Annotated in this window: 42 protein-coding genes; 28 read left to right on the top strand and 14 right to left on the bottom strand. The window is 66.5% G+C overall.

Translation table 11 applies throughout. From position 1 onward, the window contains the following. Window positions 1-137: 137 nt before the first annotated feature. A complete protein-coding gene (locus tag ABQY64_RS03455) occupies window positions 138-1049 on the top strand; it encodes a CorA family divalent cation transporter (protein ID WP_349779696.1) in 912 nt (303 codons plus the stop codon). A 550-nt stretch (window positions 1050-1599) separates the two neighbouring features. Here the strand turns inward: ABQY64_RS03455 and ABQY64_RS03460 are convergent. Further along, entirely contained in the window at window positions 1600-2295 is a 696-nt protein-coding gene (locus tag ABQY64_RS03460) for an AIM24 family protein (RefSeq protein ID WP_024937806.1), read from the bottom strand. A 173-nt stretch (window positions 2296-2468) separates the two neighbouring features. On the opposite strand from ABQY64_RS03460, the gene ABQY64_RS03465 reads away from it, so the two are divergent. Continuing rightward, window positions 2469-2711: a hypothetical protein gene (locus tag ABQY64_RS03465; protein ID WP_349779695.1), complete on the top strand. Its 243-nt coding sequence runs from the start codon at window positions 2469-2471 to the stop codon at window positions 2709-2711. A gap of 91 nt (window positions 2712-2802) precedes the next feature. Further along, entirely contained in the window at window positions 2803-3762 is a 960-nt protein-coding gene (locus ABQY64_RS03470; RefSeq protein ID WP_024937804.1) for an arabinan endo-1,5-alpha-L-arabinosidase, read from the top strand. Between the two features lie 147 nt (window positions 3763-3909). On the opposite strand, the gene treA is transcribed toward ABQY64_RS03470, so the two are convergent. Together treA and ABQY64_RS03480 are read right to left on the bottom strand one after the other, a co-directional pair. Further along, complete coding sequence (gene treA, locus ABQY64_RS03475) at window positions 3910-5583, bottom strand: alpha,alpha-trehalase TreA (protein WP_349779694.1); 1674 nt, start codon at window positions 5581-5583, stop codon at window positions 3910-3912. A 406-nt stretch (window positions 5584-5989) separates the two neighbouring features. Next, window positions 5990-6760: a DUF72 domain-containing protein gene (locus ABQY64_RS03480; RefSeq protein ID WP_349779693.1), complete on the bottom strand. Its 771-nt coding sequence runs from the start codon at window positions 6758-6760 to the stop codon at window positions 5990-5992. Between the two features lie 107 nt (window positions 6761-6867). Between ABQY64_RS03480 and ABQY64_RS03485 the strand changes: the two genes are divergently transcribed. Both ABQY64_RS03485 and ABQY64_RS03490 read left to right on the top strand, forming a co-directional pair. Continuing rightward, window positions 6868-7620, top strand: coding sequence for a DNA-formamidopyrimidine glycosylase family protein (locus ABQY64_RS03485; RefSeq protein WP_102252437.1), 753 nt, complete (start codon window positions 6868-6870; stop codon window positions 7618-7620). 280 nt (window positions 7621-7900) lie between these two features. After that, entirely contained in the window at window positions 7901-8914 is a 1014-nt protein-coding gene (locus ABQY64_RS03490) for a hypothetical protein (RefSeq protein ID WP_349779692.1), read from the top strand. A gap of 822 nt (window positions 8915-9736) precedes the next feature. Here ABQY64_RS03490 and ABQY64_RS03495 read toward each other — a convergent pair. Both ABQY64_RS03495 and ABQY64_RS03500 read right to left on the bottom strand, forming a co-directional pair. Next, window positions 9737-10684 carry a GAF domain-containing protein gene (locus ABQY64_RS03495; protein ID WP_024937799.1) on the bottom strand — a complete coding sequence of 316 codons (948 nt, stop codon included), beginning with the start codon at window positions 10682-10684 and terminating at the stop codon, window positions 9737-9739. Between the two features lie 312 nt (window positions 10685-10996). Continuing rightward, entirely contained in the window at window positions 10997-13876 is a 2880-nt protein-coding gene (locus ABQY64_RS03500; RefSeq protein ID WP_349779691.1) for a pitrilysin family protein, read from the bottom strand. A 349-nt stretch (window positions 13877-14225) separates the two neighbouring features. Between ABQY64_RS03500 and ABQY64_RS03505 the strand changes: the two genes are divergently transcribed. Beyond that, entirely contained in the window at window positions 14226-16922 is a 2697-nt protein-coding gene (locus ABQY64_RS03505; RefSeq protein ID WP_374151356.1) for a PAS domain S-box protein, read from the top strand. A 1131-nt stretch (window positions 16923-18053) separates the two neighbouring features. On the opposite strand, the gene ABQY64_RS03510 is transcribed toward ABQY64_RS03505, so the two are convergent. Together ABQY64_RS03510 and ABQY64_RS03515 are read right to left on the bottom strand one after the other, a co-directional pair. Further along, entirely contained in the window at window positions 18054-20186 is a 2133-nt protein-coding gene (locus ABQY64_RS03510) for a methyl-accepting chemotaxis protein (protein ID WP_349779809.1), read from the bottom strand. Between the two features lie 307 nt (window positions 20187-20493). Beyond that, window positions 20494-21948 (bottom strand): cellulase family glycosylhydrolase, encoded by a 1455-nt coding sequence (locus tag ABQY64_RS03515; protein ID WP_349779690.1) that lies wholly within the window; start codon window positions 21946-21948, stop codon window positions 20494-20496. Between the two features lie 211 nt (window positions 21949-22159). Here ABQY64_RS03515 and ABQY64_RS03520 point away from each other — a divergent pair, with 211 nt between their 5' ends. From ABQY64_RS03520 to hemC, 8 genes are all read left to right on the top strand, one after another. Continuing rightward, a complete protein-coding gene (locus ABQY64_RS03520) occupies window positions 22160-23647 on the top strand; it encodes a SulP family inorganic anion transporter (protein WP_349779689.1) in 1488 nt (495 codons plus the stop codon). A gap of 228 nt (window positions 23648-23875) precedes the next feature. After that, on the top strand, window positions 23876-24856 hold the full coding sequence (locus ABQY64_RS03525) for a diguanylate cyclase (protein ID WP_039530996.1): 981 nt from the start codon (window positions 23876-23878) through the stop codon (window positions 24854-24856). Between the two features lie 320 nt (window positions 24857-25176). After that, window positions 25177-26805 (top strand): M28 family metallopeptidase, encoded by a 1629-nt coding sequence (locus tag ABQY64_RS03530; RefSeq protein ID WP_349779808.1) that lies wholly within the window; start codon window positions 25177-25179, stop codon window positions 26803-26805. A 923-nt stretch (window positions 26806-27728) separates the two neighbouring features. Beyond that, a complete protein-coding gene (gene mdoH / locus ABQY64_RS03535; RefSeq protein ID WP_349779688.1) occupies window positions 27729-29666 on the top strand; it encodes a glucans biosynthesis glucosyltransferase MdoH in 1938 nt (645 codons plus the stop codon). A gap of 173 nt (window positions 29667-29839) precedes the next feature. After that, window positions 29840-30508, top strand: a complete 669-nt coding sequence (locus ABQY64_RS03540) for an alpha/beta hydrolase (protein ID WP_349779687.1) — start codon at window positions 29840-29842, stop codon at window positions 30506-30508. Between the two features lie 4 nt (window positions 30509-30512). Then, a complete protein-coding gene (locus ABQY64_RS03545) occupies window positions 30513-31565 on the top strand; it encodes a sensor histidine kinase (protein ID WP_349779686.1) in 1053 nt (350 codons plus the stop codon). A 32-nt stretch (window positions 31566-31597) separates the two neighbouring features. Further along, window positions 31598-32329, top strand: a complete 732-nt coding sequence (locus ABQY64_RS03550) for a LytTR family DNA-binding domain-containing protein (protein WP_016903806.1) — start codon at window positions 31598-31600, stop codon at window positions 32327-32329. Window positions 32330-32441: 112 nt separating this feature from the next. After that, window positions 32442-33356 carry a hydroxymethylbilane synthase gene (gene hemC, locus ABQY64_RS03555; RefSeq protein ID WP_039514150.1) on the top strand — a complete coding sequence of 305 codons (915 nt, stop codon included), beginning with the start codon at window positions 32442-32444 and terminating at the stop codon, window positions 33354-33356. 631 nt (window positions 33357-33987) lie between these two features. On the opposite strand, the gene ABQY64_RS03560 is transcribed toward hemC, so the two are convergent. Beyond that, a complete protein-coding gene (locus ABQY64_RS03560; protein WP_016903804.1) occupies window positions 33988-34788 on the bottom strand; it encodes a YdiY family protein in 801 nt (266 codons plus the stop codon). 284 nt (window positions 34789-35072) lie between these two features. On the opposite strand from ABQY64_RS03560, the gene ABQY64_RS03565 reads away from it, so the two are divergent. After that, complete coding sequence (locus ABQY64_RS03565; protein WP_102252855.1) at window positions 35073-36038, top strand: YafY family protein; 966 nt, start codon at window positions 35073-35075, stop codon at window positions 36036-36038. A 284-nt stretch (window positions 36039-36322) separates the two neighbouring features. Here ABQY64_RS03565 and ABQY64_RS03570 read toward each other — a convergent pair whose 3' ends face one another. Then, window positions 36323-36892, bottom strand: a complete 570-nt coding sequence (locus tag ABQY64_RS03570) for a lipocalin family protein (protein WP_104596512.1) — start codon at window positions 36890-36892, stop codon at window positions 36323-36325. 288 nt (window positions 36893-37180) lie between these two features. Here ABQY64_RS03570 and ABQY64_RS03575 point away from each other — a divergent pair, with 288 nt between their 5' ends. Both ABQY64_RS03575 and ABQY64_RS03580 read left to right on the top strand, forming a co-directional pair. After that, complete coding sequence (locus ABQY64_RS03575; protein WP_349779685.1) at window positions 37181-37492, top strand: hypothetical protein; 312 nt, start codon at window positions 37181-37183, stop codon at window positions 37490-37492. Between the two features lie 67 nt (window positions 37493-37559). After that, window positions 37560-39653, top strand: coding sequence for a prolyl oligopeptidase family protein (locus tag ABQY64_RS03580; protein WP_104623429.1), 2094 nt, complete (start codon window positions 37560-37562; stop codon window positions 39651-39653). Window positions 39654-40008: 355 nt separating this feature from the next. Here the strand turns inward: ABQY64_RS03580 and ABQY64_RS03585 are convergent, their stop codons facing one another. Continuing rightward, window positions 40009-41193, bottom strand: a complete 1185-nt coding sequence (locus ABQY64_RS03585; protein WP_349779684.1) for a pyridoxal phosphate-dependent aminotransferase — start codon at window positions 41191-41193, stop codon at window positions 40009-40011. 109 nt (window positions 41194-41302) lie between these two features. Between ABQY64_RS03585 and ABQY64_RS03590 the strand changes: the two genes are divergently transcribed. From ABQY64_RS03590 to hslU, 8 genes are all read left to right on the top strand, one after another. Continuing rightward, a complete protein-coding gene (locus ABQY64_RS03590) occupies window positions 41303-43417 on the top strand; it encodes a S9 family peptidase (protein ID WP_349779683.1) in 2115 nt (704 codons plus the stop codon). 161 nt (window positions 43418-43578) lie between these two features. Then, window positions 43579-43977 (top strand): YbaN family protein, encoded by a 399-nt coding sequence (locus tag ABQY64_RS03595; protein ID WP_104623427.1) that lies wholly within the window; start codon window positions 43579-43581, stop codon window positions 43975-43977. Between the two features lie 38 nt (window positions 43978-44015). After that, complete coding sequence (locus tag ABQY64_RS03600) at window positions 44016-44270, top strand: lipoprotein (RefSeq protein WP_016903632.1); 255 nt, start codon at window positions 44016-44018, stop codon at window positions 44268-44270. Further along, complete coding sequence (dapF, locus tag ABQY64_RS03605; protein WP_349779682.1) at window positions 44260-45111, top strand: diaminopimelate epimerase; 852 nt, start codon at window positions 44260-44262, stop codon at window positions 45109-45111. Before ABQY64_RS03600 ends, dapF begins: the two co-directional genes overlap by 11 nt. Beyond that, window positions 45111-45782, top strand: a complete 672-nt coding sequence (locus ABQY64_RS03610) for a DUF484 family protein (RefSeq protein ID WP_167708387.1) — start codon at window positions 45111-45113, stop codon at window positions 45780-45782. The genes dapF and ABQY64_RS03610 overlap by 1 nt, the downstream gene beginning before the upstream one ends. Before the next feature lie 78 nt (window positions 45783-45860). After that, window positions 45861-46748: a tyrosine recombinase XerC gene (gene xerC, locus ABQY64_RS03615; RefSeq protein ID WP_181098454.1), complete on the top strand. Its 888-nt coding sequence runs from the start codon at window positions 45861-45863 to the stop codon at window positions 46746-46748. A gap of 444 nt (window positions 46749-47192) precedes the next feature. Beyond that, complete coding sequence (gene hslV / locus ABQY64_RS03620; protein ID WP_005997221.1) at window positions 47193-47744, top strand: ATP-dependent protease subunit HslV; 552 nt, start codon at window positions 47193-47195, stop codon at window positions 47742-47744. A gap of 109 nt (window positions 47745-47853) precedes the next feature. Next, window positions 47854-49221 (top strand): ATP-dependent protease ATPase subunit HslU, encoded by a 1368-nt coding sequence (gene hslU / locus ABQY64_RS03625; protein ID WP_104561868.1) that lies wholly within the window; start codon window positions 47854-47856, stop codon window positions 49219-49221. 593 nt (window positions 49222-49814) lie between these two features. Here hslU and ABQY64_RS03630 read toward each other — a convergent pair. The 4 genes from ABQY64_RS03630 to ABQY64_RS03645 are packed head-to-tail and all read right to left on the bottom strand — an operon-like array spanning window position 49815 to window position 53528. Beyond that, a complete protein-coding gene (locus ABQY64_RS03630) occupies window positions 49815-50270 on the bottom strand; it encodes a nucleoside deaminase (RefSeq protein ID WP_016903626.1) in 456 nt (151 codons plus the stop codon). Further along, window positions 50267-50767, bottom strand: a complete 501-nt coding sequence (locus ABQY64_RS03635) for a GNAT family N-acetyltransferase (protein WP_126965497.1) — start codon at window positions 50765-50767, stop codon at window positions 50267-50269. Before ABQY64_RS03635 ends, ABQY64_RS03630 begins: the two co-directional genes overlap by 4 nt. A gap of 26 nt (window positions 50768-50793) precedes the next feature. After that, a complete protein-coding gene (locus tag ABQY64_RS03640; RefSeq protein WP_349779681.1) occupies window positions 50794-51882 on the bottom strand; it encodes an HlyD family secretion protein in 1089 nt (362 codons plus the stop codon). Next, a complete protein-coding gene (locus ABQY64_RS03645; RefSeq protein ID WP_104575254.1) occupies window positions 51879-53528 on the bottom strand; it encodes an MFS transporter in 1650 nt (549 codons plus the stop codon). Before ABQY64_RS03645 ends, ABQY64_RS03640 begins: the two co-directional genes overlap by 4 nt. 87 nt (window positions 53529-53615) lie before the next feature. Here ABQY64_RS03645 and ubiE point away from each other — a divergent pair, with 87 nt between their 5' ends. From ubiE to ABQY64_RS03660, 3 genes are all read left to right on the top strand, one after another. Then, the gene (ubiE, locus tag ABQY64_RS03650; RefSeq protein WP_349779680.1) at window positions 53616-54377 is read left to right on the top strand and encodes a bifunctional demethylmenaquinone methyltransferase/2-methoxy-6-polyprenyl-1,4-benzoquinol methylase UbiE; all 762 of its coding nucleotides are present in this window, start codon (window positions 53616-53618) and stop codon (window positions 54375-54377) included. Window positions 54378-54593: 216 nt separating this feature from the next. Next, window positions 54594-55484, top strand: a complete 891-nt coding sequence (locus ABQY64_RS03655; RefSeq protein WP_024940237.1) for a GGDEF domain-containing protein — start codon at window positions 54594-54596, stop codon at window positions 55482-55484. A 234-nt stretch (window positions 55485-55718) separates the two neighbouring features. After that, window positions 55719-57668 carry a M1 family metallopeptidase gene (locus tag ABQY64_RS03660; protein WP_349779807.1) on the top strand — a complete coding sequence of 650 codons (1950 nt, stop codon included), beginning with the start codon at window positions 55719-55721 and terminating at the stop codon, window positions 57666-57668. Window positions 57669-57671 lie beyond the last annotated feature (3 nt).

Consider the following 57671-nt stretch of genomic DNA (forward strand, 5'->3'; position numbering starts at 1 on the left):
ACCGCGGGGCCTTGGCGTTTGTGGCTGCACGGCGCTGCGATAAAGGCCACTGGCAGCTAAGCGCGTTTTGCGCGCGACGTTGACGCGGATCGGACGGAACGGGATGCTCGCCGCCATCCATCGCCACGGCCCATCGCATGATCACGACGCACCCGATTGCCGGAACGCAGCACACGCAAGGTTGCTGGATCGACCTGTGCCAGGCCAGCGCGCAGGAACTGGCGCAGGCCGCAGACAAGGTGGGCTTTGCGCTGCCGGATCGCGCGGCCATCGGCGAGATCGAATTCTCCAGCCGGGTGCGGCGCCAGGGCGAGGTGCTGTTTCTCAACGTGCCGCGCTTTCAGGACGACGATGGCCCGACTGCGCCGCTGGGCTTTGCGTTGTCGCCGACCATGCTGGTGACCCTGCGCGAGCAGCACATGGGCTCGCTGGATGCGGTGGCCGCGCGTCTTGCGCATGAGCCCTGCCATAGCGCCGACGATCTGCTGCTGCGCATCTTCGACCAGTTGGTGGGGCGCCTGGCAGACCGGCTGGAATCGCTGGAAGCCGAGGTCACCGACACCACCCGGCAGGTGTTCGACAACCCGCACAAAACCAAGGGCCTGGAGCGCATGCTGCATCAGGTCGGGGGCATGGGCCGGCGTCTGGGTGGGCTGCACAATGCCGGGCAAGGCCTGCTGCGCCTGGTCACCTATCTGGATGGCGCCGCGCCGGACTGGTTTGGTGCCGATGCGGCCAAACGCATCGGCTTGCTGCACAAGGACCTGACCACCTTGAGCGAGTTCCAGCAGCACATGGACGACCGCATCGAGTTCCTGCTCGACAGCGTGCTGGGCATGATCAACATGGACCAGAACAACGTGATGAAGGTGATGGCGGTGGCCTCGGTGGTCGGCATTCCGCCCACCGTGCTGGTCGGCATCTGGGGCATGAACTTCGCCTACATGCCCGAGCTCAAGTGGCACGACGCGTATTACTGGGCGCTGGGCGTGATCGTGCTGAGCATGCTGGTGCCGCTGGCCTGGTTCCGTAAGCGCGGATGGGTGTGATGCATCAGAGCCAGAAACCCGTAGGAGCGCCCCTGGGCGCGATATGGCCTTATCGGGAAGGCCCTCGCGCCCAGGGGCGCTCCTACGAGGTGCCGTCAACGCAATCATCTGTTGCCTACGGTGGCATGACTACGCAATGCCAGGCTAGGGCAGCTCGGTAGCCGCGCAGCGCGCGGCAGACTGCAGGAAACCCGTAGGAGCGCACCAGGGCGCGATGCGGCGTTACCGGGAAGGCCCTCGCGCCCAGGGGCGCTCCTACGAGGAGCCGTCAGCGCAATCATTCGTTGCCTACGGTGGCGTGACTACGCAATGCCAGGCTAGGGCAGCTCGGTAGCCGCGCAGCGCGCGGCAGACTGCAGGAAACCCGTAGGAGCGCACCTGGGCGCGATATTGCGTTACCGGGAAGTCCCTCGCGCCCAGGGGGCGCTCCTACAGGGTGGGCTGGGATGCGCAGCTGTCACTGCGCACTGCGCCGTTACTGGAAAACTGCCCAGCTGCGTAGCGTGCAACCAGACGATGCGCATTGTTGATTGCTGCCGGGCGGCCTGGATCAGCCCTTGGCCTGGAAGCTGGCTTCTTCGTACGGCTGCACCACCACCCAGCCTTCGCCGGCAAAGCGCATCTGCAGGCTTTCGCCGGAGCCGCGGCCGAACAGGGTGCCGATCGACACGTCGGTGACCAGCTCCGGGGACAGCGTGCCCGACCAGGCCACGGTGGCATTGGGGTCGGTGAACACCGGGCCACTGGCGGCGGTGACCGGCAGGGTCAGCGGCTCGTAGTGCGATGTGATCGCCACGATGCCGTGGCCGCTCAGGCGCACGTTGAACAGGCCGCCGGACAGCATGCCGGCCACCTTACGCATCATCGTGATCTTGTGCTCGACGCCGGATTCGAACGCCAGTACGTCGTTGCCGTTGACGAAGATCGCCTCGCCATTCAAACGCAGCAAGGTCACCAGCTTGCCGAGGTCGGCCAGATACACCCGGCCCTGGCCTTCGGCCTTCATCAGCTGCATGCCTTCGCCGCTGACCGCCTTCTTCAGCAGGTTGCCCAGCCCCTGCTCTAGCAGCCCCTCGCGGGTGAACTTGACGTTGCCGGTGCGCGCGACCATGGCGCCGGCCTTGGACCACACCATGCCGTCGAGGCGCACTTCCAGCAGATGCGGGTTTTCCAGTTCGAACGGATCGAGGCTGACATCCTTTTCCTTGGAATGGGCGAGAAATTCGTTGAGCGTGCGTACGGCCATGGGTCCGTCCTGGAGGGTGAAAGAGTGCGCATGATACGCGGCAGGCTTGTATCTTCGAAGCGTACTGGTGTGCGCGTCGATGTTGCGGCGCACATGGCGCTCAGTCAGCGCGTCGCGCGCCATGACAGCTACAACCAGGCGACCCTCCATCAGGATCTATGCGTGGTGGCGAAGTGGTGCTGCAGCTTTTTGCAGCGTCATGGATGCGGGTTGGCATCGACGCACTGCACTGCGATGAAGAGATGACGCCGATACGCCACTGGTGCAGTGACTCTGTGCGCGCCACGTTCCGACGTATGCAATCCCAGCTGCGTTACACAGTTCGGCACGAAGGCACGTCGCAAATAAAACAACCGCTCGGCCTGCACCGTGCTTCTGAGATCGGCGTCGAATTCGCGGCATTGCTGCCGGGCTAGATTGCTCCTACAGAAAACGTCTTTACGTTGTTCAAGGAGTGGGGCGATGCGCGTTGTTAGTGGCAGTCGAATGGAAAGTAGCTGGTCTGGAATGTCGCTGCGTGGTGGCGCGATTGCGTCGCTGTTGTCCCTGGCCGCTGCTGCCACTGGCTTGCACAGCGCACCCGCGCAAGCGGCAGTGGGGCCGGGTGTGGTGAGCGGCGACACCATCGTGCACGACCCGTCGATGCTCAAGCTGAGCGATGGGCGTTACTACATCTATGCCACCACCGGCGTGGTCACCAGTACCGACCGCACCAAGTTCAGCAATGCGGGCGCGATCTTCAGCAGCATGCCGAGCTGGGTGCGCAGCTACAACCCGGACAACCAGCTGTGGGCGCCGGATGTGTCCTTCCACGGCGGCAAGTATCTGATGTATTACACCGCCTCCAAGTTCGCCACCAATACCTCGGCGATTGCGCTTGCCAGCAGCAGCACCGGCAAGCCTGGCTCGTGGAAGGATCAAGGCATCGTCTACACCTCCAAGAGCAGCGACGACTACAACGCCATCGACGGCAATCTGGTGGTGGATGGCAATGGCAAATGGTGGTTGGCGTTTGGCTCGTTCTGGTCGGGGATCAAGCTGATACAGCTCGATCCCGGCACTGGCAAGCAGCTGTCCGGCAACACGACGCGCTACAGCCTGGCGAGCCGGCCGTCCCCCGGCGCGGTGGAGGCGCCTTTCATCCAGCAGGCCAATGGCTGGTACTACCTGTTCGTGTCGTTCGATGCGTGCTGCAAGGGCGCCAGCAGCACCTACAAGATTGCGGTGGGACGTGCGCGCTCGGTGACCGGGCCGTACCTGGATCGCGCCGGGGTGGACATGCGCAACGGCGGCGGCACGGTGATCCAGTCCGGGTTGGGCAGCATGCATGGGCCAGGCGGGCAATCGGTGTTCCGCGATGGCGACGGCGACATCCTGGTCTACCACTACTACGACGACCGCGGCGACGCGCGCCTGGGCATCAACCGGCTGGGTTACGACGGCAGTGCGTGGCCGGTGGTGCAGTAGCAGCAACCAATCGAACACGTTGCTGCGCTATGCAATGGCGCAGCGATCAGGCGATGGGGGGTGTAGCGATCCGCCGGCGTTGCCGACTGCCAGAACCGCAAGGCTGCCAGCGCTGCCGGGCAGTGCCTGGCAGCGGCTGGCGCACACTCAGCGCGTGGCCGCTTCGGGCTTGCGCACGCGTTTGGCCGGCGCCGGCTTGGTCGCGGTGTCCGGAAACAGGTTCAACAGCATCAAGGTGACGCCGTTGGTCCAGCCGAAGCCGTCCTGCAGTGCGTATTCGCCACCGCCACCGCCGGCCGCATCGGCTTCCAGGCCGTATTTTTCGACCAGCTTGTGCTCGCGCGCGAACAGCGCCTGCACCTGGGTGAGGAAGCGCTCGCCGATGGTGCGCGCCAGCGCGTCTTCGCCGTAACGGCGCAGGCCGTCCACCGCCACCCATTGCAGCGGTGCCCAGCCATTGGGCTCGTCCCACTGCTGGCCGGTCTTCACTGCGGTGGTGGCCAGGCCACCGGGGCGTAGCAAGCGCGCGCGCACGGTGCTGGCGGTGCGTTTGGCGTGCGCGTCGGTTGCCAGGCCGGTGAACAGCGGATACAGCGCCGCGGCGGTGACCTGGTCGCTGAGCTTGCGGGTCTGCCAGTCGTAGTCGGCGTAGTAACCGGCCGCGTTCCACAGGTGCGCATCGATGGCCTGCTTGCGGCGCAGTGCCAGCGCCGCATAGTCCTGCGTGCATTCGGCGCCCGGCTGCGCACAGGCCTGGGCCAGGGTGCGCTCCAGGTGATACAGCAGGCTGTTCAGGTCGATCGGCACGATGGCGGTGGTGCGGATGGTGCGCAGGTTCTGCCCATCGGCCAGCCAGCGGCTGGTGTAGTCCCAGCCGCTCTCGGCACCGGCGCGCAGGTCGCGGTAGACCTCGGCGGCCGGGCGGTCGCCGGCCTCGGCGGCGGTGCGGGTGTCATGCAGCCAGGCTTCCGGGCGCGGAGTGTCGCGCTCGTCCCAGTAGCGGTTGAGCAGGCTGCCGTCGGCCAGGCGCACCACATGGCGAGCGGCCTGGCCGGGCTGCAGGTCTTCGCTGCCCTGCATCCAGTAGGCGTATTCCTTCTGCAGCTGCGGCAGGTAGCGCTGGTAGACCGCTTCGCCTTCCACGCCGGCCTGCAGTTCCACCATGTAGGAGAAGAACGGCGGCTGCGAGCGGCTCAGGTAGTAGCTGCGATTGCCGTTGGGGATATGCCCGTAGGTGTCGATCAGGTAGGCGAAGTTGTCCAGCATCTGGCGGCTGAGCGCGGTCTCGCCGCTCTTCACAAGGCCCAGCATGGTGAAGTAGGAATCCCAGTAATACACCTCGCGGAAGCGTCCGCCCGGCACCACGTACGGATGCGGCAGCGCCAGCAGGCTGCTGTATGGCGGCACGTGGGTCTGGCTGCGCACCAGCTTGGGCCACAGTTCGTCGATGTGTTCGCGCAGCGCAGTGTCCTGGCGGATCGCGTCGGTCTGCACCGGCGGCGACTCTTCGAAATTGGCGTCCACGAACTTGCGCAGGTCAAAGCCGGGGTGATCGTGCTGCGCCAGATAGTCGGCGTTGATCAGCGCCGGGTCGCGCAGCGGCAGGAAGTCGACGAAGTGCTTCTGGTCGTCGAACAGCTCGCCGCTCTGCACCGCCTGGAACAGTTCCGGGTAGGCCAGGTCGGGCGTGGGCGGTGTGGCCGCCGGTGCGTTGACGACCGGAGTGTCCATGGGCGCGGCGGTCAGCGTGCAGGGCGCCACGAACATGCTCAGCGACAGGCCAAGCAGCGACGTGCAGCACGGGGGCGCGGCAGAACTCATGGCATCTCCAGAACGGGCAGTGACGTGCGGCATGGTAAACGACCGAAGTGGCGGGCGGGGCCGGACGACGGTGTCGGCAGGCCGACAGGCTTCGCACGGAGACGACTGGATTCAGCAAGGTGATCCGGCGCGGTGCTGCAGGTGGTTGCGCGGGTTGCGTTGCCGATTCAGGCCTATCGGCCCGGATCGAGGCAGCTTGAGCCGCGTGCGGACCGCGTCGGATTGCCGACATCGCTGCAAGATGCGCGCCACAGCGCGCGGCGGGTGGCACTGCCTGTGCACGGCAGCCGGCGTACGTGGAATGGCCCGCGGCAGTTCGGCCTTGCTCGCCTGACCAATTGCAGCGCCGCGTGGACGCACCCGGTGGCACGCCGAACAAAGTCAGGCGGCTTGCTGTCCTTATGCGTCAGCCTCGGCGCGGGCGACCGGTCTGCAACAAACGCTGCAGCTGCAGCGCGTTGGGCACCGCCAGCCCGGCGGCGGTATTGTCGAAGATCACCCAGCGTTCTGCCTGCGGGTGCGCTGCGTTGCGCACCGCGTCGGCCAGTGTCTGCAGCGCACTGTCGTCGTAGCTGCTGTAGTAGATGCGCGGTGCGCCATGCCAGCGCCAGTACTGCGGGCCGGCTGTCGCACCCGGTGTGGCGGCGTCCGGCACCGGCGCCGGATCGGCGGCGCAGCGTGCGATGCGGTGGCGCGCCAGCAGCGCCTGTGCCTGCGGGAGAAACCAGCTGGCATGGCGCGGTTCGCAGACCACGCCGCCGTCCCAGCGCCGCCGCAGCATGGCGAAAAACCTGGCCGCCACCGGCGCATCGAACACAGCGCTGGGCGGCAGTTGCAGCAGCAGGCAGCCCAATCGCGTGCCCAGCGCACCGGCCTGGGCGAGGAAGGCATCCAGCAACGGACCCACACCCTGCAGGCGTGCATCGTGGCTGATGCTGCGCGGCAGCTTGACCGAAAAGCGGAAATCCTCCGGCACGCTGTCGGCCCAGCGTGCGTAGGTACTGGCACGGTGCGGACGATGGAACGAGGAGTTGATTTCCACCGCATCAAAACGTGTGGCGTAGCGCTGCAAGACGCTGGCACCATCGCCGAATGCAGCGCGGTCGGCGGCCGGAATCGACCAGCCTGCGCAGCCACAGCGCACGCGCGGCACGGCGATGGATGAACGAGCCTGCATGAGGTGTACGCAAGACGGGTGGGCAGCACTCTATGCATGCGCGCGTGTCAGCGTTGCGTGTGCACTGCGCTCACGGCCGACTCACCGACGACTTCGATACTGGGCGCATGCCAGAAGGTCCTTCCCTTGTCATCCTGCGCGAGCAGACCGAAGCGTTTGTCGGCCGCAAGATCCTGCGCGTGTCCGGCAACAGCAAGCAGGACATCGCCCGGCTGGAGCAGCAAAAGGTGCTGGCGTTACGCAGCTGGGGCAAGCACTTCCTGATCGAGTGCGCGCAGTTCAGCGTGCGCATCCACTTTCTGTTGTTCGGCAGTTATCGCATCGACGAAGACAAGCCGAATGCGGTGCCGCGTCTGCGCCTGGAGTTTTCCAAGGGCCAGCGGTTGAATTTCTACGCCTGCTCGGTGCAGTTCATCGAGCGCCCGCTGGATGAGGTCTACGACTGGACGGCGGATGTCATGAACCCGCTCTGGGATGGCGCGCAGGCACGGCGCAAGTTGCGCGCCGCACCCGGCATGTTGGCCGCCGATGCATTGCTGGACCAGACCATCTTTGCCGGCGTCGGCAACATCATCAAGAACGAAGTGCTGCATCGCATACGTGTGCATCCGGAAAGCACGGTGGGCGCATTGCCGGCGCGCAAGCTCGGCGAGCTGGTTACCCAGGCGCGCGACTATAGCTTCGACTTCTACACCTGGAAAAAGGCCTTCGTGCTGAAAAAGCATTATCAGGTGCATACCAAAACCAGCTGCCCGCGCGACGGCGCGCCGCTGCAGTATCGAAAGCACCTGGGCAAGGCCGGGCGGCGGGCGTTTTTCTGCGAGGTCTGCCAGCGGCTGTACCGCCCGGAGGATGGCTGAGCATGTGCGGCCCGCACCCTGGCCAGTCGGCATCGACCGGATGTGGGGCGAACGACCGCCGGCACAGCATGCAGGATCCATACCGCCGGGGCAGGGCTGTGCCCGGCGGCAAGCAGGGAGAGTCGGCCGCCACGCTCGCTAATGTGAATGGCGGCTGGCGCCTGCGGCCCAAACAACGAATTTCAAACGCGCGCAAACGCCACGCCCGCTAGATTTGCGCGTCCTGCACCGGGTTCACGGTGCGGCGTGCGCATCTCTCATCTCATCGGTCTCCCGCATTGTGATTACCCGCAGGAAGGAAACGCTTGTCCCGCATGTCGCCGCTGTCGCATGCACGGGCGCCATCCTGTTCTTTCTTGCCTGTCTATTGCTGTATATGCCGCCGCCACGCGACACGGTGCGACACGACGACAGTTTGCAGGTGTATTTCGTGCCGCGCCCGCAGTTGACGCTGCCGGCGCCGGTGACACCGCCGCAACAGCGCGATTCCACACCGCGCGCTGCGCCGGCCGCGGCCTCTTCCGCGCGCAGTGCGCCACCGCCGACACGTACCCCACCGCCGCAGCGGCAGGTGGCTGCCGCCAACGCGCCCGCTGGCGAATCGATGGCGGCCCAGCTCTACACCCGCGAAGGCCGCTTGCGCATGCCACGCGATGCGCAGGTCGACCCGATGGCGCAGGCCGGCGCCGCGGTGCCGCCGGGCATGGCCGACGAACGCGCGCAGGCCAAGGCGCGCAACGTGATGGAACGAGTCAATCCGGTGCAGTACCAGGACACGCGCTTTGCCAAGGACTGGAAGAGCGACGGCACGCTGGGCGATGTGGCGATGCAGGAAATGAATCGCGGCATGAAGAAGTTCAACGACATGCTCAACGGGCCGCAGACGCAGGTGGCCAAGGCGCGACCACCGCCGGATGTGCGCTTCAACCCCGCGCTGGCGGGCAATCAGGCCGAGATGGGCAGCGAGGCGACCGGCGATGCCTACAAGGCCGCGCCGATCGCGCACGAGACGCCGCCCGATCTCAAGGGCGAAGCCAGCCGCCGCATCCGCGAGGCGCTGGCCGCGCTGGAGCAGCGCAGCGCGCGTTGCGATGCGTCCAAACGCAAATCCCTGTTGTCGCCGGTACGCGCGCACCTGGGCGATCTGGAGCGTGCCGAGCATGCCTTGAACAACGGCGCCGACCCGGTGATGGCCGCACAGATGCTGCCGCGCCAGGCCGACAGCGCCTACGATCTGGCCCGCCGCGCGCTGTGGTACGCGGACCGCCAGTTGAAGCAGTGTGCGATTGGGTGAGTGGTGCAGTGACTGCGTTGGGTGCAGCTGACCAGGAGTGGCGGGCAACCCCGCTCTAAGGCTGTCTCGATGGCGGCAACGTATCGCCACACTCGCAGCGTTGACGCGTAACGGCGAGTGAGTCGAGTGCGCGGTGCCCTTACCGCTTGCGGGACACGCCGTGAAACCGTCCGTGGAGGCTCCTCGGCGGCATCCATACCGCCAAGGGTCCCGCAACCTGCAAGGACACCGCATTAGAAAGTTGGTCGGCGGCCAAGTGAAAACCTGGTTGTTGCTCGGCTTGCGATGGAAGATTTTCGGCCGCACGACAATCCGAACAACGCGTAGCAAGCACTGCTCTTGCCGTGCACACCGACCATCCCGACAGGTCCTTGCCTGCTCACCGTCGCGGGACCTTACGCGGCATGGATGCCGCGTAAGAGCCTACACGGACGTACTTGCGGCGTGTCCTGCGATGGTGAGCGGGCAAGGGCCCTGCAGCCAAGCCGCGGATCCGCAGCTCTGCACCCGACTCACCCACACCGCTCAATCACCTGGTCGCCGCGCGAAGTGGAAGTGGACGAGCGGCGCTTCGCGCCACCTTCTCCCGGTGGGAGAAGGGAAGCGTCCCGACAGGAATTGGAGAAGTAAGGCGGTCTCGTCAGATATCGGGAATAGACCCCCCTCCCGCCGGGGCGAGAAGGCGCGGCTTTCGCAGCAAGGGCGCGTGTGCCCTGGAGCGCCCGCGACGCAAGTGCGGTTGGAGGCGCGCAGCGGGAGTTGTGAGGGCAGGTTTATGAAACGGCGGATCAGCCGGCAGCCGGACTGCCGCCCCGCGCTACATCAGGCGCTGAGCCCGTCCTGCGCCAGACTCTGCCGATAGCGGTCTTTCTCGACACTCAGCGCGACTTCCGCACGCAGGAACACCTGCCCGATCGGCTCGTCGCCACGGGTTGCCTGCGCCTGGCCAATCAGCACGGTCAGCCCGTGCGCATGCTGCTGCTGGGCGATGTCGCGCAGGCGCTGCAGCTTCTGTTCGGCATTGGGATCGCGCAGTACGGCGATGAATTCGGCGCTGTCGGTCACGCGGTCCACGCTGTCGCCGTTGGCTTGCGCCTGCGCGGCCAGGGCCTGGTCGAGCTGTTGCAAGGCGCGACCCAGGAGCCGCTCGCTCTGTTTTTCAGCCAGCGCGGCCAGTTCCTGCACTTCCAGGATCACCAGGTAATAGCCGGTGTCGGCGGCGGCCGGAGCGGCAACCGGTGCCACCGGCTGCAGGATCGCCTCGCGCTCGAGCTGCAACTCGCGCTTGCGCTCGTCCAGCAGGCGCATGGTGACGCGTGCCAATGCCTGCAGCCCGGTGCGTTGAATGTCGGTGAGCGTGCGCGGCTCGGTGTCGAGCACGCAGACGGTGCCCAATGCCACACCGTCGGAGGTAACCAGCGGCATGCCGGCATAGAAGCGCGCGCCGGTCTCGCCGGTGACCACAGAGACATCGGCAAAACGGCTGTCCTGGGTGAGGTCGCGCACTTCCATCAATTGCTCGGGGCTGCGGATGGCGTGATCGCACACTGCCTGGCTGCGGTCGGTCTGCTGCATGCCCAGGCCGAGCTGGGCCTTGAACCATTGGCGGTCGCGATCGACCAGCGACATCAGTGCGATTGGTGTGTTGCACAGCGAGGCCGCCACCTGCACCACGTCCTGGTAGGTGTCCTCGGGCAGGCTGTCGACGATGCGATAGCCGTCCAGTACCTGTTGGCGGGAGGCTTCGTCAGCCAGGGGCATTTGCTTCATCGAATAAGCCAGGCAAGCGCGAGCGAGAAAGATGTAACGATACCGGCACCGCCGATAACGCGGCGTGGATTTGCCATGCGCCCGAGCACGGCCTGCAGGGCGGATTCAGATCCGCATCCCCGCCGCGCTGCGCAGGCTAGGGGACATGCAACCGGCGGACTGAAGCGCCGGCGCGAGATTTCAAACCCGAGTGCGATGCCTGCGCATTGCACGCAGGAACCGGGGACTCATCCGCACACGCACCATTGCGTACCGCGCATATGGAAACGGCGCGGCTCGAAAGCCGCGCCGTCGGTGTGCGACTGACCAGCCTCAGCGCTTGACCGGCTTGCCGTCCACGTCCAGCACTTGCACCTCACCCAGCTTGAGCGCACGCACCGGGGCTTCGATCTTCTTCAGGTCGCCCACGATCACCCAGGTCATCGCGTTGGGCGCGATGATTTCCTTGATGGCCTTCTGCGCGGCCGGCTGGTCGATCGCTTCCAGGCGTGGCTTGAGCGTCTGCACGTAATCGTCGGGGCGGTCGAACTGCACGATGCCTTCGATCGCACCCAGCACCGCGCCGGTGGTTTCGAAGCTGCCGGGCAGGGCGCGGATGCGCTGGTTCTTGATCTTCTCGATCTCGTCGGTGGTCAGCGGCTTGTCGCCGATGATCGCGGTGGCTTCCTTGAGGATCTCGTTGGCCGACTCGGCGGTCTTGTCGGTCTGCACCGGCGCGGAGAACATGTACGGCCGCTGGCCCTGCGCATCCAGCATGCGGGTGCCGGCGCCGTAGGCCCAGCGCTTGTTCTCGCGCAGGTTCATGTTCAGGCGCGAGGTGAAGGTGCCGCCGAAGGCGCCGTTGGCCACGCCGATCGCCAGGTTGTCCGGCGCCTTGGTGGACGGTGCGAGCAGGCCGGCCAGAATCACCGACTGCGGCGCATCCGGGCGGTTGATCAGGTACACGCGCGGCTTGGGCTGCGCGGCGACCTGGACCAGGTTCTTCTTCGGCAACGGCGTGGCAGGTGCCTTCCAGTCACCGAAGGCGGCATCGAGCTGCGGGATGATCTGCGCCAGCGTGGTGTCGCCGGCCACCAGGATGCGCAGGTTGTCCGGACGCAGCCACTGGCGGTGGAAGGCCTGCAGGTCCTGGGCGTTGAGGCTCTTGATCGCCGCTTCGGTGCCGCTGCCGGTGAGCGGGATGCCGTAGGGGTGGTTCTGGCCGAACAGCAACGGCGGCAGCGCACGCAGCGCCAGGCTGTTGGGCTGGGTCTTTTCCTGCGCAATGCCGGCCAGCCACTGGCCGCGGATGCGCTCGATGTCGGCAGCCTTGAAGGCCGGATTGCGCACGATGTCGGAGAACAGCTGCAGCGACGGCTGCAGCTGGTCGTTGAGCGCATCCAGCGAGGCGCTGCAGCTGTCCAGATCGCAGCCGACCGCCGTGATCGCGCCCAGGCGCTGGCGACGCTGCGCCACTTCCACCGAATCCAGCGCGGCGGTGCTCTCGTTCATCAGCGCGGCGCTGAAGCTGGCGGTCCCGAGCTTGTTGCCCTGGTCGGCCGCATACCCGGCATCGAACAGCAGTTCCACCTGGGTGACCGGGATGGTGTGGCGCTCGGCCAGGATCACCTCGACGCCGTTCTTCAACTTGCCGCGCTGCAGCTGCGGGAAGCTCAGGTCGGGGAACTGGCTGGTCTGCGGCACGCCCTTGCTGCGGTCCAGCGTGGAGGCGGTGGTTTTGTACTTGCCGGCGGCCGGCAGCCTGGGCGCCGGCTTGCCGGGTTCTTCGCCACGCGCAACCACTGCCTTGTCTTCGGCGGCGGGGTCGAAATCCTTGCCGGCCGGCAGCACGGTGAGCAGATAGTCGCCCTTGCCGAACCAGGTGGCGGCGGTCTGCTTGACGCTGTCCACGGTGGCGGCCTGGCCGCGCTGCAGATCCTGCTTGTAGGCGCCCGGGTCGCCGCGGTAGACCTGGCCCTCGGCCAGGATCACCGCCTTGCCACCGAAGCCGCCGACCTTTTCCAGCCCGCGCACGAAGCCGGCGCGGTAGGCCACCTGCGCGCGCTGCAGCTCGTCGGCGGTCGGGCCCTGGGCGATGAACTTCTTGAGCTCCTCGTCGATGATCGCCTCGACCTTGGCCGGGTCCACGCCGTCCTTCACGTCGGCCTGGATCTGCACCTGGCTGGACAGCGCGAACGGCTGGATCGCCGCCGACACGTCATCGACCAGATTGTCCTGGTAGACCAGGCGCTGATACAGCCGCGAGGTCTTGCCGCCGCCGAGCACGGTGGTGGCCAGGTCCAGCTGGATCGCCGCATCGCTGCCCAGCTGCGGCGCGGCCCAGGTGCGGTAGATGCGCGGCTGCGAGACGTGGTCGTGCTGCACGCCACGCTTCTGCGCGGCCAGCGGGGTCACCCACGGCTGCTGGCGCGCCACCGGCTTGCCGGACGGGATGTCGCCGAAATACTGCAGCGCCTTGGCACGCGCCTGCGCCACGGTGATGTCGCCGGCCAGCACCAGGGTGGTGTTGGCGGCGCCGTAGTTGTCGTTGAACCACTGTTTGACGTCGGCCAGCGAGGCCGCGTCCAGATCTTCCATCGAGCCGATGGTGTCGTGCTGGTACGGGTGGTTGGCCGGGAACAGGTTGGACAGGATGTTCTGGTCCACGCGGCCGTAGGGGCGGTTCTCGCCCTGGCGCTTCTCGTTCTGTACCACGCCGCGCTGGGTGTCGAGTTCTTCCTGGCCGATCGCGCCGAGCAGGTGGCCCATGCGGTCCGATTCCAGCCACAGCGCGGTGTCCAGCGCGGTGGTCGGCACGGTCTCAAAATAGTTGGTGCGGTCAAACCAGGTGGTGCCGTTCATGTCGGTGGTGCCGACCTTTTCCAGCGGCGCGAAGAAGCTGCCCTTGTTGTTCTCCGAGCCGGAGAACATCAGGTGCTCGAACAGGTGCGCAAAGCCGGTCTTGCCGGCCGGCTCGTCGCCGGAGCCGATGTGGTACCAGATGCTTACCGCCACCACCGGCGCCTTGTGGTCTTCGTGCACCACCACGGTCAGGCCGTTGGGCAGGGTGAAGCGGGTGTAGCCGATCTCGGGAATGGCACTGCTGGCCGCGGGCTTGGACAGGCTGGCCGGGGCGGCAGCGACGGCGGGAGCAATGGTACCGGCAGCGACGCCGAGCAAACCGGCGATCAACAGGGACAGCGGACGCAGCATGTGACACTCCAGGGCAGGACAATCGGCCGAGGGTAGTGGCTGCCTGTCGGCGTCGCAAATGCTGTCCGGCAGGGGGGGCAGGTGCGGCTGCCGGCAGGACGGCGCGCGACGGGACGCCCGGGCCGGCGCTGGTCAGGCGCAGCAACCGCAACATGCCCCCCAGCGCGCCGCAGGTGGTTCCCATCCGGCACGGGCGTGATGGCGTGGCGGGTGCAGATGGCCGGTGTGCGGTATGCACCAGGCCCGGTGGGGCGATCGATTGCGCAGGCCCGGCACGTGCCCGGTCGTGTTTGGAGCCTTCCAACATCCCCATGCCGGCAGATCTGCGGGCGGGCTCGGCACCGGCACGCTGACCATCAGCAAGCAGGCCCGGCCGCACGCGCTCAAGTTGATCATCGCCTCGCCGTTACCTGGGGCGACCTACCTTGCCCAGACGTTGCCCGCCGATCACGCTATGACCCTTCTGTTGCCGCCCGTGCCGATTCCTGCCGACGACGCCCTGCGTGTGGAGGCGGTGCGTCGGTTGGGGGTGCTGGATACCGAGCCGGAAGCCGAATTCGACGATATCGCTTGGCTGGCCGCCAACATCACCGGCGCCCCGATGGCGCTGGTGTCGCTGCTGGACGCCGACCGCCAGTGGTTCAAGGCGCGTTGCGGCACCGATCTGGAAGGCACCCCGCGCAGCGCGTCGTTCTGCTCGTATGCGGTGATGGGGACCGAGCTGCTGGAGATCCCCGACGCCGAGGCCGACCCGCGCTTTGCGCTCAACCCGCTGGTCACTGCCGCGCCGGGCATCCGCTCGTATGTGGGCGTGCCGCTGGTCGGCCGCGAAGGCTATGCCTACGGCACCTTGTGCACGCTCAGCACCCGCTCGCGCGTGCTCGACGAGAACCAGAAGCAAGGCCTGATCCGTCTGGCGCGCCAGGCTGTCAGTCAACTGGAGGCGCGTCGCGACCGGCTGGCCGCGCAAGCGCAACGGCAGACCCTGAGCCGTTTGCTGGAGGCCATGCCCGACGGCGTGGTGTCCTGCGACAGCGACGGGCTGCTGCATGAATTCAACCACGCCGCCCGGCAATGGCACGGCACCGATCCGCGCCTGTTACCGCCGACGCAATGGGCGCAGCACTTCGATCTCTACAACGCCGACGGCAGTGCGCTGCTGCCCACGGAGGCCATCCCGCTGGTGCGCGCCTGGGCCGGCGAGCATGTGCGCAATGCCGAGATGGTCATCCGCGCCACCGGCCAGCCGGCACGCAGCGTGCTGTGCAATGCAGACCCGGTGGTCAGCGATCAGGGCGCGGCATTGGGTGCGGTCTGCGTGATGCACGACATCACCCAGCTGCGCGATGCCTCAGCTGCGCTGGCGGGCGAGCGCGCACGCCTGCAGTCGCTGGTGGACGCCTCGCAGGATGTGGCGATCATCGCGTTCGACCCGAACGGGCGCATCAAATTGTTCAATCCCGGCGCCGAGCGCCTGCTCGGCTACACGGCGGACGAGGTGTTGGGCCGCTGCCCGGCGCAGTTCCATCTGCCGGCCGAGCTGGAGCGGCACATGGCCACGCTGGCGTTGTCGCCGCCGTCGTATCTCAAGCTGGCCGCCGCTGCCGCAGGCGACCTGCTCGAAGAAGAACTCTGGACCCTGGTGCGCAAGGACGGCGGGCTGCGGCGCGTACGCCTGTGTTTCAACATCATCCACGACGCGCAGCAGGGGGTGTCCGGCTACCTGGCAATGGCCATCGACGTCACCGCCGAGCTGCAGGCGCAGGCCGCCGCGCAGCTGGCGGCCGAGCACTTCCGCGGTGCGTTCGAAACCGCCCCGCAGGGCATGGCGATCGTCTCGCTGGATGGCGACTGGCGCGACGTCAACCCGTCGCTGTGCAGCATCCTGGGATACCCGCGCGAGCAGCTGTTGCGGACCACTTTCCAGACCATCACCCATCCGGACGATCTGGACATGGACCTGCGCCTGGTGCAGGAACTGATCGACGGCAAACGCGACAGTTACAGCCTGGCCAAGCGCTACATCAGCCAGCAGGGCGCGGTGATCTGGGCGCAGCTGTCGGTGTCGCTGGTGCGCGACAGCAGCGGCGCGCCGGTGCATTTCGTCTCGCAGATCCAGGACGTCACCGAACGCCATGTCGCCGCCGAACGCCTGGCCGAAAGCGAAGCGCGGCTGCGTGCGATCAGCGACGCCACCCCCACCCTGGTGGGACATTACGATGCTGCGCAGCGTTGCCTGTTCGCCAACCAGGCGCATCGCGACTGGCTAGGCGTGGAGCCGGCCAGTCTGGTCGGCTGCGCGATCACCCAGGTACTGGGCGAGGACCTCGGTGCGGAGGCGCGCGCTGCGCTGGCGCAGGTGAGCGCCGGGCAGCGCGCCCACTTCGAACACGTCCTGCGTGGCGGCGCGACACCGCGTGATGTGGAAATCACCCTGGTGCCGGAAACACAGGGCGCAGCGGCGCAGGCGCAGGGATTCTTCCTGATGGCGCAGGATGTCACCGCGCACAAGACCCTGCATCGGCTGATGCACGAGCGCGCGACCCGCGACGCCCTGACCGGCCTGCCCAATCGCCACGCCTGGTCCGAGGCGCTGCAGGTTGCGGTGACCCAGGCGCAACAGCAGCAGTGCGCGGTCGCGGTGATGTTCCTGGATCTGGACGGCTTCAAACGCATCAACGACGTCCACGGCCACCGCGCCGGCGACGCGGTACTGGTCGCCTTCGGCCGCTGCCTGCAGCAGGCGGCCGAAGGCCGCTATCTGGTGGCACGCCTGGCCGGCGACGAATTCGTGGTGTTGCTGGACAACCTGCAGGATCCGCAGACCGAATGCGCCGCCGTGGCAGACCGGATCCGCGCCGCATCGGCGGCGGGCGCCGTGTTCGGTGAGCAACATCTGCCAATCCGGTCCAGCATCGGCGTCGCCTGGCAACACGGCCAGCAGGCCGACGCCGCCAGCCTGATGCACGCGGCAGACGAAGCGATGTACGCCGTCAAACGCGCCCGCCACGGCAACGACAGCGCCGGCCGCGACGCCACGCGCTGACGCAGCGCATGCAGCAACACGCCTTTCTCCCAACAGGAGAAGGCCCCGCAGGGCGAGCAAGGCGACGACTTACCCATAACCCCGCGTCAATCAGAGCACTCCCTTCTCCCACCGGGAGAAGGTGCCCGCAGGGCGGATGAGGGTACGGCTGACCCAGAAACCCACGTCAATCGCATCGATGATGTTCACCACCCGCGATGTTGAGATCCATTATCTCGGTCGTCTGGAGATGTGATGCAGGGAATGGATGCATCGATTGCAGAGCGATGATCTGCGGCTCGGCTGCAAGGCCCTTGCTCACCCACCCTCGCAGGACACGCCGCAAGTACGTCCGTGTAGGCTCTTACGCGGCATCCATGCCGCGTAAGGTCCCGCGACGGTGGGCGGGCAAGGACCCATCGAGATGGTCGGTGTGCATGGCACAAGCGATGTGCTGTAAGCGCTGCTCGGATAATTGCGCGTCCGGTCATTTTCCAAACGTAAGCCGGCGAGCTTTTCAAGAAAGCAGCCGACCAACTCTCTGGCGCGGTGTCCTTGCCGATTGCGGGACCCTTGGCGGCATGGATGCCGCCAAGGAGCCTCCAGGGACGGATTTACGGCGTGTCCCGCGAGCGGTTAGGGCATCGCGCGCTCGACTCACCGAGCGTTTGACTTAAGTATCTAATCACGCCTCAACGCTGCCGCGAGTCGAAGCCTTGGTTGCTCTACGCATTGCGCTTTGACTGGCGTGGACAATACGGATAGCTCAGTTGCAGCGCGGAGGATCTGTGACCTCGCTGCAGGGCCCTTGCCCGCCCACCATCGCAGGACACGCCGCAAGTACGTCCTTGTAGGCTCTTACGCGGCATCCATGCCGCGTAAGGTCCCGCGACGGTGAGCGGGCAAGGACCAGTTGAGATGGTCGGTGTGCATGGTTGCGAGCCGTGCGCCTTGCACGGTTGTCCGATGACCTGCGGTCTGATCAGCCTCTTTTGATCTGATGACGCGCTTGTTCTGATGCAGATGCGGCTTTCGGGGGCACCCTTACCCGAATCCCCGCTCCGCGCCCCAGCCCGCGTTTGCGTCACGCGCGCCAGTGGCGCGCATGCCGTGCTTTCGCGCTCGAAGGGGGAGGCGCTCTATATCCATCCATCAAGCCGCCTGTACCACCGAGCGCCGTTGCGTCAGCGCAGCCTGTTCCGGCACCAATCGGAACACTGCCACTGCGTGGGTCAGATCCGCCGCCTGGTCTTCCATGCTGCGTGCCGCAGCGGTGGCTTCTTCCACCAGCGCCGCGTTCTGTTGGGTCATTTCATCCAGCTGCATCACCGTGGTGCTGACCTGCTCGATGCCGGCGCTTTGCTCGGTGCTGGCGGCGGTGATCTCGGCCATGATGTCGGTCACCCGCTGCACCGAGCTGACCACCTCGGTCATCGTGCTGCCGGCCTGTTGCACCAGGTCCGAGCCCTGCGCCACCTTTTCCACCGAATCGGAGATCAGCTGCTTGATCTCCTTGGCGGCGCCGGCCGAACGCTGCGCCAGCGCGCGCACTTCGGTGGCCACCACCGCAAATCCGCGGCCCTGCTCGCCGGCGCGTGCCGCTTCCACCGCCGCGTTCAAGGCCAGGATGTTGGTCTGGAACGCGATGCCGTCGATCACCCCGATGATGTCGGAAATCCGTGCCGACGATTGCGTGATTGCCTGCATGGTGCTGACCACTTCCTGCACCACGCGGCCGCCGCTTTCTGCCACTTCGCCGGTGCCCTTGACCAGCTGATTGGCCTGGCGCGCGTTGTCGGCGTTCTGGCGCACGGTGGAGGTGAGTTCCTCCATCGACGCGGCGGTTTCTTCCAGGTTCGCCGCCTGGTGCTCGGTGCGCGTGGACAGGTCGGCATTGCCGCTGGCGATCTCGCCGGCGGCGGTGTTGATCATCTCGGCCGAGTGCTGGATGCCCTGCACGATGGTGGTCAGCTGGATCGCCGTGCGGTTGGCCGCATTGGCCAGGCGGCCGAATGCGCCCTCGTAATGCGATTCCACCCGCTGTGACAGATCGCCATCGGCAATCGCGGCCATGATGCGGCCGACATCGTCCAGACCTGCATCGGCCTGCTGCATCAGGCGGTTCAATGCCTGCACCATTTCGGCGAATGCGAACTGGTAGCGCGACTGCTCGCCGCGTGCGGAGAAATCGCCGCGCGCGGCCGCGTCGGCCAGGCGTGCGATATCGCTGTTGATCGCCGACAGATTGCTCTTCACCGTGTCCAGCGCTTCGTGCAGCGCCGCGCGCTGGCCGGGCAGGCGACGCATGTCGCGGCGCAGATCGCCGCGGCCGTACTCGCCCATCAGGTCCATCGCCTCGTTGATGGCATCCAGATGCTCGAACACCACCGTGTTCACGCCATGCGCCAGGGTGCCGTAATCGCCGGGGAAATCCTCCGGAATGCGGTGCGCGATGTTCTCGCCCTGCTGCAGGCGGATCATGGTCTGCATCTCGCCGTTGAAGCGCTGCAACTGGGTCTGCATCTGCTGCATGCTGTGCATCAGCTGGCCGGTTTCGTCGCGCGACTCGACCCGGATATCGTTGTCGAAGCGGCCCGAAGCGATCGCCTCTGCGGTGCGCGATGCTGCCCGCAGCGGTGCCGCCATCGCCGAGGCGATCAACCAGCACAGGCCGATCACCATCGCCACCAAGGCGCCGCCGATCAGGGTCAGGGTGCGGGTGAAGCCCCAGGCCTGCACCTGGATGTCTTCGGCGTACACGCCCATCACCAATACCCAGTTCCAGGCCGGAAAGGTCTTGGCATAGCTGATCTTGGGCAGCTGCTCCTGCTTGCCCGGCTTGGGCGCGTTGTAATAACTGAAGCCGTTGCCGCGCTCGATCGCCGTCTTGATGTCGCGATAGACGTACTGCCCGGCATCGCTCTTGTAGTCGCTCATGTCGGTGCCGACGGCGCGCTTGGGATGCATCAGGATGCGCATCTGCGGGTCGACGATGAAGAAGTAATCCACCCCGTCGTTGGTGCGCATGTCGGCCAGCGTGGTGCGTGCAGCTTCCTTGGCCTGCTCGACCGTCAGTTCGCCGGCCTTGGCCTTGTCTGCGTAGTGCTGCATCACGGTAAGGCCCATCTCCACCTCGGTCTTGACGCTGAGCTTGCGCGCCTCGATCAGGTCCAGATATTGCAAGCGGGCCGCAGCCACTGCCAGCAGGATCACGCCCACCGTCAACAAGCTGCACAACAGCACGAACTTGCGGGTGAGCGGGAGATTGGCAACGTGACGACGCAACAGGGAGACAACAGGCATGGCAATGGCATCCAGAACGCGCGCAGGGCGCTATGTCATGAATAGCGGCTGATTCACATGCGGGTTGAATGCTAATTGCGGCAGCGTCCGCTTGCGACGGATGCAATATAGGAGCGCCCTTGGGCGCGATGGGGCGTTATCGATAACGCTTCATCGCGCCCGGGGGCGCTCCTACAAAGTCATGGGCATCGATCCAGCGATCGATGGGTGACGCGACATTGGTGACTTGCAGACTGTCGGCAGCTTGCAAGGTAATGGCGGACACGCACTGCGTGCCCGCCTTATTGCATCAGCCTGTCGCGCAGAAGCCGAATTCGGCCGTCGCACCTGCGGCCAGGGTGCGGTTGAAGTCAACGCCGCTGGCCTTGAGCGTGCTGCCGCTCTGCGACCAGGTGACGTTCCAGGCGTTGTTGACGGTGCCGGTGACCGGTAGCGAGATCGCCCAGGTGCCGCTGGCGGTGCCGGTGTTGGTGACCTGCACGCGATTGCAGTAGCCACCGTTCCACTGGCTGTCCACGCTCACCTTGGTGCTGAAGCTGCCGCTGGGTGTCGGTGTCGGTGTCGGCGTCGGAGTTGGCGTGGGAGTCGGAGTGGGAGTAGGTGTGGGCGTCGGCGTCGGCGTGGTGCTGCTCACCGTGCCCCACAGCGTCCGCAGCAGCGTCATCTTGTCTTCGCGCACGCTGGTCCAGTCGTCGCGCAGGATGCCGCCAGTGTCGCCGCTGTTGGGATTCCACGACCAGTAGAAGCCCTCGTTGATGCCCTTGCTGCGCAGGTACTTCACCAGCGCGTCCTGCCAGACCTTGTCGCGTGCGTCGCCTTCGCCGTACTTGCCGCCGAATTCGCCCAGCAGCAGCGCATACGTGCCGGCAAACTGGCCGAAGTGGCGGTCCCAGATCGCCGGCATGTTGTTGGGGAAGTTGCTGTCGTTGAAGTACGCCTGCGCGTACACGTCCGGCCCGTACACATGCGGCGCCAGCAGCAGCCGGTTGGCCGGAATGTTCAGCGGCGTGCAGGCCAGCGGCTGCAGGTTGCCGCCCCAGAAGATGCCGCCGTTGGTGGAGCAGACCGGATTGTCGGTAATGCCTTCCACCGCGATGATCCATTTCGGTGCCACCGCCAGCACTGCGGCCGAGCCGCGCTCGGCGGCCTTGTTCCAGTCGGTGGCCGCGTTGCCGGTGCCCCAGGTGGCGGCACCGTGCGGTTCGTTCTTCAGGTCCAGGCCGATCACGCTGGGCACGTTCTTGTAGCGGTTGGCGACAAAGCGCAGATCGTCCAGCCACTGCGCTTCGGAGTACGAGCCGGTGTACCAGAGCTCGGAGATGGCAGCGCAATCGGGGGTGTGGTGATCCAGCAGCACATACATGCCGCGCGCGTTGAATTCGTTGATCACCTTGTCCAGGATCTGCAGCGAGCTCAGGCCCTGCAGATCGGCATTGAGGCTGTAATCGATGCTGGTCGGCATCGTGCTGCTGCGCAGGGTGGCCGGGCAGAACGGCAGACGCACGGCGTTGAAGCCCAGGCCCTGCATCTGGTTGATCATGTCCTTCCAGTTGCGTGCCCACAGACCGTGCATGACATGGTTGCCGGTCTCGAAGCCGAACACGTTGACGCCCTTGAGCTGGACCACCTTGCCGCTGTCGTCGACAATCTTGTTGTTGCTGATGGAGTAGCTGAAGGCCGGTGCGGCGGCGAGCGCCAGCGCGGTGGCCAGTGCGAGCGTACTGGCAGTCCTGAAAATGGACATGGTGATCTCCCTAGCGAACCCGGCTCGACACCCGAACCCGGTGAGGGGGGCATCTTGGTCCGCGGCTACATTGTTTGGCGTGATCCGGACCACAGAAAGGCGCATTGCCGCACCGGTCACACGCTGGCTGCGGGCCGGGTCGCTTTCGCGCACACTATCGCCGCTGTCGCCTGTCCGCAGGCTGTCCTTTCTGTCCCCGGAGTGTCTTCCAATGTCCTTTCTGCGTGCCGAACTGGCGCAATGGCGCGCCTCGCCTGCGCGCGAACTGATGGCCGGTGCGGTCGCTACCTTTGCGCTGATTCCCGAAGTGATCGCCTTTGCGTTCGTGGCCGGCGTTGACCCGCAAGTGGGGTTGTTCGCGTCGTTCGTGATCGGGATTGTCATCGCGTTCTTCGGCGGCCGCCCGGCGATGATTTCCGCTGCGGCCGGGTCGGTGGCCCTGGTGGCCGCACCGCTGGTGGCCGCGCACGGCTTGCCCTATCTGCTGGCGGCCGGGCTACTGGCCGGTGCGGTGCAGATCCTATTCGGTTTGCTGCGGCTGGGCGTGCTGATGCGCTTTGTCAGCAGTTCGGTGCGCACCGGCTTCGTCAATGCGCTGGCGGTGCTGATCTTCGCCGCGCAGCTGCCGCATCTGCAGCACGCCAACCTGGCCACCTGGGGCATGTTGGCGTTGGGCCTGCTCATCATCTACGGCCTGCCGCGGCTGCCGCTGCCGGGCGTGTCGGCAATCCCTTCGCCGCTGCTGTGCATCCTGGTGCTGACGGTGCTGGGCTCAGCGTTGCACCTGCCGCTGGAGACGGTGGCCGACCTGGGCAAGCTGCCCAACGCGCTGCCGGTCCTGCAATGGCCGGCGGTGCCGCTGACGCTGGAGACCTTGCGCATCATCGCCCTGCCGGCGCTGGCCATCGCGATGGTGGGGCTGCTCGAATCGCTGATGACCGCACGCGTGGTCGACGAACTCACCGACACCCCGAGCAACAAGAACCGCGAGTGCACCGGGCTGGGACTGGCCAATACCGCTGCCAGCCTGTTCGGCGGCATCGCCGGCTGCGGCATGATCGGGCAGACCGTGGGCAACGTGAAATACGGCGGGCGGGGCCGTCTCTCCACGCTGTTCGCCGGGGTGTTCCTGCTGATCCTGATGGTGCTGCTCAAGCCGTGGGTCTCGCAGGTGCCGGTGATCGCGTTGGTGGCGATCATGGTGATGGTCTCGGCCGAGACCTTTGACTGGCGTTCGCTGCGCACCGTGGTCACCCATCCGCGCACCTCCAGCGTGGTGATGCTGGCCACCGTGGCGGTGACCCTGGTCACCCGCAACCTGGCCGCCGGGGTGGCGGTGGGCGTGGTACTGAGCGGGGTGTTCTTCACCTTCAAGGTGGCCGGGCTGCTGCAGATCACGCACAGCGACGGCGACGATGGCGCGCGCACCTACCACGTGCGCGGGCAGGTGTTCTTCGCCTCGGCCGACGTGTTCATCGACGCCTTCGACGCGCGCCAGGTGCCCGGCCGCGCGGTGGTGATCGATGTCAGCCGCGCGCATTTCTGGGACATCACCGCGGTGGCGGCGCTGGACAAGGTGGTGCAGCGGCTGCGCCATCATGCGCTGGATGTCCAGGTCAAGGGACTGAATGCCGGCAGCCGGCGCCTGATGCAGGCGCACGCGCTGGGCGACGATGCGCTGGAGTCCGCACTGCCGTAAGCGCGCTGGTGCGCCGGCCGGTTGTGCGCCTGCACATCCGTGTACGCCGGCTGGCCGCTCGCTGCGCCGGCCGGCGGGCGGACTCAAGTTCGCGCGTGCAGCGCCGATGAACCGGCATCGAGATTGCCGGTAACCCGTCGTGATGCCAGTGCGTTCCAGCCCGAGAGGTGTGCCCGCGTGCCGTGACCGGCGCTGCGGGCCTGCGTCTGCCCGCGGGATGGTGCGGCAATGACCACGGCACCGTTGCTGGAACGCATGGTGGACCTGACCGCCATCCGCGATGCCGATCTACTCGACCTCAGCCTGTTGCGCACCATGCGCGAGGTCTGCGCGTCCGAGGAATTGTCGTTGCTGCGCATCGCGCCGGATGGCCGCACCATGGCCGAAACGCGGCTGCGCGAGGATGGCCGGCTGTCGCTGACGGTGGCCGACATCCACGACGCGCAGATGCGCGCGCAACTGGCCGACCTGCATGGGCCGGGCGATGTGGTGCAGTTGCAGCAGGACGGCCGCGCGCTGCTGGTGTACCCGATGATGGAGGCACGCGGCATCCGCACCTGCCTGCGCGTGGGCGGCTCGCGCGCACCCGGCGCCGCCGAACAGGTGATGCTGCAGGGCTTTGCGCGCTTCTTCCAGAATTACCGCAGCCTGCTCGACGATGCCCAGCGCGATGCGTTGACCGGCCTGCGCAACCGCAAGACCTTCGACGATGTGATCCTGCGCCTGTTCGCCGGTGGTGCGGATGCAGCGGCCAGCGAAGGCGTGTGGCTGGGGATCGTGGACATCGATCACTTCAAGCGCGTCAACGACAGCTTCGGCCACCTGTACGGCGACGAGGTGCTGTTGCTGGTTGCGCAGTTGATGCAGCGCTGCTTCCGCCAGGACGATCTGCTGTTCCGCTTCGGCGGGGAAGAGTTCGTGATCGTGTTGCGCGGCGTGGACCGCGACATCGCGGTGAGTCTGTTCGAGCGCTTCCGCGTGGCGGTGGCCGAGCAGGTGTTTCCGCAGGTCGGCAAGGTCACGCTCAGTACCGGCATCGTCGAGCTCACCGACGGCCAGTTGATCAGCCAGTTGCTCGACGAGGCCGACAAGGCGCTGTACTGGGCGAAGCAGCACGGCCGCAATCGCACTGAGGTCTACGCCGAACTGGTGGCCAGCGGAAGGATGCAGCAGGTCGCCCAGCAGGTCGGCAGCGTCGATCTGTTCTGAGCGGCAGTGGCGTTCGGCGGCGGTGCTGCGGCATAGACCGCCGCAGCCTTTAGCTGTTTGACGGCATCCAGCGCCGTGAGGCGCAAAGTGGATGCCGTGCCAGGTGGCAGCGCCATGTGCTGCGCCGCGCCGCATCGCTAGCTGGCCCTATCGATCAATGCTGCGTCGCTGCCGAGGCACGTCGTGCCAGCGCGACGGCATGCATCGTTCGCTGCCGTGCACACCCGATCGAACGCCGCAGTAGCTACACTCCAGGGCTGTTCTGACACTACCTGGGTGCTGCAGTGAAGCGAGTTGTTACCAAACGCGTTGCAATGGGAATGCTAGCGATGGCGGTCTCGACCGCACTGATGGCGGCGACGCCGAGCTTCGATGGCACGCGCATCTCGCGCGACGTCAAGGAGCTGGCTTCCGATGCCTATGAAGGCCGTGGCCCGGCCACCGCCGGCGAGGAAAAGACCATTGCCTACCTGAGCAAGCAGTTTGCCGACGCCGGCCTGCAGCCGGGCGGCGACCTGACCGACGGCAAGCGCGCCTGGACCCAGGCGGTGCCGCTGCGCCGCGCCGATATCGTCGGCACGCCGACCATCGCCCTGCAGCATGCCGGCAAGCCGCAGGCGCTGACCCAGGGCAAGCAGATCGCCATCCGCGCCGCGCTGGACGGCTCGTCCAAGGTCGACATCGCCAACGCACCGTTGGTGTTCGTCGGCTACGGCGTCAAGGCGCCGGAGCGCGACTGGGACGACTTCAAGGGCGTGGACCTGAAGGGCAAGATCGCGGTGGTGCTGATCAACGACCCGGATTTCGAAACCGGCAAGGGCGCCTTCGACGGCGCCGGCATGACCTACTACGGCCGCTGGACCTACAAGTACGAAGAAGGCGCCCGCCAGGGCGCGCTCGGCGTGCTGGTTGTGCACGAAACCGCGCCCGCCTCCTACGGCTGGGACACCGTGGCCAGCTCCAACACCAACACCATGTTCGACGTGGTGCGCGACAACCCGCGTGCCGCGCATCCCACCCTGGAAGGCTGGATCCAGCGCGATCTGGCCGCCGACCTGTTCAAGCAGGCCGGGCTGGATTTCGACACCTTGAAGAAGCAGGCGCAGACGCGCGGCTTCAAGCCGGTCGAACTCAAGGGCCAGGGGCTGAGCGCCAGCTACCAGGTCAAATCCGACGTGATCACCTCGCACAACGTGGTCGCACGCCTGCAAGGCAGCACGCATCCGGATGAAACGCTGATCTACAGCGCGCATTGGGACCACATCGGCGTCGGCAAGCCGGACGCACGCGGCGACACCATCTTCAACGGCGCGCTGGACAACGCCAGCGGCACCGCCGCACTGCTGGAGCTGGCGCGCGGCTTTGCCGCCGGCCCCAAGCCGCAGCGCTCGGTGGTGTTCCTGGCGGTCACCGCCGAGGAAAAAGGCCTACTGGGCTCGGAGTTCTACGCCTCCAAGCCGCTGTATCCGCTGGACACGACCGTGGCGGTGATCAACATGGACGGCATGAGCCCGTTCGTGCCATCGCGCGATTTCGGCATCTACGGCACCGCAAAACTCGAATTGCTCGATCAGCTCAAGACCGTCGCCGGCCAGTGGAAGCTGCGCTACACGCCCGATCCCAAGCCGCAGGCGGGGTACTTCTTCCGCTCGGACCATTTCTCCTTCGCCAAGCGTGGCGTGCCGGCGCTGTCGTATGCGGCCGGGCAGGATTGGGAAGTGGGCGGCGTGGCCGCGGGCAAGGCCGCCTCCGACGACTACACCGCCAAGCGCTATCACCAGCAGGGCGACGAGTGGAAGCCGGACTGGACCTTCGCCGGTGCCGCGCGCGATCTGGGCGTGCTATACGCGCTGGGCCAGCAGCTGGCCGATTCGCGCCAGTGGCCGAACTGGAGCAACGATTCGGAGTTCCGCGCCACGCGCGATGCCAGCGAGGCTGCGCGCAAGTAACACCGGCCGCTATGGCGGCAGCGCTTCCGTCAGGCGGCGCTGCTGCTGTTCGATGCGGCATGTGCGATGTGCGCATGTGCCGCCTCCGGACAGGGAGGGCGCCAGAGCGGCTGATCTGGCGCCTGGCTGCAGGGCCCTTGCCGCCCACCATCGCGGGACACGCCGCAAGTACGTCCCTGTAGGCTCTTACGCGGCATCCATGCCGCGTAAGGGCCCGCGACGGTAGGCGGGCAAGGACCATCGGAGATGGCCGGTGGGCATGGTGCAAGCAATGCACGATGCATTTAACGATGCGGCTCAACGCCGATGTCCATCGCTCGACCAACAGCTTTTCACCTGGCCACCGACCAACTCCCTGGTGCGGTGTCCTTGCCGGCGATTACAGGCGCAACGCAGCCTTCGTGTACTGCGCCGACGTGGGCCAGGCCCGACATCGCTTATTCCGATACACCATGACGCGCGGCAGAAGGCCTCGGACCCGCTCAGCCCCACCGCCGTGATCGCGCGCGCCAACAGGCTGGCGCTGCAACCGATTGCAGGTCCTGGCACATCACTTGGAGTTGTCTGACATGACAGTGAGGTTTGCCGCCCGTGACAGCACGCGCGCCAGACTGCAATCTGTTGGGGTAGCGTTCGGTCGCTGCGGCGTAGTCTGCCGCGCGGTCCTCGTCGGGTGGGGCGAAGACTGCAGCGCGGCCTTCGTTTCCTTTAACGGTCGATTCTTTAAGATGAGCCGCGACGTCATCGTCGCAGCCAGGAGAGCTTGTGCATCGGAGTGGTCTTAGAGCTGCCAATTCTGCGACGTGGTCCCGCACTGCCGGGCTCGCCCGGACCGCGGTGCATGCGGCGACGTCGCCACGCGTAGCGGGGAGGGATCTCCCGCTTCAGCCCACACTGTCGCGATCGTGCGGCGGGCAGCCTTGATGGACGGCACTGTGACTCTTTCCCCCGCACCAACCGATCTTCCCCCCGTTTCCGCCCTCGACGCCGGTCAGCCTACGCTGCCACCGGAAGCGCCGCTGGCCATGCCTGAGCAATCCCTGCGCGAAGGCCGTCTGCAGGTGCCGCATCAGCGCACCGCGCCGGTCGGCATCGGCGTGCGGCGCTTCTATCTGATCGGCGGCACCTGCGCCACCACCGCCGTGGCGGTGTGGGTGATGCTCAGCGTGCTGTGGCCCGATGGCCTCAGCGTGCTGGAAGGCTGCCTGCTCGGCCTGTTCGTGCTGCTGTTCGCCTGGATCGCGATGTCCTTCGCCAGCGCGGTGGCTGGTTTCGTCACCGTGGTGGCGCGCGCCGGACGCAAGCTCGGCATCGACCCGGAAGCGCCGCTGCCGACCCTGCACACGCGCACCGCGTTGCTGATGCCCACCTATAACGAAGACCCGCGCCGGCTGCTGGCAGGCCTGCAGGCGATCTACGAATCGGTGGCCGAAACCGGCCAGCTGGAGCATTTCGACTTCTTCGTGCTCAGCGATACCACCCGCGAACACATCGGCCGTGCCGAAGAACTGGTGTACAACGAGCTGTGCGATCGCGTCGACGGACATGGGCGCATCTTCTACCGCCGCCGCGCCGACAACGCCGCGCGCAAGGCTGGCAATGTCGCCGACTGGGTGCGCCGTTTCGGCGGCAACTACCCGCAGATGCTGATCCTGGACGCCGACAGCGTGATGACCGGCGACACCATCGTGCGGCTGGTCGCCGGCATGGAAAACAACCCGGACGTGGGCCTGATCCAGACCCTGCCGGCGGTGGTCAACGGGCAGACGCTGTTTGCCCGCATGCAGCAGTTCGGCGGGCGCGTGTACGGGCCGATCATCGCCTTCGGCGTGGCCTGGTGGCATGGCGCCGAGAGCAATTACTGGGGCCACAACGCCATCATCCGCACCCAGGCCTTCGCCGACCACGCCGGCCTGCCGTCGCTGCGCGGGCGCAAGCCGTTCGGCGGGCATGTGCTCAGCCACGACTTCGTCGAGGCGGCGCTGATGCGGCGTGGCGGCTGGGCCATGCACATGGTGCCCTACCTGCAGGGCAGCTACGAGGAAGGCCCGCCCACGCTGACCGACCTGCTGATCCGCGACCGCCGCTGGTGCCAGGGCAACCTGCAGCACGCCAAGGTGGTGGGCGCCAAAGGCCTGCACTGGATCAGCCGCATGCACATGCTGATCGGCATCGGGCATTACTTCACCGCGCCGATGTGGGGCCTGCTGATGCTGATCGGCATCGGCATTCCGCTGGCCGGCGGCGGAATCGATCTGGCCGGCGACCTGCCGTTCTCGCCCGCCCGTTACTGGCATGGCAGCAGCCAGGGCAACGCGATCTGGATCTTCGTCTGCACCATGTTCGTGCTGCTGGCGCCCAAGCTGCTGGGCTACATCGCGCTGCTGCTCAACCCGCGCGAGTTGCGTGCCTGCGGTGGTGCCATCCGCGCGCTGCTGAGCATCCTGCTGGAAACCGTGCTGGCGGCGCTGATGGCGCCGGTGGTGATGTACCTGCAGTCGCGCGGCGTGTTCGAGGTACTGGCCGGCAAGGATTCGGGCTGGGATGCGCAGGTGCGCGACGACGGCAAGCTGTCGTGGCCGGCGCTGTTGCGCAGCTACGGCGGGCTGACCGTGTTCGGCCTGTTCATGGGCGCGGTGGCCTATACGGTGTCGCCATCGCTGGCGGCCTGGATGGCGCCGGTGATCGTGGGCATGGCGGTGTCGATCCCGGTGGTGGCATTGACCTCGTTGCGCCGCACCGGCCTTGGGCTGCGCCGCGCCGGCATTTTCTGCATTCCCGAAGAGCTCGATCCGCCCAAGGTGCTGGTGCGTGCAGCCGAGCTGCGCCGCGCCGCCGCGCTGGAGCCGTCGCTGATCTGAGCGTGCGAGCGGCGCATGGCGGGATCGATGCACGTTGCGATCTCCGCGTCTGTCACGCCAAGCAAAGCGCCCACGACGGGCGCCGAGACCGGTCGACGCATCTGGCTCGACCGGCCCGTGATCGGCCCGGCCGATGGCGACATGCATAATGCCCAGCCCGCAAGCGGAGCTGGATGATGCTGGAAGTGATCGAACGCGAGACCGGACCGAACCCGCAATGGACCGTGCTGTGGCTGCACGGCCTGGGCGCCGATGGCAGCGACTTCGCCCCGATGGTGCCGGAACTGGTGCGCCCGGACTGGCCGGCGCTGCGCTTTGTGTTTCCGCATGCGCCGATCCGCCCGATCACCATCAACAACGGCGTGCGCATGCGCGGCTGGTACGACATCGTCGGCATGGATTTCGCCACGCGTGCCGACAAGGCGGGCATCGCCGAATCGGTGGCCCAGGTTGAGGCGTTGATCGCCCACGAGCAATCCCGCGGCATCGCCCCCGAGCGCATGCTGCTGGCCGGGTTCTCGCAAGGCGGCGCGGTGACCTTGGCGGTCGGGCTGCAGCGCAGCGTACCGCTGGCCGGGTTGATCGCCCTGTCCACCTACCTGCCCGAGCCGGCGGCGGCCGCCAGCCAGCTGCAGCCGGCTGCTGCCCGCCAACCTGTGTTCATGGCCCACGGCACCGTCGACCCGGTGGTGCCGTTCGGTGCCGGCCAGGCCAGCATGCAGACCCTGCGCACGCTCGGTTTCGAACTGGACTGGCACACCTACCCGATGGGCCACCAGGTCTGCCTGGAAGAGATCGAGGCCTTGCGCACCTGGATGCAGGCGCGCTTCACCGCCGCCTGAGGCCATGGCCCAGCACGCGCCCCAGACCGCCTGGATGCCGGACCTGTGCCGGCTGCCACGGTTGGGCGCCATGCTGGGCCTGGCCGAACTGGTGGTGCTGGTGGTGACCCTGGTGCCCGACGCCGACGCGGCGCGCTCCATCACCTTGTCGCGCTTTGTCTCGGCCAGCGGCCTGGCGCTGTGGCTGGCGCTGGCGGTCAGCGTGCTGCTGTGCGTGCTGCGGCCGGCGTTGTCGCGGCTGCCGCCACGGGTGGGCGGGCTGGCCGCGCTGTCGATCGCCGCGGTGGTGGCGATGCTCGGCGCCGGAATCGTGCACGCCCTATATGCGGCGCTCGACCAGGCCCCGCTCGGTCCCCTGGTCGGCTTCTGGCGTTTCACCCTGGGCAGCGCGGCGACGGTGGTGCTGATCACCGCGCTGGCACTGCGCTACTTCTACGTCAGCGACCGCTGGGAAGCGCAGGTGCAGGCCAATGCGCGTGCCCAGTCCGATGCCTTGCAGGCACGCATCCGCCCGCATTTCCTGTTCAACAGCATGAATCTCATCGCCAGCCTGCTGCGCCGCGACCCGGTGGTGGCCGAGCAGGCGGTGCTGGACCTGTCGGACCTGTTCCGCGCCGCGCTCGGTGCCGGCGAAGGCATGTCCAGCCTGCGCGCCGAATGCGAACTGGCCGAACGCTACCTGGCGATCGAATCGCTGCGCCTGGGCGAGCGCCTGCAGGTGCGCTGGCACCGGCAGGAGCCGTTGCCGTGGGAGCTGCCGATGCCGCGCCTGGTGCTGCAGCCGCTGGTGGAAAACGCCGTGCTGCACGGCGTCTCGCGCATGCCCGAGGGCGGCACGCTGTACCTGTCGCTGCGCCAGCGCGGCAACCAGTTGCAGATCCGTATCGTCAATCCCGCCCCGCAGCCGGGCACCCAGTTGCCGCTGGTGGCCGGGGCCGGGCACGCCCAGGCCAGCATCTCGCACCGGCTGGCGTTCCAGTTCGGTGCCGGTGCACGGATGGCGGCCAGCTGGGCCGAGGGCTACTATGCTTGTGAGATCACATTGCCGCTGTCGTGACGGGGGAGTCGCTGCAGCGAAGGGGGATGTCCATGACGGCCACGCAAGTGCGGGTGCTGATCGCCGATGACGAGCCGCTGGCGCGCGAGCGCCTGCGCCTGCTGCTGGGCGAACATCCGCATGTCGAAGTGATCGGCGAAGCCGAAAACGGCCAGCAGGTGCTGCAGCAGTGCCATCACCTGCATCCGGACCTAGTGTTGCTGGACATCGCCATGCCCGGCGTCGACGGCCTGGAAACCGCGCGCCTGCTGCGCCAGAGCCAGCCGCAGCCGGCGGTGGTGTTCTGCACCGCCTACGACCAGCATGCATTGTCGGCCTTCGATGCCGCCGCGCTGGACTACCTGATGAAACCGGTGCGCCCCGAACGCTTGGCTGCCGCACTGGAAAAGGTGGCCACCTTCCTGGCCGGGCGCGCGCCCAGCGCCACGCCGCCGCCGTTGCGCACGCACCTGTGCGCACGCCTGCGCGGCAGCCTGCGGCTGATCGCCATCGGCGACATCCGCTACCTGCAGGCTGAGGAAAAGTACGTCATCGTCCACCACGCCCGCGGCGAGGACCTGATCGAAGAGTCGCTCAAATCGCTGGAAGACGAATTCGCCGACCGCCTGGTGCGCATCCACCGCAATTGTCTGGTCGCGCGCGCCGAGCTGGTGGAACTGCGCCGCAGCGGCGATGGTCAGGTGCACGCGGTGCTGCGCAACGTGCCGCACCCGCTGGAAGTGAGCCGCCGCTGCGTGGCCAGCCTGCGCGAGCAATTGCGTTAGGGCGTGACCTGTCACGTGTGGTGGGGGGCGTTGCTCGGTCGCGGCAATGTGCTGCGGGCGCCGGCGTGCGCTCCAGGTAGGAGTTACGCGCCCGGTCCGTGATAATGGCCCGATGACCACGCTCCGCATCGCCACCCGTAAGAGCCCGCTCGCCCTTTGGCAGAGCGAACACGTCGCCGCCGCGCTGCGCCAGCACCACCCCGGGCTGGAGGTCGCGCTGGTGCCGATGAGCACCCGCGGCGACGAGGTGCTGGACCGTTCGCTGGCCGCGATCGGCGGCAAGGGCCTGTTCCTGAAGGAGCTGGAGCTGGCGATGCTGCGCGGCGAGGCCGATTGCGCGGTGCATTCGCTCAAGGATGTGCCGATGGAGCTGGACGCGCCCTTCGTGCTGCCGGCGATCATGGAGCGCGGCGATGCCGCCGATGCATTGGTGTCCAATCTCTATGCCAACCTGCAGGCGCTGCCGCTGGGCGCCCGCGTGGGCACCTCCTCCTTGCGGCGTCAGGCGCAGCTGCGCGCGGCCCGCCCGGATCTGGAATTGATCGACCTGCGCGGCAACGTCAATACCCGCCTGGCCAAACTCGATAACGGTGGTTACGACGCCATCGTGCTGGCCTGCGCCGGCCTGCAGCGGCTGGGCCTGGATGCGCGCATCACCGCGCGTCTGGACGTCCCGGACTGGTTGCCGGCACCGGCCCAGGGCGCGGTGGCGGTGGAATGCCGTGGCGACGATGCGCGCATCCACGGCCTGCTGGCAGTGCTGGACGCCGGCCGCACGCGCGCCTGCGTGGAAGCGGAGCGGGCGATGAATCGCGCGCTGCACGGCAGCTGCCATGTGCCGGTGGCGGCGTTCGCGCGTTGGGAAGGGCAGGGCCTGTTCCTGCAGGGCATGGTCGGCAGCGCCAGCGATGGACGCCTGATCCACGCCGAGGCGCACGGCAGCGCCGACGACACCGAGGCCCTCGGCCGCCTGGTCGCGCAAGGCCTGTTCGACAAGGGCGCCGCGCAGCTGCTGGCCGAGCTGTAACGCGCCGTCGCGTCAACGTGTAACGCGACCGGCATCGACGCCGAGCCAGGCGCAGACTCCAGACCTCGCCGCCAAGCCCGCAACGCCCGCCCTCACGCAGCGCCCGCTCTTCGTAGGAGCGGCCCTGGCCGCGAGAGGCTTTCCCGGGAAGGCCCATCGCGGCCAAGGCCGCTCCTACAGATCGCGGTTGCGTATTCGAATGTATGGACCCGATTGACCACCGCGTCGCGCAGGGCCTGCCCAACCAAGATGCGCTCTTCGTAGGAGCGGCCCCGGCCGCGAGAGGCTTTACCGGGAAAGCCCTCGCGGCCAGGGCCGCTCCTACAGATTGCGGTTGCGTAGTCGAACGTATGGACCCGATTGACCACCGCGTCGCGCAGGGCCTGTCCAGCAAGCTGCGCTCCTCGTAGGATCGGCCTTGGCCGTGAGAGGGGTTACCGGGAAAGCCCCTCGCGGCCAGGGCCGCTCCTACAGATCGCGGTTGCGTAGTCGAATGTCTGGGCCCATTGACCACCGCGTCGCGCAGGGCCTGTCCAGCAAGCTGCGCTCTGCGTAGGAGCGGCCCTGGCCGCGAGAGGCTTTATCGGGAAAGCCCTTCGCGGCCCGGGCCGCTCCTACCGATCGCGGGTGTTTACTTGAACGTATAGACCAGGTTGACCGTGGTCAGGGTGTCGGTCTTCTTGTCGCCGTCGCTGACCTCGCTGTTGTGGCGCATCTGCCAGGCGGCCTTGAGCGCGAAGTGCGAGTTCATGCTGACCTGCACACCGAAATCGTTCTGCGCGTAGGTGTTGTATTCGCCCGATTCCACCAGCAGCGTGTTGATCAGGTCGGTGTTGTCGGTGACGGTGTACTTGAGGTCGAACAGCCCGCGCCCGATCAGCCCGGTCTCGTTGCGGTCTTCGTCGCTGTTGTGCGCGCGCCGGATACCCGGGCCGATCTGCGCATCCAGGTAGAAGCGCTCGGCATCGATCAGGCGCGTGCCGTAACCGATACCGAAGGTGGCCAGGCGGTCGTAGGTGGCAAAGTCGTCGTGTTCGTAACGGCCGGTGGCGGTGAGCTGGCGGTGCTCGCCCAACTGCAGCGCGCTGCCGGCGCTGCCGGTGTAGCGCTCGGCAGTGGTCTGGCGCTCGCGCGAGGTGCTGCCGTCGTCGTTGGTATTGGTGTATTCGGAACTGGAGCGCAGCGCGGTGGCATCCAGGCTGTGGATCCAGTCGCCGTCGGTATAACGCAGGCGGATCCGGCCGTTGAGGCTGTCGGTGGTGCTGTTGCCATGGGCGGCGGCATAGCCGAGCTCGCCACTGCTCCCGCCCCACGGCGACGGCATCACGGCGGCGGCCGGGTCCACCGGGGCCGGTGCGACTGCCTGGGCCCAGACGGTGGGCGTGATCAACAACAGCGGCAGCAGGGCAGACAACGGGGCACGGCGGGACATGGGCGGCTCGCTTTGGAGGACAGGGGCGAAAGAGGGTGGAAGCGATTTCATGATAACGGACTGAGCGGCTGCGTCATGAGCAAGTGAATGCTGCGCTTCAGAAGGGGTTCGGGCGTCGGCTTGCGCAACGCCAGCGACTGGCGCATCGCAAGCAGGCCCGGCCCGCGCGCGCTGCAGGCCAGCGACCGGGCCGAACGCGCACAGTCGCGGCGCCGATCCAGGCATGATTGCCGGTGTACAGCGACGCTCACCCTGCCACGCAAAGACTCGGACATAATCGACGCATGGACCGCTACGAACGCATCAACTCCCTGCATCGCTTGCTCAAATCGGCACGCTACCCGGTCACGGTGGCGCGGCTGCAGGATGAGCTGAGCTGCTCCCGCGCAACCGTGTACCGCGACCTGGCGTTTCTGCGCGATGCGCTGATGGCGCCGGTGGAAGGCGACGGCGAATCGGGGTTCCGCTATCTCTCAGGCGAAAGCGACCGCTTCGAACTGCCCGGCCTGTGGCTGAGTTCGGAAGAACTGCACGCGCTGCTGGCCTCCCAGCAACTGCTGGCGCGCACCGGTGGCGGAGTGTTGTCCTCGATGCTGGCGCCGCTGCAGCAACGCATCGAAGGATTACTGGCGGCCCAGGCCGGCGTGTCGCAATGGCCGGTGGACCGGGTGCGGGTGATTCCGCACCGCGGCCGCAAGCTGGACGAAGCCAGCTTCCGCACTGTGGCCTCCGGCGTGCTGGAGCGCAAGCAGCTGAGCTTCGACTACCGCGCCCGTTCCACCGACGAATCGACCAAGCGCACCGTGTCCCCGCAGCGCATCACCCACTACCGCGACAACTGGTACCTGGATGCCTGGGACCACGGCCGCGATGGCGTGCGCAGCTTTGCGGTGGACCGCATCAATCACGCACGCCTGCTCGAGAGCGTGCCGCGCGATGTGCCGGACAGCGAGCTGGACGAGCAGCTGGCGGCCAGCTACGGCATCTTTTCCGGCGCGCCCAAGGGCTGGGCCACCATCGTGTTCAGTGCCAAGGCTGCGCGCTGGGTCGCCGACGAGCACTGGCATTCCAAGCAGCAGGGCCGCTTTCTGGCCGATGGCCGTTACGAGCTCAGGGTGCCGTACAGCAACTCGCGCGAACTGCTGATGGACGTGCTGCATTACGGCTCGGACGCGGAGATCGTCGAGCCGGTCTCGCTGCGCGAGCAGGCCAAGGCGCTGCTGTCGCTGGCCTTGAGCAACTACGACTGAGCGTGGCAGGGGCGTGGTGCCTGGAGCAAGCTGTCGTGCGACAGCTGCGTGCGCGTGTCCGAAGTAGCCGCTGATACGGCGTAGCGCGCGTCAATGTCGCCAATGGTGGTAACGCGCGTTGCAGCGCAGTTCCTGCTGAAACCGCGCCGGGAGCGTGCAGTTGAAGTTGAAGCGACAAGGTCGCCAGCGACGCATTGCGCCGAATCTTCTCGGCCGGCGCATCCAGTCAGCTGACACCTGTAACAACTGAATCCGGCCGGGAAAAACCGATCGGAGCGCCAATTTCAGCGCTTGTTGGGCACTTCAAAGCCAAGGCGGTCCACCTGCTCACGTAGCTGCGGCACGCGCTTGAGCTTGTCGGTGTAGATGGAATAGTCATCGCGCATCTTGTCGACCAGCTTGCGGTACTGGTCGCGGCTCATGTCCGGCTTGCGCGCGAAGATCCAGGCCAGGTCGCGGCCGGGGTAGGAGATCAGCATCCACGAACCGTCCGGTGCGATCTCCAGGATGCGCTGCTTGGCCGGGATGACCTTGTAGAACCATACCCGCCAGTCGCGGTTGCCGCTCTCTGCATCCACCGAGGCGCGCGCGTTGACCTCTTTCTCCGGCTCGCCGAAGCCCTCGCGGTAGAGATAGCGCACCGCCACCTTGCCGTCTTCGACCAGGGTGTACTCGTCGCGGCTGGTGACGTGGCCGCGCTCGACCGGGTTGGGCATGCGCGCGATCACATACCAGGTGCCCATGATCTTGGACAGATCGACCGCCGGCTCGCTGGCAGGCGTGTCCTTGGCGGATGCCACGGGCAGGCCGAGGACGAACAGAAAAGCGAGGGCGATCGTAACGGTCAGGCGCATCGCAACATCACAAAGGGGCAGTTGGAGCAGCACACTACCGCATGCAGGGGGCAAGTTCGCGTCAACGGTCGGGTCTGGCGCACGTGGCTGCCTCAAACGTGGCAACCGGGCGCCCGGGACCGGGTGCGGAAGAGGGCGCCATCGGTGGCCTGGCGGTGGTTATCGCGCTGCGGCGTCGGCACCCGGCAAGGCGGTCTCTCCGGTTTTCGCCGCCAGGTCGCAGTCGGTGAGATAGGCGCAGGCAATCCTGCCGGCCTGTCCTGATCCTTCCTGCCACGGAGTGCCGCCATGTCGATTCGTCCTTCCCGCCGTTCCGAACGTCCCGACCCGCGCGTGGTGCGCCCGGTCCGGCAGATCGCCCTGGCCGGCCTGGCCCTGGTGCTGGTCTGGCCGGCCGCGCGCGGCCACAGCGAGTGGATCGGCTGGCTGCCGCTGTGGCTGGTCGGCATGCCGATGCTGGCCTGGTGGAGCCTGCACCGGTTCGCATTGCCGGCCCTGGTGCGGCCAGGTGCGCGGCGCGGTGCGCCACGTCGGCGCGGGCCGCAGGCACAACGCCGACGCAGCACTTCGCGTGCGGCGACACAGGCGCGCGCGGCCTGACCTTCGGCAGGGTCGGGCGGCGGAGGGCTATGCTACGTTCCCGGCGTTCGTTCTCCCGGAAACATTCATGTCCAAACTCGCCTCGATCTGCCTGGTTGCCGGTCTGATCACCGCTGGCGCCGTCTCTGCAGAGGAAACCGCCGTGTCCAACGATCCCTACGCCTGGCTGGAAGATGTCTCCGGCGCCAAGTCGCTGGACTGGGTCAAGGCCCAGAACGCCAAGACCGAGGCGCGCCTGGCGGCCACGCCGGCCTTCAAGCAGATGGAGACCAGCATCCGCGAAGTGCTGGATTCGGACGCGAAGATTCCCGGCGTGCAGAAGATTGGCGAGTACTACTACAACTTCTGGAAGGACAAGCAGCACGAACGCGGCCTGTGGCGGCGCACCACGCTGGACGAGTACCGCAAGCCGGCGCCCAAGTGGGAAACGGTGCTGGACCTGGATGCGCTCAACAAGGCCGAAGGCGAGAACTGGGTCTGGCACGGCGCCGACTGCCTGCGCCCGGATTACCAGCGCTGCCTGATCGCGCTGTCGCGCGGCGGCGCCGATGCCGATGTCACCCGCGAGTTCGACCTGGCCGGCAAGCAGTGGGTCAAGGACGGCTTCTTCCGCCCCGAATCCAAGGGCGGGCTGGGCTGGATCGACCAGGACACCGTCTACGTGTTCACCGATTTCGGTGCCGGCACGATGACCAGCTCCGGCTATCCGCGCATCGCCAAGCAGTGGAAGCGTGGCACTCCGCTCAGCGCCGCCACGGTGGTGTACGAGGGCAAGCCGACCGATATGTACATCGCCGCGATGCACGACGACACGCCCGGATTCGAGCGTGATTTCGTCAGCCGCACGCTGGCCTTCTACAACGAGGAGCTGTATCTCAAGGGCGCCGACGGCAAGCTGGTCAAGGTGGATGCGCCCAACTCGGCCAGCAAGTCGGTCAAGCGGCAATGGCTGACCCTGGAACTGCGCGAACCCTGGACCGTGGCCGGCAAGACCTACAAGGCCGGCTCGCTGTTGGCGACGCGCTTTGACGACTTCATGGCCGGCAAGCGCAGCTTCGATGTGCTGTTCGAGCCCACCGACAGCACCTCGCTGGCAGGTATCGCCTGGACGCGTTCGCACCTGGTGTTGAACGTGCTGGAAGACGTCAAGAACCGCCTGAGCGTGATCACGCCTGGGCAGGATGGCTGGAAGAAGAGCGCCTTCGTCGGTGCGCCGGCGTTCGGCACCGTCGACGTCAGCGCGGTGGACAGCGACGACAGCGACGCGCTGTGGTTGACCGTTACCGACTACCTGACCCCGACCACCTTGTCGTGGGTGGAGGTGGGCACCGCGCCGCAGCCGCTCAAGGCCATGCCGGCGTTCTTTGATGCCGGCAAGGACAGCATCGAGCAGCACTTTGCCACCAGCAAGGACGGTACCCGCGTGCCGTATTTCCTGGTGCGCCCCAAGGCGTTGAAGCTCGATGGCAGCGCGCCGACCCTGCTGTACGGCTACGGCGGGTTCGAGATTTCGATGACGCCCAATTATTCCGGCGGACTGGGCCGCGCCTGGCTGGAAAAGGGCGGCGTCTACGTGGTGGCCAACATCCGCGGCGGTGGCGAATACGGCCCGCGCTGGCACCAGGCCGCGCTCAAGCAGAACCGCCACAAGGCTTATGAAGACATGGCTGCGGTGGCAAAGGACCTGGTCGCGCGCAAGATCACCTCGACCAGACATCTGGGCGTGCAGGGCGGCAGCAATGGCGGGCTGATGACCGGCAACATGCTGACCCAGTATCCGGAGCTGTTCGGCGCGGTGGTGGTGCAGGTACCGCTGCTGGACATGAAGCGCTACAGCCATCTGCTGGCCGGTGCCTCGTGGATGGCCGAGTACGGCAACCCGGATACCGACGACTGGAAGTTCATCCAGACCTTCTCGCCGTACCACCTGTTCGACCCGAAGAAGAGCTATCCGCCGGTGATCTTCCTGACTTCCACGCGCGACGACCGCGTGCATCCGGGCCACGCACGCAAGATGGCCGCCAAGATGATCGAGGCCGGCAAGGACGTGACCTACTACGAAAACATCGAAGGCGGCCACGGCGGTGCGGCCAACAACGCACAGGCCGCGCATATGGCGGCGCTGGCCTACAGCTTCCTGTGGGAGCGGCTGGCGGATTGAGTTGTCGACTCAAGGCAACTCCGTAGTTCGAGTTGTCTTGATCATGTGCTGCGTTGAAAAAAGCCCTGGGCCGAATGGTCCAGGGCTTTTTTGTTGGTTCCTTCTCCCATCGGCAGAAGGTGCCCGAAGGGCGGATGAGGGTACGCGCGCGCCACGGGCTACGCCCAGCAGGGTGCCCATGCAGCCACGCGTGGCTGCGGCGCTTGGTTCGCTTCAGGGCGGGGCAATCCCACAAGCAGCCTTGCAAAAACCGCGGCAAACAGCAGTCACGGCTTTTTACATCGATGCAGTGAACCTGCGGCCACGTCCAGGCGCTGCTCGAAGAGATGCGCCGTGCGCACTGGCGCTGGTTCGATCAAAGACGTTGCAAGCCACGTGCAATCCGCTCCACCGCCTGCTCGAGGCGTGGCAGGCTTTGCGTATAGGCGATGCGGACGTGCTGGTTGGCGCGGTGGTGTCCGAAGTCGATGCCGGGGGTGAAGGCGACATGCTCGGTCTCCAGGAAATGCGCGCAGAAGGCCTGGGCATCGTCCGAGAATGCGCTGATATCCGCGTACAGATAGAACGCACCCTGCGGTTCGACGGCGATGTTCAAGCCTAGTGCGCGCAGCGCGGGCAGCAGGTAATCGCGGCGCCGCCGGAACTCGGCACGGCGTGCTTCGAAGATGGCGATGCTCTCTGGCGTGAAACACGCAAGCGCGGCGTGCTGGGCGATCGTGGAGGCGCTGATGTAAAGATTCTGCGCGAGTTTCTCCAGCTCCGGCACCGCTGCGGGCGGAGCGACCAGCCAACCCAGGCGCCAGCCGGTCATGCCGAAGTACTTGGAGAAACTGTTCAGCACGAAGGCGCTGTCGTCCACTTCCAGCACGCTGTGCGCGTCCATGCCGTAGGTCAGGCCGTGGTAGATCTCGTCCACCACCAGGTGGCCGCCGCGTGCATGCAGCGCCTGCGACAAGCCGGCCAGTTGCGCGCGCGACAGCACGCTGCCGGTGGGATTTGCCGGCGAGGCGACCAGTGCGCCGACGCTGTCGGCGTTCCAGCAGGCGTCGACCAGACCTGGCGTCAGCTGGTAATCGGTGTCTGCGCCGACCGGCACCAGTTGCGCGGCGCCTTCGACCAGGCGCAGGAAATGCCGGTTGCACGGATAGCCGGGGTCGGCGAGCAGCCAGTGTTTGTCCGGGTCGACCAACAGGCTGCTGGCCAGCAGCAATGCGCCGGAGCCGCCCGGGGTGACCAGGATGCGTTCCGGATCGATAGCGCAGCCGTACCGCTGCGCGTAAAACCCGGCGATGGCGGCGCGTAGCGCGGGCAGGCCGCGGGCGGCGGTGTAGCGGGTATGGCCCGCTGCCAATGCGGCCTGCCCGGCTGCGACGATCGGTGCAGCGGTGGTGAAATCCGGTTCGCCGATCTCCAGGTGGATCACATCGTGGCCGGCCTGCTCCAGCGCATTGGCGCGCGCCAATAGCGCCATCACATGAAACGGGGCGATGTCCTGGCTGCGGCGGCTGTAGCGGGGAGCGTGCGAATGTAGGGAGTCCATGCCGAAGAGGATAGAGCAGCATGACCTCGGGCACATGACGCTCCCGGCCGGCCTCTTCCACACTCGGGTGCTGGGATGGCATTGCGTTCATCCAACGGACCCCAATCTGATGAAGCCTGTCCTCACCTTTCTGATCGCCAGCCTGATGACCACATCTGTTCCTTCCGCCTTCGCAGCTCTCCCGTCGCCGCCGGACGTGGCCAAGCGTCCGCATGTGGTCAAGGCCCCGTTCGGCGCCACCCGCAACGACGACTACTACTGGCTGCGCGACGACAAGCGTGAGGACAAGGCGATGCTGGCCTATCTCAACGCCGAGAACGCCTACACCGACACGGTGATGGCGCCGCTCAAGCCGCTGGAAGACGCGCTGTATACCGAGATCGTCGGGCGCATCAAGCAGGATGACGCCAGCGTGCCGTATCGCGAGCGCGGCTACTGGTACTACACGCGCTTCGAGGCCGGCAAGGACTACCCGATCCAGGCGCGCCGCAAGGGCAGCATGGACGCGCCGGAACAGATCCTGCTCGACGTCAACCAGATGGCGCAGGGCAAGGGCTACTTCAGCGTTGGCGATGCGGAAGTGAGCCAGGACAATCGCATCCTGGCCTGGGCCGACGATGCGGTGGGCCGTCGCCAGTACACGATCCGTTTCAAGAATCTGGACACCGGCGAGATCTACCCCGATACGGTGGAAGGCGTGTCGGCCAACGTGGTCTGGGCCGACGACAACAAGACCCTGTTCTATGTCGAAAACGATCCGGAAACGCTGCTCACCGTGCGGGTGAAGAAACACGTGCTGGGCACGCCCTCCAAGGACGACGTGCTGGTCTACGAGGAGAAGGACGACAGCTTCTACATGGGCATCGGCCGTACCCGCGACGACAAGTACATCACCATCGGCGTGGAAAGCACGGTGTCGTCGGAGACGCGTTATGCGCCGGCCGACAATCCCGAGCGCTTCACCCTGCTGGCCAAGCGCGAGCGCGATGTCGAGTATCACCCCGAGCATTTCGATGGCCGTTGGGTGATCCGCACCAATGCCGATGGCGCCAAGAATTTCAAGCTGGTGACCGCACCCACCGATGCGACCACGCGCAAGCAGTGGACCGACTGGGTGGCGCACGATGACAAAGTCTATATCGAAAACTTCGAGCTGTTCGACGGGTTTACTGCGATCGAAGAGCGCTCCGGCGGGCTGGAACGCGTACGCCTGCTCAAGGGTGATGGCAGTCATGAGTACGTCAAGGCGGACGAGCCTGCGTATTCGATGGGCCTGGCGGTCAATTCCGAGCCGGACACCGAGTGGTTGCGCTACAGCTACACCTCGTTGACTACGCCGGCCACCACCTATGAGCTCAACACGCGGACCGGCGAGCGCAAGCTGCTCAAGCAGCAGCCGGTGATCGGTTACGACGCCGGCAAGTACGTCACCGAGCGCGTCTGGGTAACTGCGCGCGACGGCGTCAAGGTGCCGGTGTCGCTGGTGTACAAGCGCGGCTTCAAGAAGGACGGCACTGCGGCGTTGTTCCAGTACGCCTACGGCAGCTACGGCATGTCGATGGACCCGGCGTTCAACCTGCCGGCGATCAGCCTGCTGGACCGTGGCGTGGTGTATGCCATCGCGCACATCCGCGGCGGCCAGGAAATGGGCCGCCAGTGGTACGACGACGGCAAGCTGCTGCACAAGAAGAACACCTTCACCGACTTCATCGACGTCACCCGCGGCCTGGTGGAACAGGGCTATGCCGCCAAGGATCGCGTCGCCGCCTCCGGCGGCAGCGCCGGTGGGTTGCTGATGGGTGCGGTGGCCAACATGGCGCCGCAGGACTACCGCGTGATGGTCGCGCAGGTGCCGTTCGTCGACGTGGTCACCACCATGCTCGATGCCAGCATCCCGCTCACCACCAACGAATACGACGAGTGGGGCAACCCGGAAAAGAAGGCCTATTACGACTACATGCTGTCCTATTCCCCGTACGACAACGTGACCAGGCAGGCCTACCCGGCCCTGTTCGTCGGCACCGGTCTGTGGGATTCGCAGGTGCAGTACTGGGAGCCGGCCAAGTGGGTGGCAAAGCTGCGCGACGACAACACCGGTACCCAGCCGATCGTCTTCCGCACCAACATGGAAGCCGGCCACGGCGGCAAGTCCGGCCGCTTCCGCCGTTACCGCGAACTCGCCGAGTCGTATGCGTTTGTGCTGGATCAGCTCGGGGTCAAGTAGTTGAGGGGCGGGGATTGGGGAGTCGGGATTGGGGATTCGTAAGCAGGACCCGCCCATCACTGCGTGCAGACGTCCCCTCATCCGCCCTTCGGGCCCCTTCTTCCGGTGGGAGAAGGGGATGCCCGGACCATCTCGGCGCCCGCTGGCCGTATCATTTACCCATGACGCGACCGACTCGATTCCGCTGGGCCTGGTGGTTGCTGGCCTACGCCAGCCTGGCGACCGGCATTGTCGGTATCTTCGTGCCCGGCCTGCCGACGACCGTGTTCATCCTCATTTCCGCCTGGGCCGCCTCGCACGGCTCCGAGCGCCTGCACAACTGGCTGCTCTCGCACCCGCGCTTCGGCCCGGCGATCGTCGAGTGGCAGACCTATCGCGCGGTCAGCCGCAAGGCCAAGTGGATGGCCACGCTCACCATGACCGTCTGCGCCGGCATCATGCTGTGGTGCGTGCCGGTGTTCTGGGTCAAATGCCTGTCGATCGGCAGCATGGCGGTGGTGGCGATCTGGCTGTGGCTACGCCCCGAGCCGCCACCGCGCGTGCTGCCCAGCGCGCACTGAGCGCACGGCAGTCAGGGTGTTCTGGCTATACTTCGGCCATGAGCATCATGTCCCGACCGTCTGTTCGTCTCGCACTGGTTGGTGCGACCTTTGTCCTGCTTGCCGCCTGCGGCAACAAGGGCCCGCTGGTAATGCCGCAGAAGCCGGTGCCGGTGGAAGCCCAGCCCGTGCTGCAGCCGCCGGACGCGCCGCAACCGCTGGATGAGTCCTCGCCTGCGCCTGCGCCGGTGAACACCGATACGCAGCCCGCACCCACCACCGACCAGCCCGCTAGCAGCGGCAATGAGCGCTGACGGCCACAGCGGGCGTCTGCGTTTCACCAAAATGCATGGCGCCGGCAACGATTTCGTGGTGCTGGACCTGCGCGACGGCACGCCGCCGCCGGATGCCGCGCTGGCCGCACGCCTGGCCGACCGCCATTTCGGGGTGGGCTGCGACCAGATCCTGACCATCGAGAACCCGCGCAGCAGCGAGGCGGTGGCCGCGTACGGCATCTGGAATTCCGACGGCTCGGCCGCGCGCCAATGCGGCAATGGCGCGCGTTGTGTGGCCGCCTGGCTGGTGCGCGACGGCACCGCGCAGGGCGATGACTTCGTCATCGATAGCCCGTTCACCTCCCACCGCGTGCAGCGTCTGGATGCCGGCACCTATGCGGTGGCGATGGGCGTGCCGCAGTTCGAGCCCACGCAGATCCCGCTGGCCGGCTTTGCGCGCGCGCGCGAGGAATATGCGCTGCCGGTGCATGGCGAAACCGTGCGCTTTGGCGCGGTGTCGATGGGCAACCCGCATGCCGTGGTGGAAGTGGGGCGGGTGGACGCGGCGCCGGTGGAGCGCGTCGGCGGCCTGTTGCAGCAGAACGCCGCGTTCCCCGATTCGGTCAACGTCGGCTTTGTGCAGGTGGTCGACCCGACGCATGTGCGCCTGCGCGTGTTCGAGCGCGGCGTCGGCGAAACCCTGGCCTGCGGCAGTGGTGCCTGCGCGGCGGCGGTGGTGCTGATGCAGCGTGGCCGTGTCGAGCGCGACGTGCAGGTGTCCTTGCCCGGCGGCGAGCTGCGCATCCGTTGGGCCGGCGAACAACAGGAAGTCGTGATGTCAGGCCCGGCCGTGTTCGTCTTCGATGGAGAGTGGAACTGATGAGCGAGAACACGGACAAATTCAGCGCGCACGAAGTGGCAACCTGGTTGCGGCGCCACCCGACCTTCCTCAAGCAGTTCCCGGATCTGGCGGTGAGTCTGCTGGTGCCGCGCGACGACGGCCCCACTGCCTCGCTGGCCACCTATCAGCTGGAAGTGCTGCGCGACAAGAACCGCGAGCTGTCGCGGCGCCTGCACGAGCTTGGCCACAATGCGCAGGACAACGAGCGCCTGGCAGTACGCACGCATCAACTGACCCTGGCGCTGATGCGCCAGACCAGCGCGGCCGACACGCTCAAGGCGATGGCCGCCTCGCTGGCGGAAGATTTCAATGGCGAACTGGTGCGGCTGGTGTTGCTCAAGCCGGTCGCCGGCTTGGAGGCCGACTGGCTGCAGGTCATTGCCGCCGACGATGCACGGCTTGCCCCGTTCCGCGATTGCCTGAGCGACGGCGAGCCGATCTGCGGCCGCCTGCAGACGGAAAAACATGCGCTGCTGTACGCCGACCAGGCTGCCAACGTGCAATCCACCGCGCTGCTGCCGTTGCCCGGCATCGGCCTGATTGCGGTCGGCAGCAGCGACGCCAACCGCTTCTATCCCGGCATGGGCACCTTGTTCCTGCGCATGATGGGCGAGTCCCTGGGCGTGGCCTTGCAGCGCTTCGACACATGATGCGCCGTGCAGGGTGCGCCGATGCGTGCAGCCTGCGCTGGATGGCCGCACCGACGGTGCGGCAGCGGGGAGCCTGAGGTGGCGTCGGTCGACGATTTCCTGGCGTATCTGCAGGTCGAGCGGCAGGTGTCTGCGCATACGCTGGATGCCTACCAGCGCGATCTTGCCGCATTGGTGGGCTGGGCCGGCGAACAGGCCATCGACGATGTGGCGCAGCTCGATAGCGCACAGTTGCGGCAGTTCGTTGCGGCCGAGCACCGGCGCGGGTTGTCGCCCAAGAGCCTGCAGCGTCGTCTGTCGGCATGCCGCAGTTACTACGCCTGGTTGCTCAAGCATGGCCGCATTGCCGCAAGTCCGGCGGCGGCGCTGCGTGCACCCAAGGCGCCACGTAAATTGCCGCAGGTACTGGATGCCGATGAAGCGGTGCGTCTGGTCGAGGTGCCAACCGACGCGCCGCTGGGCCTGCGCGATCGCGCCTTGCTGGAGCTGTTCTATTCGTCCGGGCTGCGCCTGAGCGAGCTCTGCGCGCTGCGCTGGCGCGACCTGGATCTGGACAGCGGGTTGGTGATGGTGCTCGGCAAGGGCGGCAAGCAGCGCCTGGTGCCGGTGGGCTCGCATGCGATCGGCGCGCTGCGCGAATGGCTGCGCGACAGCGGCGGGCGTGCCGACACCCATGTATTCCCCGGCCGCGCCGGCGGTGCGATTTCGCAGCGCGCAGTGCAGATCCGCATCAAGCAACTGGCAGTGCGCCAGGGCATGTTCAAGGACGTGCATCCGCATATGCTGCGGCACAGCTTTGCCAGCCACATCCTCGAATCCTCCGGCGACCTGCGCGGCGTGCAGGAATTGCTTGGCCATTCGGATATCGCCACTACGCAGATCTATACGCATCTGGATTTCCAGCATCTGGCCAAGGTCTACGACGCCGCGCATCCGCGCGCCAAGCGCAAGAAAGCTGCTGAGTGAGTGGTGCGGCGTGTGTTGCGCTTGGCGGTTAACCACTTCTCTGAAGTACCGCCGCGTGCGAATCGCCGCTCTTGAGCCCCTCTCCCGAGGGAGAGGGGCTCAAGTGCAGGCATTGGCGCTTGTACGCGCATCCATGCGCGGGCCTGCGTGGTTATTCCGGCCGGAGCGTTTGTTGCAGTGATGCGCATATGACGGCCGCGTACTGCAGAGACGGGTTTGCGTGGCAGCTTCCCCGCGCCGGCGACGATCACCCAGTTCATCCCAAGCGCACAACATGCTCCCAATCGTTCTCGTGTGCAGGTGCTCAATGCCTGCGTGCCGGTAGCACACACGCATGCTGTCTGCCGTCTGAGCGCGCTGCATCAGCCGCCCGCGCCACATGCGCGCAGCATGCTTGAACCCGGCAGGTGCGTCCCCACCTCATTGGAAACCCCCGGAGGACCCATGGACCCCAGCCAGAACCCCAACATCGTTCACGCCACCACCATCATCTCGGTTCGGCGTGGTGGGCATGTCGCCGTTGCCGGCGATGGCCAGGTCACCCTCGGCCACACCGTCATGAAGGGCAATGCGCGCAAGGTGCGCCGGCTCGGCCGCGAGGGTCAGGTGCTGGCCGGTTTTGCCGGCGCCGCCGCCGATGCGTTCACGCTGTTCGAGCTGTTCGAAGCCAAGCTCGACAAGCATGGGCAACTGACCCGTGCCGCCGTGGAGCTGGCCAAGGATTGGCGCACCGAGCGCCGCCTGGGCAAGCTCGAAGCGCTGCTTGCGGTCGCCGACAAGGAAACCTCGTTGATCATCAGCGGGACCGGCGATGTGATCGAACCGGAAGACGGCATCATCGCCATCGGTTCGGGCGGTTCGTACGCCCTGTCGGCTGCCCGCGCGCTGCTGGCGCACACCGAGCTCGATGCTAAGACCATCGCCACCGAAGCGATCAACATCGCCGGTGATATCTGCATTTATACCAATCGCAATGTGGTGGTCGAAGAGCTGTGAATCGGGAGTGGGGAATCGGGAATCGCAACAGCGGTTTCGGTTCCACTCCGACGACATAGGCTCTTGATTTCGCGCTTGCGAGTCCCCTTTCCCCATTCTCGATTCCCCAATGCCAAATTCCGATACTTCAACCATGACTCCGCGCGAAATCGTGCAGGAGCTCGACCGTCATATCGTTGGCCAGCACGATGCCAAGCGTGCGGTTGCCATCGCGCTGCGTAATCGCTGGCGCCGCATGCAGCTGCCCGAAGAGCTGCGCAACGAGGTGATGCCCAAGAACATCCTGATGATCGGCCCCACCGGCGTCGGCAAGACCGAGATCGCGCGGCGTCTGGCCACCTTGGCCAATGCGCCGTTCGTCAAGGTGGAAGCCACGCGCTTTACCGAAGTCGGCTATGTCGGCAAGGATGTGGAACAGATCATTCGCGACCTGGCCGACACCTCGGTCAAGCTGTATCGCGAACAGGCCAAGGTGCGCGTGCGCAACCAGGCCGAAGAACGCGCCGAAGACCGCCTCCTGGATGCGCTGCTGCCACGCCGCGCGGCCGGGATTGGGTTCGATCCGGAAGCGGCGCGCAACGAACCCTCGTCGCAGGACAACGACACCCGCATCAAGTTCCGCCGCATGCTGCGCAACGGCGAGCTGGACGAGCGCGAGATCGAGCTGGAAGTGGCGGTCAACGCCAGCATGGACATCATGACCCCGCCGGGCATGGAAGAAATGGGCCAGCAGCTGCGGCAGATGTTTTCCAACCTGGGCAGTGGCAAGTCGCAGAAGCGCAAGCTCACCATCAAGGCCGCGCGCCCGCTGCTGATCGAAGAAGAAGCCGGCAAGCTGGTCAACGAAGACGACGTACGTGCCGCGGCAATCGAAGCCTGCGAGCAGCACGGCATCGTGTTCATCGATGAGATCGACAAGGTCGCCAAGCGTGGCGAAGCCGGCTCCAACGGCGGCGATGTCAGTCGCGAGGGCGTGCAGCGCGATCTGCTGCCGCTGGTGGAAGGCTCCAACGTGTCGACCAAGTACGGCACGGTCAAGACCGACCATATCCTGTTCATCGCCTCCGGCGCGTTCCATCTGGCCAAGCCCAGCGATCTGATTCCCGAATTGCAGGGCCGTTTCCCGATCCGTGTCGAATTGACCGCGCTGACCAAGGCCGATTTCGTGCGCATCCTCACCGAGCCAAAGGCGGCGTTGATCAAGCAGTACGAAGCCCTGCTGCAGACCGAGGGCGTGCGCCTGACCTTCGGCGCCGATGCGGTGGAGCGCCTGGCCGAGATTGCCGCGCAGGTCAACGAGCGGCAGGAGAACATCGGTGCGCGCCGCCTGCACACGGTGCTGGAGCGCCTGCTCGATGTGCTGAGTTATGAGGCGCCGGATCGCGACGGCCAGAGCGTCACGGTCGATGCGGCCTATGTCGATGCGCAGCTCGGCGAACTGGTGCAGGACCCTGACCTGAGCCGCTATATCCTCTGATCGCAGCTCACCTGCGTGCAGGTGCCAACGGTCATCAGATCGGTGTGGACGCAACCGGAACCGGCGCGTACGCGTTGGACATGCCGATTCCGATTTTGACAGCGCTCGCCTGGCGGTGAGGACGGCGGCGTTGCTAGCCGCGTCCTCCCGGATGCAGTCAAACGCTGAGTCGGTCGAGGGCGCGGTGTCCTCACCGCTCGCGGGACACGCCGTGAATCCGTCCGTGGAGGCTCCTTGGCGGCATCCATGCCGCCCAGGGTCCCGCAATCGGTGAGGGCACCGCACCTGACGTTGGTCGGCGCCCGCATAAAAGCTGCTTGTCATCCGACGTGCGTTGGGACGTTGCGCCCACTCATCAGTATTGAACAAGCTGATTTCGAACAACGTGCGTAGTGCGCTGCTTGTACATGCACACCGACCATCTCCGATGGTCCTTGCCCGCCCACCGTCGCGGGACCTTACGCGGCATGGATGCCACGTAAGAGCCTACATGGACGTACTTGCGGCGTGTCCTGCGAGGGTGGGCGGGCAAGGGCCTCGCAGCCAAGCCGCAGATCAACCGCTCTGCAGCCAAACCGCTGCACCCAAACCGCTCAGTCCTCGCCGATATCCTCGTTCCACACGTCGGGGTTGGCCGAGATATAGCCGCCCAGCAGGTCGATGCATTCCTGGCTCTGCAGGTCGATGACAGTGACGCCGTGCTCGCGCAGCCAGGACACGCCGCCCTGGAAGGTGACCGACTCGCCGACCACCACGGTGCCGATATTGAACTGGCGCACCAGCCCGCTGCAGTACCAGCACGGCGCCAGCGTGGTGACCATGATGGTGTCCTTGTAGCGACGCTGCCGGCCGGCCTTGCGGAAGGCATCGGTTTCGCCATGTACGGAGGGATCGTTTTCCTGCACGCGCCGGTTGTGGCCGCAACCGAGCAGACGTCCGTCGTTGTGGTACAGCGCCGCGCCGATCGGAATGCCGCCTTCGGCCAGGCCCTGGCGGGCTTCGGCAATGGCGGTATCGAGCAGTGCGCGGTAGTCGGGGGTGGTAATCATGCAGGCTCCTGGGTGGCGGCGTCGGCGCGACGCAGCATGTCGATGTGGGGAATGCCGTCTTCCAGATACGGTGCGGACGAGGGCGTGAAACCGTGTGCGGCGTAGAACGCCTGCAGGTGCGCCTGCGCGCCGAGTTGCACGGCGCTGGCGGGCCACTGCCGGTGCACCAGCCGCAAGCCTTCCTGCAGTAATGCGTGTGCGAAGCCGTGGCCGCGCTGCGTGGCGGCAATCACTACCCGGCCGATGCTCGGCTCGGGGTAACTCACACCGGGCGGTAGCACGCGCAGATAGGCGGCCAACGCACCGTCGTCGGTGCTGCCGAGCAGATGCAGCACACCCGGCAGGCTGTCCTTGCCATCCAGCTCCGGATACGCGCACTGCTGCTCCACCACGAACACATCCGAGCGCAGCCGCAGCAGCGCGTACAACTGCGTGGTGCTTAGTTGGTCGAAGCGCAGGCACTGCCAGTGCAGTGAGGGTGGGGACAGGGACGACATCACTGCATGATAGCGGCTGCGTCGCGTCAGTCGACCGCGCTGTCGGTGTCGATCGCCACCACCACCGACATGCCCGGGCGCAGCCGCGGTGCCAGCGCCTGGTCCGGATCGACGCTGATGCGCAGCGGAATGCGCTGGGCGATCTTGACGAAGTTACCGGTGGCGTTGTCGGCCGGCAGCACGCTGAATTCCGAGCCGGCGGCCGGAGAGATTTCCTGCACACGGCCGTGCAGGCGCGCATTGTCCAGCGCATCCACGGTCAAGCTGGCACGCTGCCCGATGCGGATCTTGGCCATCTGGGTTTCCTTGAAATTGGCCACGATCCACAACGTGTCGGGCACCAGCGACATCAGCTGCGTGCCATTGGTGACGTAGGCGCCCTGGCGTACGCCGAGCTGGCCGAGCTGGCCATTGCGCGGGGCAAGGATGCGCGTGTTGTCCAGATTGATCTGCGCCAGTTGCACGGCCGCCTGCGCGTTGGCCACCGCCGCTTCCAGCGCGGCGCGATTGACGGTGACGCTGCGTGCGTTCTCCTCGGCGGCCTGCACGGCGGCGCGCGCCTGCGCCACGCCGGCATCGGCCTGCGCGCGTGCGGCGAAGGCGGTGTCGCGATCCTGTTCGGACACCAGTTTCTGCTCGGCCAGCTGCTGCGCGCGCGCATACGCCGAGCGGGTGCGGTCGCGCTGGGCCTGATTGCTGCTCAGTGCGGCGCGTTGTTCGGCGATGGTGGCATCGGCGCTATGCCGCTGCTGGTCCCAATTGGACAGGTTGGCCTGCGCGGTCTGCAGCTGCGCCCTGGCCTGTTCGAGCTGCTGGGCATAGATGCGGTCATCGATCCTGGCCAGCAACTGGCCGTGTTTGACGTGGGCGAAGTCCTGCACCGGCACCTCGGTGACATAGCCGCTGACCTGCGGCGCGATCACCGTGATCTGGCCATGCACCATTGCGTTCTCGGTGCGCTCGACGGCGCTGACGAACGGCGGCAGGCGCCATGCATACAGCACCAGCAATACGCCGATGAGCGCAAGCCCGCCGAAGCCGATCACGCCACCGATGCGGCGGCGCCTGCGACGTTGCAGATCGGCAGGAGAGGTTGAAGCTGCAGGTGTATTCATGGGCGCGCGGTGGAAGCAGGAGAGGGGGACGAAGCGGGTGGGCGCAGATAGCGCCGCCACACCAGCACGGACAGGATCCACAGCCCGGTAGCGATGGCGATGCAGCCGATCAACAGGAACACGTCGTTATAGGCGAGCACATTGGCTTCGCGCGTGGCCACGCTGCCCAGGGCGCGCACGCCCTGGGCCTGGCGCAGCGCCGGGTCGCCGATGCTGCGGCCGTACAGCGCGGCATAGGCCTGCACGCGCGCGGCCACTTGCGGGTCGGTCAATGCCAGATGTTCGACCAGTTGGCTGGAATGGTATTTCTCGCGCACGACCTGCACGGTGCCGAGCAGCGCGCTGCCGAGCAGGCCACCCATGTTCTGTGCCATGCCGAACAGCACGATGAAGCTGATCAGGTTGCCCGGCTGCGCGATGACCCGGCCCAGCCCGGCCACCATCGCCGGGCCGATGAAGAAGGTGCTGCCAAAGGCGAGCAGGAACTGGCTGACGTACATCTGCTCCGGACGGGTGAGGCTGGTGGCGTCAGCATCCATGAAACAGCCGATGCAGATCGCCGCCACTGCAATGATCAGATGCTCGGCCACCCGCGCCGGATTGATCAGCCACGCGCTGGCGGCCACGCCGACCACTGCGCCCAGCAACATCAGCGCGAACAGGGTCTGCAGCTGCGTGTTGGCCAGCCCCAGGGTTTGGAAGAAGCCGATCGCGCCGGTGCTCTGCTCGGACAGCACCAGCCGGATCAGCAGGATCGCCAGGCCCAGCCGCAGCATGTCGCCGCTGGCCAGCCAGCGCGTGTTGATCATCGGGTTGCGGCGGTTGTGCTCGATCCACGCCGCCGTGCACAGCAGCACGATGGAGGCCGCCAGCACCACGCCCAGCCACGGCGTGCTGGTCCACCACAGCAGCCGCCCCAGCGACAGCACCGCCGCCAGCCCGGCCGAACCGGCCGCAAACAGGCTGAAGGTGAGGAAATCCAGCGGCTCGAACACCCGATAGCGGTCGCTGGGCGGCAGCTTGAGCGCCAGCACGCAGGCCAGCGCGAACACCGCCAGGCCCAGTTCGAACAGGTACAGGCCCTGCCACTGCGCAAATTCCAGCAGATCGGTGGAGAACACCCGCGCCAATGGCAACGCCAGCTGGGTCACCCCCAGCCCGGTCACCACCGCCTTGAGCCGGTATTTGGCCGGGAACGCCTGGATCACGTAATACAGCCCCAGCGAGCTGAGCGCGGCGCCCACCAATCCGTGCGCGGCACGCACGGTGATCGCCGAGCTCAGGCTGTGCACAAACAGATGCGCGAAGGCGATGACCGCATACAGCGCCAGGAAGATCTCGGTGAAGCGCCGCAGCCCGAACTGCTGGCGGAACTTCACCAGCAGCAGGTTGGCCGACATGTTGGTCATCACGTAGGCGGCCGGCAGCCAGGCCATTTCGGTGGCGTAGGCGCCCAGCGTGCCCTGCAGATAGGTCAGGTTGGCGGTGACCAGCGCATTGCTCAGCCCGCCGGTCAGCGCCACCACCACGCCCACCAGCCCGTACTGGATGCGCCGCCGGGTGGAGTGCAGGGGGGTGGAGGCCGACCCGGGCAGGGTGGGCTTCTCGTGGGGCTGCCAGTCGCGCTGGACGTACTTGTCGTGCACGAAGGGCTCGCAGGGCCGGTCGCAGGGAAGGCAGCGATTGTGGTCCGGTTGCGGTCATGGCGGCGTCAGCAGTGCGATAATCCGCCCATGAGCGAATCCCCCTATACCTCCGGTACCACCCATTTCGGCTTCCGCGACGTCGCTGCCAAGGACAAGCAGAAGCTGGTCGGCGAAGTGTTCACCTCGGTCGCGCGCAACTACGACCTGATGAACGATCTGATGAGTCTGGGCGTGCACCGCGCATGGAAACGCTACTTCGTGGCGACCGCGCAGGTGAAGCCGGGCGACCGTGTGCTGGACCTGGCCGGCGGTACCGGCGACATCGCCGTGCTGCTCAAGGAGCGCGTCGGAAACGAAGGCGCGGTGGTGCTGGGCGACATCAACGCCGGCATGCTGTCGGTTGGCCGTGACCGGCTGACCAACCGCGGCCTGGTGGCCGGCTTCGATTACGTGCAATGCAATGCCGAGGCGCTGCCGTTCCCGGATCAGAGCTTCGATCTGGTGACCATTTCCTTCGGCCTGCGCAATGTCACCGACAAGGACGCCGCGCTGCGCGAGATGTACCGCGTGTTGAAGGTGGGCGGGCAGGCGCGCGTGCTGGAGTTTTCCGAGGTCACCGACGACTGGTTCAAGCCGATCTACGACTTCCATTCGTTCAAGATCCTGCCCAGGCTGGGCCAGCTGTTCGCACGCGATGCCGACAGCTACCAGTACCTGGCAGAAAGCATCCGCAAGCACCCGCCGCAGGAATCGCTCAAGGGCATGATGGGCGAGGCCGGATTTGCGCGTTGCCATTACAAGAACCTGACCGGCGGCATCGTGGCGATTCACTCCGGCTACAAGATCTGACCCGGTTCCGACGCAGCGTGATCTGAGTGTCCGGTCCGGCGCGTAGCATGCGCCGGACACCGTGCATCGGCATTGCACGAGCAGGCCATGCTCGTGTTCGCTTGCCGCACGATTGCACTGTGCGCAGGTGCGTTTGCCGACAAACTTTTGAGACTCCCGTCGCGTCGGCTCCACAAATGGTCGGCGACACTAGGCGCTCTTTTGCCGGAGACGTGGATGCGCTTGTACGCAGGGTTGTCGCGCGTGTTTCCCCGCTCCTTCAGCGCCAAGCTGCTGGCGGTGACCTTTGTCGGCATCCACCTGCCGTTGCTGTTGTTGATCGCCTGGCTGGCCGCGCAAAGCGAGTTGAGCGGGCGCCCGCTGTGGTCGGTGGTGATCGTGGCGCTGCTGGCCACGCTGGCTGGCACCGCGGCGACCCTGTCGGCCCTGTATCGCCTGCTCGCACCGCTGCGCATTGCCGCCGACGCACTGGATGCGTATTACGCCGATCAACGTCTGCCCAGCCTGCCCGAACATGGCGACGACGAGCTGGGGCGGCTGCTGCGCGGAATCAATCGCAGCCTGCGCGGCATCGATGCCGGCATGCGCGATCTGAAGAAGCACGCCTTGTTCGACCCGCTGACCGAGGCCTTGAACCGGCGCGGCTGCGAACAGGCGATGCGCGATTCGGTCACCGCCGCGCAGCGCGAAGGCTGGCCCTTCGTGCTGTTCGTGCTGGATATGGACAACCTCAAGCCGATCAACGACCGCTTCGGCCATCTGGCCGGCGATCGCGTGCTGGTAAGGCTGGTGGAATCGGCCTATGGCTGGCTGGGCGCGCAGGACTGGATCGGGCGCTGGGGCGGCGACGAATTCCTGATCGGCGTCCATGCCAGCGAGGACGACGCCACGCTCAAGCTCAATCAATGGCTGTCGATGCTCGAACGCGAGGATGCCGACGAGGCGCCGCTGCATGTGAGCGCCGGCAGCGCGGTGTGCGAGCGTGGCCTGGATGCCACCGAGCTGTATCGCCGCGCCGATGCGGCGATGTATCGCGCCAAGTTCTCCGGCGGCCGGCGTCTGGTGCGCGACGGGCATGACAGCCCGCGCAGCCATCCGGTGGTCTAGGCGATCCGGCAATCACCTGGCGGCCGCGCCGCAGGTGGGTGCACGCTGCGCACGGGCGGCACGCGTCACGCCACCACTGCGGTTGCTGTGTAAGGTTCGCGCCGATGCGCCAGCGACATCCACGGTGTCCCCAGCCGGCGCGGGTTGAGCGGCCGGCGTGTTCGCCATCGGCCGCACGGGCAGGCAACCGCCCGGGGCGTTAAAATGCCCAATTCCCTCGCTGCGGTGCCGTCGATGCGCTTCCCGTTCCTGTCGCTGTCCCTGGCCGTGTCCATCGCACTGGCCGGCTGTTCCAACGAGTCCACGCCGCCGGCCGCCAGCACCGCCGCGCCGGCCACCACTGCCAAGGCCCCCGTGAAAGCAGACGCCCGCAACCACGACGAAAGCTCCTACGCCCAGCCGCAGCTGGTGGTCATCAAGGATCTGGCGCTGGACCTGAAGCTGGATTTCGACGCCAAGCAGATCGGCGGCACCGCCACCTACACGCTGGAATGGAAGGACAAGGCCGCCAAGCAGCTGGTGCTGGACACGCGCGAGCTGAGCATTGCGCAGGTGCAGGCCGACGACGGCAAGGGCACGCTGTCGCCGCTGCAGTTCGCGCTGGCGCCGGCCGACAAGACCTTCGGCAGCAAGCTCACCATCGAGGCGCCGAATCAGCCGGCCAAGGTCGTGATCACCTATCACACCGCGCCGACTGCCTCCGGCCTGCAGTGGCTGGAGCCGTCGATGACCGAAGGCAAGCAGTTGCCTTTCATGTTCAGCCAGTCGCAGGCGATCCACGCGCGCAGCTGGGTGCCGTTGCAGGACACCCCGAGCGTGCGCTTCACCTACAGCGCGCATGTGACCTCGCGCCCGGACGTGATGGTGCTGATGAGCGCCGACAACGACCCCAAGGCCGCGCGCGACGGCGACTACAGCTTCAAGATGCCCGAGCCGATTCCGTCCTATCTGCTGGCGATCGCCGCCGGCGACGTGGTGTTCAAGCCGATTTCCGCGCGCTCGGGCGTGTGGGCCGAGCCGGCCATGGCCGACAAGGCCGCCAAGGAATTCGAAGACACCGAAAAGATGATCGGTGCGGCCGAAAAACTGTATGGCCCGTATCGCTGGGGCCGTTACGACATGCTGGTGCTGCCGCCGTCGTTCCCGTTCGGCGGCATGGAGAATCCGCGCCTGACCTTCGCCACGCCCACCGTGATCGTCGGCGACAAGTCGCTGGTCTCGCTGGTCGCGCACGAACTGGCGCATAGCTGGTCGGGCAACCTGGTGACCAATGCCAGCTGGAAGGACATCTGGCTCAACGAAGGCTTCACCACCTACGTGCAGGCCCGCATCACCGAGGCGCTGTATGGCGCGGAGATGGCCGAGATGGAGCGCGAGATCGACCAGGGCGACCTGCTGGCCGAAGTGAAGGGCATGGCGCCGGCCGACCAGGCGCTGGCGCTGCCGCCGCTGGCCGAGCGCGACCCCGACGAAGCCCTGAGCCAGGTGGCCTACGTCAAGGGCGCGTGGTTCCTGCAGTTCCTGGAGCAGCGCTTCGGCCGCGAGGTGTTCGACCCGTTCCTGCGCGGCTGGTTCGACGATCATGCGTTCCAGAGCGCCACCACCGACCAGTTCGTCGATTACCTCAACAAGAACCTGCTGGACAAGCATCCCAACACGGTCAGCGCGGCTGAGGTGGATGCGTGGTTGAAGCAGCCGGGCATCCCGGCCTTCGCCGCCAAGGCACGCTCGCGCAGCTTCTCGATCGTAGACACCGCGCGCATCGCCTGGAGCGGCAGCGGCACGCTGCCGAGCAAGCAGGTCACCGGCGAATGGGGCACGCAGGAATGGGTGCACTTCCTCAGCGGCATGGGCGCCACGCTCAAGCCCGAGCAGCTCAAGCAGCTGGATGAGGCCTATCATTTCACCGGCACCCCGAACGGCGAAATCGCCATGCGCTGGTATCCGCTGGCGATCCGCAGCGGTTACACCGATGCGCGCCCCGCTGCAGGCGAGTTCATCGAACGCGTCGGCCGCCGCAAGCTGGTACTGCCGATCTACGCCGAGTTGTTGAAGACCCCGGACGGCATCGCCTTCGCCGAGCAGGCCTTCGAAAAGGCCAAGCCCAGCTACCACCCGATCACCACCGCATCGGTGGCCGAGATGATCGCCAAGGCCAAGGCGGCACCGCCGGCGCAGCCGTAATGG

This window comes from Xanthomonas sp. WHRI 7065 (assembly GCF_040203115.2).
Taxonomy (GTDB): domain Bacteria; phylum Pseudomonadota; class Gammaproteobacteria; order Xanthomonadales; family Xanthomonadaceae; genus Xanthomonas; species Xanthomonas arboricola.

Excerpts from the sequence above, each read along its gene's own strand:
- ABQY64_RS03595 (WP_104623427.1), top strand. The coding sequence starts at position 43,579 with ATGACGCGACCGACTCGATTCCGCTGGGCCTGGTGGTTGCTGGCCTAC.
- ABQY64_RS03565 (WP_102252855.1), top strand. The coding sequence starts at position 35,073 with ATGGACCGCTACGAACGCATCAACTCCCTGCATCGCTTGCTCAAATCG.
- ABQY64_RS03485 (WP_102252437.1), top strand. The coding sequence starts at position 6,868 with ATGCCAGAAGGTCCTTCCCTTGTCATCCTGCGCGAGCAGACCGAAGCG.
- dapF (WP_349779682.1), top strand. The coding sequence starts at position 44,260 with ATGAGCGCTGACGGCCACAGCGGGCGTCTGCGTTTCACCAAAATGCAT.
- ABQY64_RS03570 (WP_104596512.1), bottom strand. The coding sequence starts at position 36,892 with ATGCGCCTGACCGTTACGATCGCCCTCGCTTTTCTGTTCGTCCTCGGC.
- ABQY64_RS03585 (WP_349779684.1), bottom strand. The coding sequence starts at position 41,193 with ATGGACTCCCTACATTCGCACGCTCCCCGCTACAGCCGCCGCAGCCAG.
- ABQY64_RS03635 (WP_126965497.1), bottom strand. The coding sequence starts at position 50,767 with ATGTCGTCCCTGTCCCCACCCTCACTGCACTGGCAGTGCCTGCGCTTC.
- ABQY64_RS03655 (WP_024940237.1), top strand. The coding sequence starts at position 54,594 with ATGCGCTTGTACGCAGGGTTGTCGCGCGTGTTTCCCCGCTCCTTCAGC.
- ABQY64_RS03460 (WP_024937806.1), bottom strand. The coding sequence starts at position 2,295 with ATGGCCGTACGCACGCTCAACGAATTTCTCGCCCATTCCAAGGAAAAG.
- ABQY64_RS03600 (WP_016903632.1), top strand. The coding sequence starts at position 44,016 with ATGAGCATCATGTCCCGACCGTCTGTTCGTCTCGCACTGGTTGGTGCG.
- ABQY64_RS03500 (WP_349779691.1), bottom strand. The coding sequence starts at position 13,876 with ATGCTGCGTCCGCTGTCCCTGTTGATCGCCGGTTTGCTCGGCGTCGCT.
- ABQY64_RS03640 (WP_349779681.1), bottom strand. The coding sequence starts at position 51,882 with ATGAATACACCTGCAGCTTCAACCTCTCCTGCCGATCTGCAACGTCGC.
- ubiE (WP_349779680.1), top strand. The coding sequence starts at position 53,616 with ATGAGCGAATCCCCCTATACCTCCGGTACCACCCATTTCGGCTTCCGC.
- ABQY64_RS03525 (WP_039530996.1), top strand. The coding sequence starts at position 23,876 with ATGACCACGGCACCGTTGCTGGAACGCATGGTGGACCTGACCGCCATC.
- ABQY64_RS03580 (WP_104623429.1), top strand. The coding sequence starts at position 37,560 with ATGTCCAAACTCGCCTCGATCTGCCTGGTTGCCGGTCTGATCACCGCT.
- ABQY64_RS03660 (WP_349779807.1), top strand. The coding sequence starts at position 55,719 with ATGCGCTTCCCGTTCCTGTCGCTGTCCCTGGCCGTGTCCATCGCACTG.
- ABQY64_RS03575 (WP_349779685.1), top strand. The coding sequence starts at position 37,181 with ATGTCGATTCGTCCTTCCCGCCGTTCCGAACGTCCCGACCCGCGCGTG.
- ABQY64_RS03495 (WP_024937799.1), bottom strand. The coding sequence starts at position 10,684 with ATGAAGCAAATGCCCCTGGCTGACGAAGCCTCCCGCCAACAGGTACTG.
- hslU (WP_104561868.1), top strand. The coding sequence starts at position 47,854 with ATGCCAAATTCCGATACTTCAACCATGACTCCGCGCGAAATCGTGCAG.
- ABQY64_RS03480 (WP_349779693.1), bottom strand. The coding sequence starts at position 6,760 with ATGCAGGCTCGTTCATCCATCGCCGTGCCGCGCGTGCGCTGTGGCTGC.
- mdoH (WP_349779688.1), top strand. The coding sequence starts at position 27,729 with ATGGACGGCACTGTGACTCTTTCCCCCGCACCAACCGATCTTCCCCCC.
- ABQY64_RS03455 (WP_349779696.1), top strand. The coding sequence starts at position 138 with ATGATCACGACGCACCCGATTGCCGGAACGCAGCACACGCAAGGTTGC.
- ABQY64_RS03610 (WP_167708387.1), top strand. The coding sequence starts at position 45,111 with ATGAGCGAGAACACGGACAAATTCAGCGCGCACGAAGTGGCAACCTGG.
- ABQY64_RS03520 (WP_349779689.1), top strand. The coding sequence starts at position 22,160 with ATGTCCTTTCTGCGTGCCGAACTGGCGCAATGGCGCGCCTCGCCTGCG.
- ABQY64_RS03540 (WP_349779687.1), top strand. The coding sequence starts at position 29,840 with ATGATGCTGGAAGTGATCGAACGCGAGACCGGACCGAACCCGCAATGG.
- hslV (WP_005997221.1), top strand. The coding sequence starts at position 47,193 with ATGGACCCCAGCCAGAACCCCAACATCGTTCACGCCACCACCATCATC.
- ABQY64_RS03630 (WP_016903626.1), bottom strand. The coding sequence starts at position 50,270 with ATGATTACCACCCCCGACTACCGCGCACTGCTCGATACCGCCATTGCC.
- ABQY64_RS03590 (WP_349779683.1), top strand. The coding sequence starts at position 41,303 with ATGAAGCCTGTCCTCACCTTTCTGATCGCCAGCCTGATGACCACATCT.
- ABQY64_RS03515 (WP_349779690.1), bottom strand. The coding sequence starts at position 21,948 with ATGTCCATTTTCAGGACTGCCAGTACGCTCGCACTGGCCACCGCGCTG.
- ABQY64_RS03545 (WP_349779686.1), top strand. The coding sequence starts at position 30,513 with ATGGCCCAGCACGCGCCCCAGACCGCCTGGATGCCGGACCTGTGCCGG.
- ABQY64_RS03560 (WP_016903804.1), bottom strand. The coding sequence starts at position 34,788 with ATGTCCCGCCGTGCCCCGTTGTCTGCCCTGCTGCCGCTGTTGTTGATC.
- treA (WP_349779694.1), bottom strand. The coding sequence starts at position 5,583 with ATGAGTTCTGCCGCGCCCCCGTGCTGCACGTCGCTGCTTGGCCTGTCG.
- ABQY64_RS03470 (WP_024937804.1), top strand. The coding sequence starts at position 2,803 with ATGTCGCTGCGTGGTGGCGCGATTGCGTCGCTGTTGTCCCTGGCCGCT.
- ABQY64_RS03550 (WP_016903806.1), top strand. The coding sequence starts at position 31,598 with ATGACGGCCACGCAAGTGCGGGTGCTGATCGCCGATGACGAGCCGCTG.
- ABQY64_RS03530 (WP_349779808.1), top strand. The coding sequence starts at position 25,177 with ATGCTAGCGATGGCGGTCTCGACCGCACTGATGGCGGCGACGCCGAGC.
- hemC (WP_039514150.1), top strand. The coding sequence starts at position 32,442 with ATGACCACGCTCCGCATCGCCACCCGTAAGAGCCCGCTCGCCCTTTGG.